At 69.3% G+C, this 55,968-nt stretch carries 50 protein-coding genes and 4 tRNA genes (1 of these 54 running past the window's edge); 24 read left to right on the forward strand and 30 right to left on the reverse strand.

The genetic code is table 11. The annotated features are described in order from the left end of the window. Positions 1 to 92: 92 nt before the first annotated feature. Together IFU40_RS05580 and IFU40_RS05585 are read right to left on the reverse strand one after the other, a co-directional pair. Positions 93 to 506 (reverse strand): PIN-like domain-containing protein, encoded by a 414-nt coding sequence (locus tag IFU40_RS05580; RefSeq protein WP_191925674.1) that lies wholly within the window; start codon positions 504 to 506, stop codon positions 93 to 95. Continuing rightward, entirely contained in the window at positions 503 to 1,093 is a 591-nt protein-coding gene (locus IFU40_RS05585; RefSeq protein WP_191925675.1) for a DUF433 domain-containing protein, read from the reverse strand. The genes IFU40_RS05580 and IFU40_RS05585 overlap by 4 nt, the downstream gene beginning before the upstream one ends. A gap of 454 nt (positions 1,094 to 1,547) precedes the next feature. Here IFU40_RS05585 and IFU40_RS05590 point away from each other — a divergent pair, with 454 nt between their 5' ends. From IFU40_RS05590 to IFU40_RS05610, 5 genes are all read left to right on the forward strand, one after another. Further along, positions 1,548 to 1,715, forward strand: coding sequence for an excisionase family DNA-binding protein (locus tag IFU40_RS05590; RefSeq protein WP_191925676.1), 168 nt, complete (start codon positions 1,548 to 1,550; stop codon positions 1,713 to 1,715). 774 nt (positions 1,716 to 2,489) lie between these two features. Then, positions 2,490 to 2,690 (forward strand): hypothetical protein, encoded by a 201-nt coding sequence (locus tag IFU40_RS05595; protein ID WP_191925677.1) that lies wholly within the window; start codon positions 2,490 to 2,492, stop codon positions 2,688 to 2,690. A 268-nt stretch (positions 2,691 to 2,958) separates the two neighbouring features. Further along, complete coding sequence (locus IFU40_RS05600) at positions 2,959 to 3,234, forward strand: hypothetical protein (RefSeq protein WP_191925678.1); 276 nt, start codon at positions 2,959 to 2,961, stop codon at positions 3,232 to 3,234. Between the two features lie 498 nt (positions 3,235 to 3,732). Beyond that, entirely contained in the window at positions 3,733 to 3,981 is a 249-nt protein-coding gene (locus tag IFU40_RS05605) for a hypothetical protein (protein ID WP_191925679.1), read from the forward strand. Beyond that, positions 3,978 to 4,283: a hypothetical protein gene (locus IFU40_RS05610; protein WP_191925680.1), complete on the forward strand. Its 306-nt coding sequence runs from the start codon at positions 3,978 to 3,980 to the stop codon at positions 4,281 to 4,283. The genes IFU40_RS05605 and IFU40_RS05610 overlap by 4 nt, the downstream gene beginning before the upstream one ends. A gap of 60 nt (positions 4,284 to 4,343) precedes the next feature. On the opposite strand, the gene IFU40_RS05615 is transcribed toward IFU40_RS05610, so the two are convergent. The 4 genes from IFU40_RS05615 to IFU40_RS05630 all read right to left on the reverse strand — a co-directional run bounded on the left by IFU40_RS05615 (position 4,344) and on the right by IFU40_RS05630 (position 5,274). Further along, positions 4,344 to 4,826 (reverse strand): hypothetical protein, encoded by a 483-nt coding sequence (locus tag IFU40_RS05615; protein ID WP_191925681.1) that lies wholly within the window; start codon positions 4,824 to 4,826, stop codon positions 4,344 to 4,346. A gap of 139 nt (positions 4,827 to 4,965) precedes the next feature. Continuing rightward, positions 4,966 to 5,040: transfer RNA gene (locus tag IFU40_RS05620), tRNA-Val, on the reverse strand. 26 nt (positions 5,041 to 5,066) lie between these two features. Beyond that, positions 5,067 to 5,137 (reverse strand) — tRNA-Cys (locus IFU40_RS05625). A gap of 65 nt (positions 5,138 to 5,202) precedes the next feature. After that, positions 5,203 to 5,274: transfer RNA gene (locus IFU40_RS05630), tRNA-Gly, on the reverse strand. Between the two features lie 163 nt (positions 5,275 to 5,437). On the opposite strand from IFU40_RS05630, the gene IFU40_RS05635 reads away from it, so the two are divergent. Continuing rightward, a tRNA-Val gene (locus tag IFU40_RS05635) sits at positions 5,438 to 5,510 on the forward strand. A 177-nt stretch (positions 5,511 to 5,687) separates the two neighbouring features. Here the strand turns inward: IFU40_RS05635 and IFU40_RS05640 are convergent. The 3 genes from IFU40_RS05640 to zapE form a co-directional block, all read right to left on the reverse strand. Continuing rightward, the gene (locus IFU40_RS05640; RefSeq protein WP_191925682.1) at positions 5,688 to 6,233 is read right to left on the reverse strand and encodes a type II toxin-antitoxin system PemK/MazF family toxin; all 546 of its coding nucleotides are present in this window, start codon (positions 6,231 to 6,233) and stop codon (positions 5,688 to 5,690) included. A gap of 72 nt (positions 6,234 to 6,305) precedes the next feature. Beyond that, positions 6,306 to 7,580 (reverse strand): ammonium transporter, encoded by a 1,275-nt coding sequence (locus IFU40_RS05645; RefSeq protein ID WP_055837263.1) that lies wholly within the window; start codon positions 7,578 to 7,580, stop codon positions 6,306 to 6,308. Between the two features lie 166 nt (positions 7,581 to 7,746). After that, the gene (gene zapE, locus IFU40_RS05650) at positions 7,747 to 8,784 is read right to left on the reverse strand and encodes a cell division protein ZapE (protein ID WP_055837261.1); all 1,038 of its coding nucleotides are present in this window, start codon (positions 8,782 to 8,784) and stop codon (positions 7,747 to 7,749) included. A gap of 120 nt (positions 8,785 to 8,904) precedes the next feature. Here zapE and IFU40_RS05655 point away from each other — a divergent pair, with 120 nt between their 5' ends. Together IFU40_RS05655 and IFU40_RS05660 are read left to right on the forward strand one after the other, a co-directional pair. Further along, positions 8,905 to 9,807, forward strand: a complete 903-nt coding sequence (locus tag IFU40_RS05655; RefSeq protein ID WP_191925683.1) for a rhodanese-like domain-containing protein — start codon at positions 8,905 to 8,907, stop codon at positions 9,805 to 9,807. Positions 9,808 to 9,841: 34 nt separating this feature from the next. Beyond that, on the forward strand, positions 9,842 to 10,282 hold the full coding sequence (locus IFU40_RS05660; protein WP_191925684.1) for a SufE family protein: 441 nt from the start codon (positions 9,842 to 9,844) through the stop codon (positions 10,280 to 10,282). 43 nt (positions 10,283 to 10,325) lie between these two features. On the opposite strand, the gene IFU40_RS05665 is transcribed toward IFU40_RS05660, so the two are convergent. Continuing rightward, positions 10,326 to 11,543, reverse strand: coding sequence for an alpha/beta hydrolase family protein (locus IFU40_RS05665; protein ID WP_191925685.1), 1,218 nt, complete (start codon positions 11,541 to 11,543; stop codon positions 10,326 to 10,328). Positions 11,544 to 11,568: 25 nt separating this feature from the next. On the opposite strand from IFU40_RS05665, the gene IFU40_RS05670 reads away from it, so the two are divergent. The 4 genes from IFU40_RS05670 (at position 11,569) to IFU40_RS05685 (ending at position 16,764) form a co-directional block, all read left to right on the forward strand. Beyond that, complete coding sequence (locus tag IFU40_RS05670) at positions 11,569 to 12,159, forward strand: DUF3000 domain-containing protein (protein ID WP_055837908.1); 591 nt, start codon at positions 11,569 to 11,571, stop codon at positions 12,157 to 12,159. Then, a complete protein-coding gene (locus IFU40_RS05675; RefSeq protein WP_070407983.1) occupies positions 12,152 to 13,348 on the forward strand; it encodes a ribonuclease D in 1,197 nt (398 codons plus the stop codon). Before IFU40_RS05670 ends, IFU40_RS05675 begins: the two co-directional genes overlap by 8 nt. A gap of 72 nt (positions 13,349 to 13,420) precedes the next feature. After that, the gene (locus IFU40_RS05680; protein WP_191925686.1) at positions 13,421 to 14,629 is read left to right on the forward strand and encodes an acetyl-CoA C-acyltransferase; all 1,209 of its coding nucleotides are present in this window, start codon (positions 13,421 to 13,423) and stop codon (positions 14,627 to 14,629) included. Beyond that, positions 14,626 to 16,764, forward strand: coding sequence for a 3-hydroxyacyl-CoA dehydrogenase NAD-binding domain-containing protein (locus IFU40_RS05685; RefSeq protein ID WP_191925687.1), 2,139 nt, complete (start codon positions 14,626 to 14,628; stop codon positions 16,762 to 16,764). Before IFU40_RS05680 ends, IFU40_RS05685 begins: the two co-directional genes overlap by 4 nt. A 176-nt stretch (positions 16,765 to 16,940) precedes the next feature. On the opposite strand, the gene dxs is transcribed toward IFU40_RS05685, so the two are convergent. From dxs to dut, 5 genes are all read right to left on the reverse strand, one after another. Beyond that, positions 16,941 to 18,887 carry a 1-deoxy-D-xylulose-5-phosphate synthase gene (gene dxs / locus IFU40_RS05690; protein ID WP_191925688.1) on the reverse strand — a complete coding sequence of 649 codons (1,947 nt, stop codon included), beginning with the start codon at positions 18,885 to 18,887 and terminating at the stop codon, positions 16,941 to 16,943. A 166-nt stretch (positions 18,888 to 19,053) separates the two neighbouring features. Further along, positions 19,054 to 21,894, reverse strand: a complete 2,841-nt coding sequence (locus tag IFU40_RS05695) for an aconitate hydratase (protein WP_055837237.1) — start codon at positions 21,892 to 21,894, stop codon at positions 19,054 to 19,056. Positions 21,895 to 22,027: 133 nt separating this feature from the next. Continuing rightward, on the reverse strand, positions 22,028 to 22,783 hold the full coding sequence (locus IFU40_RS05700; protein ID WP_055837234.1) for a DUF3159 domain-containing protein: 756 nt from the start codon (positions 22,781 to 22,783) through the stop codon (positions 22,028 to 22,030). Further along, entirely contained in the window at positions 22,780 to 23,403 is a 624-nt protein-coding gene (locus tag IFU40_RS05705) for a DUF3710 domain-containing protein (RefSeq protein WP_055940281.1), read from the reverse strand. The genes IFU40_RS05700 and IFU40_RS05705 overlap by 4 nt, the downstream gene beginning before the upstream one ends. Continuing rightward, positions 23,400 to 23,855 (reverse strand): dUTP diphosphatase, encoded by a 456-nt coding sequence (gene dut, locus IFU40_RS05710; protein ID WP_055837227.1) that lies wholly within the window; start codon positions 23,853 to 23,855, stop codon positions 23,400 to 23,402. Before dut ends, IFU40_RS05705 begins: the two co-directional genes overlap by 4 nt. A gap of 12 nt (positions 23,856 to 23,867) precedes the next feature. Between dut and IFU40_RS05715 the strand changes: the two genes are divergently transcribed. Beyond that, on the forward strand, positions 23,868 to 24,359 hold the full coding sequence (locus IFU40_RS05715) for a DUF3093 domain-containing protein (RefSeq protein ID WP_055837225.1): 492 nt from the start codon (positions 23,868 to 23,870) through the stop codon (positions 24,357 to 24,359). Here IFU40_RS05715 and IFU40_RS05720 read toward each other — a convergent pair. Further along, positions 24,334 to 24,627 carry a DUF4193 domain-containing protein gene (locus IFU40_RS05720; RefSeq protein WP_055837222.1) on the reverse strand — a complete coding sequence of 98 codons (294 nt, stop codon included), beginning with the start codon at positions 24,625 to 24,627 and terminating at the stop codon, positions 24,334 to 24,336. The two genes, IFU40_RS05715 and IFU40_RS05720, sit on opposite strands and share 26 nt — an antisense overlap. Before the next feature lie 222 nt (positions 24,628 to 24,849). Between IFU40_RS05720 and sepH the strand changes: the two genes are divergently transcribed. Continuing rightward, positions 24,850 to 25,887 (forward strand): septation protein SepH, encoded by a 1,038-nt coding sequence (gene sepH, locus IFU40_RS05725; protein WP_055837214.1) that lies wholly within the window; start codon positions 24,850 to 24,852, stop codon positions 25,885 to 25,887. A 70-nt stretch (positions 25,888 to 25,957) separates the two neighbouring features. On the opposite strand, the gene IFU40_RS05730 is transcribed toward sepH, so the two are convergent. Then, a complete protein-coding gene (locus IFU40_RS05730; RefSeq protein WP_191925689.1) occupies positions 25,958 to 27,085 on the reverse strand; it encodes an alkaline phosphatase family protein in 1,128 nt (375 codons plus the stop codon). A gap of 70 nt (positions 27,086 to 27,155) precedes the next feature. On the opposite strand from IFU40_RS05730, the gene IFU40_RS05735 reads away from it, so the two are divergent. Then, on the forward strand, positions 27,156 to 29,615 hold the full coding sequence (locus tag IFU40_RS05735; protein WP_191925690.1) for a DNA gyrase/topoisomerase IV subunit A: 2,460 nt from the start codon (positions 27,156 to 27,158) through the stop codon (positions 29,613 to 29,615). Between the two features lie 75 nt (positions 29,616 to 29,690). Here IFU40_RS05735 and IFU40_RS05740 read toward each other — a convergent pair whose 3' ends face one another. Next, a complete protein-coding gene (locus IFU40_RS05740; protein WP_156458891.1) occupies positions 29,691 to 31,763 on the reverse strand; it encodes a DNA gyrase/topoisomerase IV subunit B in 2,073 nt (690 codons plus the stop codon). A gap of 161 nt (positions 31,764 to 31,924) precedes the next feature. Between IFU40_RS05740 and IFU40_RS05745 the strand changes: the two genes are divergently transcribed. Continuing rightward, complete coding sequence (locus IFU40_RS05745) at positions 31,925 to 32,146, forward strand: DUF7455 domain-containing protein (protein ID WP_055837203.1); 222 nt, start codon at positions 31,925 to 31,927, stop codon at positions 32,144 to 32,146. A gap of 90 nt (positions 32,147 to 32,236) precedes the next feature. Here the strand turns inward: IFU40_RS05745 and IFU40_RS05750 are convergent, their stop codons facing one another. Further along, complete coding sequence (locus IFU40_RS05750) at positions 32,237 to 33,280, reverse strand: alanine racemase (protein WP_191925691.1); 1,044 nt, start codon at positions 33,278 to 33,280, stop codon at positions 32,237 to 32,239. Continuing rightward, positions 33,277 to 33,927: an alanine racemase C-terminal domain-containing protein gene (locus IFU40_RS05755; RefSeq protein WP_191925692.1), complete on the reverse strand. Its 651-nt coding sequence runs from the start codon at positions 33,925 to 33,927 to the stop codon at positions 33,277 to 33,279. Before IFU40_RS05755 ends, IFU40_RS05750 begins: the two co-directional genes overlap by 4 nt. Before the next feature lie 45 nt (positions 33,928 to 33,972). Between IFU40_RS05755 and IFU40_RS05760 the strand changes: the two genes are divergently transcribed. Next, a complete protein-coding gene (locus tag IFU40_RS05760) occupies positions 33,973 to 34,995 on the forward strand; it encodes a sugar-transfer associated ATP-grasp domain-containing protein (protein ID WP_191925693.1) in 1,023 nt (340 codons plus the stop codon). A gap of 138 nt (positions 34,996 to 35,133) precedes the next feature. Here the strand turns inward: IFU40_RS05760 and IFU40_RS05765 are convergent, their stop codons facing one another. The 3 genes from IFU40_RS05765 to IFU40_RS05775 form a co-directional block, all read right to left on the reverse strand. Then, on the reverse strand, positions 35,134 to 35,832 hold the full coding sequence (locus IFU40_RS05765) for a coenzyme F420-0:L-glutamate ligase (protein WP_055837189.1): 699 nt from the start codon (positions 35,830 to 35,832) through the stop codon (positions 35,134 to 35,136). Next, positions 35,829 to 37,157, reverse strand: coding sequence for an RNA polymerase sigma factor (locus IFU40_RS05770; protein WP_191925694.1), 1,329 nt, complete (start codon positions 37,155 to 37,157; stop codon positions 35,829 to 35,831). Before IFU40_RS05770 ends, IFU40_RS05765 begins: the two co-directional genes overlap by 4 nt. A 319-nt stretch (positions 37,158 to 37,476) precedes the next feature. Further along, complete coding sequence (locus IFU40_RS05775) at positions 37,477 to 38,403, reverse strand: PAC2 family protein (protein ID WP_070407973.1); 927 nt, start codon at positions 38,401 to 38,403, stop codon at positions 37,477 to 37,479. An 86-nt stretch (positions 38,404 to 38,489) separates the two neighbouring features. On the opposite strand from IFU40_RS05775, the gene IFU40_RS05780 reads away from it, so the two are divergent. Genes IFU40_RS05780 through sucB form a run of 3 tightly spaced genes read left to right on the forward strand, consistent with a single transcriptional unit; the run spans position 38,490 to position 43,102 of the window. After that, positions 38,490 to 39,956, forward strand: a complete 1,467-nt coding sequence (locus IFU40_RS05780; RefSeq protein WP_191925695.1) for a leucyl aminopeptidase — start codon at positions 38,490 to 38,492, stop codon at positions 39,954 to 39,956. Beyond that, a complete protein-coding gene (lpdA, locus tag IFU40_RS05785; protein ID WP_191925696.1) occupies positions 39,953 to 41,326 on the forward strand; it encodes a dihydrolipoyl dehydrogenase in 1,374 nt (457 codons plus the stop codon). The genes IFU40_RS05780 and lpdA overlap by 4 nt, the downstream gene beginning before the upstream one ends. A 54-nt stretch (positions 41,327 to 41,380) precedes the next feature. Further along, the gene (gene sucB / locus IFU40_RS05790) at positions 41,381 to 43,102 is read left to right on the forward strand and encodes a 2-oxoglutarate dehydrogenase, E2 component, dihydrolipoamide succinyltransferase (protein WP_191925697.1); all 1,722 of its coding nucleotides are present in this window, start codon (positions 41,381 to 41,383) and stop codon (positions 43,100 to 43,102) included. 17 nt (positions 43,103 to 43,119) lie between these two features. On the opposite strand, the gene IFU40_RS05795 is transcribed toward sucB, so the two are convergent. Next, positions 43,120 to 44,124 carry a hypothetical protein gene (locus IFU40_RS05795; protein ID WP_191925698.1) on the reverse strand — a complete coding sequence of 335 codons (1,005 nt, stop codon included), beginning with the start codon at positions 44,122 to 44,124 and terminating at the stop codon, positions 43,120 to 43,122. A 122-nt stretch (positions 44,125 to 44,246) separates the two neighbouring features. On the opposite strand from IFU40_RS05795, the gene IFU40_RS05800 reads away from it, so the two are divergent. After that, positions 44,247 to 44,957 carry a DUF4191 domain-containing protein gene (locus IFU40_RS05800; RefSeq protein ID WP_055837167.1) on the forward strand — a complete coding sequence of 237 codons (711 nt, stop codon included), beginning with the start codon at positions 44,247 to 44,249 and terminating at the stop codon, positions 44,955 to 44,957. Positions 44,958 to 45,001: 44 nt separating this feature from the next. Here the strand turns inward: IFU40_RS05800 and IFU40_RS05805 are convergent, their stop codons facing one another. After that, entirely contained in the window at positions 45,002 to 45,460 is a 459-nt protein-coding gene (locus IFU40_RS05805) for an RDD family protein (RefSeq protein ID WP_055837162.1), read from the reverse strand. Between the two features lie 101 nt (positions 45,461 to 45,561). On the opposite strand from IFU40_RS05805, the gene glnA reads away from it, so the two are divergent. After that, a complete protein-coding gene (gene glnA / locus IFU40_RS05810) occupies positions 45,562 to 46,986 on the forward strand; it encodes a type I glutamate--ammonia ligase (RefSeq protein WP_055837159.1) in 1,425 nt (474 codons plus the stop codon). Positions 46,987 to 47,740: 754 nt separating this feature from the next. On the opposite strand, the gene IFU40_RS05815 is transcribed toward glnA, so the two are convergent. From IFU40_RS05815 to IFU40_RS05830, 4 genes are all read right to left on the reverse strand, one after another. Beyond that, a complete protein-coding gene (locus IFU40_RS05815; RefSeq protein ID WP_191925699.1) occupies positions 47,741 to 48,334 on the reverse strand; it encodes a hypothetical protein in 594 nt (197 codons plus the stop codon). Between the two features lie 1,094 nt (positions 48,335 to 49,428). Next, the gene (locus IFU40_RS05820; RefSeq protein ID WP_342343502.1) at positions 49,429 to 50,514 is read right to left on the reverse strand and encodes an acyltransferase family protein; all 1,086 of its coding nucleotides are present in this window, start codon (positions 50,512 to 50,514) and stop codon (positions 49,429 to 49,431) included. Positions 50,515 to 50,746: 232 nt separating this feature from the next. Continuing rightward, on the reverse strand, positions 50,747 to 51,649 hold the full coding sequence (locus IFU40_RS05825) for an ATP-binding protein (RefSeq protein ID WP_191925701.1): 903 nt from the start codon (positions 51,647 to 51,649) through the stop codon (positions 50,747 to 50,749). Positions 51,650 to 51,793: 144 nt separating this feature from the next. Further along, positions 51,794 to 52,186 (reverse strand): hypothetical protein, encoded by a 393-nt coding sequence (locus IFU40_RS05830; protein WP_191925702.1) that lies wholly within the window; start codon positions 52,184 to 52,186, stop codon positions 51,794 to 51,796. A gap of 162 nt (positions 52,187 to 52,348) precedes the next feature. Here IFU40_RS05830 and phoA point away from each other — a divergent pair, with 162 nt between their 5' ends. Next, on the forward strand, positions 52,349 to 54,250 hold the full coding sequence (phoA, locus tag IFU40_RS05835) for an alkaline phosphatase (RefSeq protein WP_191925703.1): 1,902 nt from the start codon (positions 52,349 to 52,351) through the stop codon (positions 54,248 to 54,250). Positions 54,251 to 54,324: 74 nt separating this feature from the next. Here phoA and IFU40_RS05840 read toward each other — a convergent pair whose 3' ends face one another. After that, positions 54,325 to 54,636 carry a DUF2277 domain-containing protein gene (locus tag IFU40_RS05840; RefSeq protein WP_055837149.1) on the reverse strand — a complete coding sequence of 104 codons (312 nt, stop codon included), beginning with the start codon at positions 54,634 to 54,636 and terminating at the stop codon, positions 54,325 to 54,327. A 116-nt stretch (positions 54,637 to 54,752) separates the two neighbouring features. Here IFU40_RS05840 and IFU40_RS05845 point away from each other — a divergent pair, with 116 nt between their 5' ends. Further along, on the forward strand, positions 54,753 to 55,968 hold the 5' portion of the coding sequence (locus IFU40_RS05845; protein WP_191925704.1) for a long-chain-fatty-acid--CoA ligase. 479 nt of this gene lie beyond the right edge of the window; only the first 1,216 of its 1,695 coding nucleotides appear in the window; it begins with the start codon at positions 54,753 to 54,755; the stop codon falls past the right edge of the window.

Here is a 55,968-nt window from a genome sequence, read left to right on the forward strand (position 1 = left end):
AGCCGTTCTCGCGCCGTTTTCGGGCGCTCATGGCCACATCTCTGACTGCCGCAGCTTGCCCGTGCCCCGAATATGCCCCGAATACCCTTGAATCAGGCCGCCAGGACCGTGACCTTGACCCGCTGCGGTTCGTCGTGAGGGACAGAGTGAAGCTGGTAGCTGGTGGGCCCCTCGGGGCTGTGCTCGAACACGTATCGCATCCCCGCGATCAGGGTGGAGACGGTGATGGTGATTTGTTGCAGACCGCCCAGCTTTTTGTCCCTCACGCCGACCCAGCGCAGTCCCGACTCGATCACGGCCAGCCGCTCGTTCGGGTCCCTGAGCTGCATGCGGTCGCGCGTCACGGTGGCGTCAAATCCTCGCTGCCGCAGCTCGGAGAGCAGCGGGATGTCTTCCACGCCGGTCAGCCCCTCGCTCTCGTGCGTCGCGAACTCGTGACCCGCGTAGACCACCGCCAGCGGCTGAGCGACGAATGGCGGCAGATTCTCGTCCAGGTAGACCCTCACTCGGCAGCGCCCTTGATCGACCGATGGTAGTCGAGCGCATCGCGCGCGTCGTCGGCGGTCACCCCTGGGTAAAAGTCGTCGACGCGCTCGGGCGGCACCGACCCGTCGCCTACCAGCTCCGCGACGAGATCGAAGGGGATGCGTGTGCCGGTAATCGTGGGCCACCCCCCGAGACGGCTGGGGTTCACCTCGACACCGCGGCGCGGATGCAGCAACGGCTCCACCCGCTTGTTGCGTGCGGTAGTGAACTCCTCGAACACGTCGTTGAGGCTGCCTACGGTGGTCTGCCCCGGCTGTGCGGCCAATTCGATCGCGTGCTCATCGTCGGGGAGCACCGCGATGCCGCCCTTCCCGTTCTTGACGAGCTTGTACGTGGCCGGATGCTCCACCATGTCCAGCTCGCGCAGCGTGTCGAGCGAGCGCCGAATGGCCTGGAGTGAGTGGTCGATGCGAAGCCAGGCGAACGTGCGGAGTGCCACGATGTCGCGGAACGAGTAGAGGTAGGGCGACCGTTCGTGCTCGATCTCGGGCATGAGGATGTCGTGCTTACGCCAGTACGCGAGCTGAGCGACGGATGCGCCGCTCATCTTGGACGCGAGGGGTACGGGAAACGACATCGTCAGTCCCTCCCCCCGGTGGTCATGGACTCGAGTGTGCCAGATGCCTCGGACGCTACACCGGAGGCAGCGGCGCGCGACACGCCGCTGCGGTATGTCCCATGTTGCCAACCTTGGCCACCCCACCGCAGCGTGCGTTCCCCGACCCGACCAGCGGAATCCAGCGAGCAGTTCAGCGATTTACTGCCTCTGATCTGGTCTTGTGTGGGATTCCCACAGTAGCGGCGCGCTGCCGGACCGTGCATAGTCTGAGCCAGACAGTGCTCCACTGAGCAACAGCCACACGCTGGGAACAAGCGGGAACTTCCCCAGTCGCCAACAGAGCAGCCAGACCGGTCTTAAACAGGCCGTGCGGCGCTCTCCACGACGACAGGAGGGAATCCCATGACCGACCGCACCCCCCCAGACCAATCGGCCCAATGCGATGAGTGTCGCTGGCGCTGCCGAGCTGCTGGGCGTGAGCGTGGACACGATCCGCCGGCGCATCGCTGACGGCACGCTGCCCGCCGAGCGCATCGGGCCGCGCCTCATTCGCATCCGCATCGCCGATCTCGATGCGCTCGGCCGCCCCATTGGGCCAGGCACCCGGTGACCGCCGCGGGCCGCCTCCACACCACAGGCGATCCGAAAGGCACGCACGCGCTCATCATCACCGCACGAGTCAGGCGAGAGGAGCAGCCATGACCGACGCCAGGATCCCCGAGCGGTACCTGCTGGACCGTCGCGTGGCTCGACTCTCTGACGCGGCATTCCGCGCCTGGGTCACGGCCACCCTATGGTCGGTCGCGAACCGCACAGACGGCCGCGTGGATGCTGCGGACGTCCCTCTGGTGCCCGGCCTGAACACCGACGCGGCCGACGCACTCGTGGCTGCGGGGCTCTGGTCAGCGAGCGATGACGGCTGGATCATCAAGGGGTTCGAGGACGAGCAGACCAGCCGGTCCGAGCTGCAAGCCCTGGACGACGCCCGCCGCCACGCCCGCGAACGGAAGCGGGCGCAGCGCGAGCGGGAACGCACCGCCCCCGCTGAGCCTCAGTCACGCGACCGTCACGTGACTAGTCACGGGATGTCTCGCGAGACTACACAGGCTAGGACAGGACAGGCCCCTGGGGTTGGTTCGGCTCTTGTAGATGGTTGGGGGGACGCGCCCCCGCCCGCGAGCTGTAGCCGACATCCCAACGGCACGGATGCCCCGTGCGGCGCGTGTGGTCGCGCTCGGGTCGCTCGTGAGGAGTGGGAGGCCGCCGAGGCTCGACGCCCCGACCCCCCCCGCCCGCACAAGCACGCCTGGGCCGGGGACGGTACGTGCTTTCGCCCGGACTCAGACGGCCAGCCGTGCCTCGCCCGCCGAGAGGCGGCGTCGGCATGACGGCCACGGACTGTCGCCCCGGCCGCGTTCACAAGTTCAACCACGAGAGCGGCTGGTGCGACCACCGCTGCGGCAACCGCAATGACGGCCGGATCGTGACACACGGCGGCGGGGTGGTGCGCCTCGGCCCCACCGAACAGCCCAAGCACCCCGCCCTGGAGGGCTTCGATGACTACCGAGAACGGATGAGCGAATGACCACCCAAGAGGCCGAGGCGCGCCTGGACGCTGCTGCCGCCGCCCATGACCTCGGCGCGTTCCTCCACATGTACGCGGTTACCGATCGACCCGCAGGGGGTGTCTGGGCGGGGCAGCGTTATGGCGGGCGTCCGAACGCCGCGGAGTCTGCCGCACGCGGCGCTCTACGGGTCCCAGGCGTTAACGAAAACCCCCGGGCGGTGTCCAAAAAACCCCTCCCGACCATCGAAACGGCCGCAGACGGGCGCACAGCGGAAAGGACCAGCGCATGACGATGCCCACCAGAGAGCAGATGTTCGAAGCCATCGAGCCACAGGACGCGGCCGACCATGCCCGCATGGACCGAGAGCGCGACGACATCGAGCGCCAGGCGCGGCTCGGCTTGACCCTCCAGCAGATCGTTCAGCTCGGCGGCCTGGATCGCATTGCCGCAATGCTGAGCGCCCCGGCGCTCGATCACCTCGACGCCATCGACCCGGCAGCCGCCGAGCATGTCCGCAGCGTGTGCCACCAGCGCCTCATCGCGCTGAGCAGCAGCGACTGACACAGACCCCCGCGGCGCGCCGCATCGCGGGTAAACCCGGCCGACAGGCCACCAAGAGAACGGATCACACCATGACCACCACCACCGCGGCGAACACTGCCGCCAGCGCATACCGCACGTACCGCGAGGCCCTGGTGGCCGCGCCGACGTACACCGACCCGCGCCTGACCGGCGCGGCACATGGCGAGGAGCGCGGCAAGCTCATTCGCACCGCTCGCGCTTCGCTCGCCGCAGCCATCCCGGCCGTGCCCCAGCGCACCGTCACCCGCGCCGACGTGCTCGCCGCCCGCGCACCGCAGACCGCAGACGAGGTGGCCGTCCAGTCGCGAGAGCGCGAGAAGGTCGCCGAGCTGCTGGCCGCGGGCCGCCAGTTCGAGGACATCGTGAGCGAGGCCAGCGACGTGCGCGTGGCCGCCCTCATCGACGGGGCTGGAGATCACCGCGGCGACCGACCCGGCCGAGGCTGCCGAGCACGAGGAGCTGCTGTACGCGCGTCTCATGGCGCTCGGTGCACAGGACGCGATCAATGCAGCGACCGAGGAAAGCGAGACGGCCGCGACGACCGCGTGGCACGACGTGCTCACCGAGGCGCTGGAATCCGGCGAGGTGAGCGTGGGCACCCGCACCGCGGTCTACCACGCCGACCCGGAGGGATACGCCCAGGCGTTCAGCGCCAGCGACACCCCGGTGGACTGGTCCAGCGTCCGGCGCATGGAAGCCGCACACCCCGCCGAGGTGACGGTATGACCCCCGCGGAGGTGGACGCGCTGGTGACGGCGCTCCTGACCAACCTCCCCGCCGTCACGCAGGCGGATCGCGACGACCTGCCAAGGCGACTCGCCGACGCCTCGGGGCAACCGCTCGCCAACGTGCTGGACCCAGCTCCCGTCGCGCGTGTCTCCGCGCTCGCCGAGCTGTACCCCGCGGATGCCGCGGTGCGCCGCCGCCTCGCCCGTCGTCTCGCGGTGCTGCGGTTCCCCTTGGCCGTCTCGGTGGCTGACGCTATCGCCGAGCAGGAGCGCGACGCAGAGCTGGACGCCCTCGCCTGACCACCACGCAATGCACGCGCAGAGCGCCCCGAGCCGATCACTGGCCGGGGCGCTCGCTCGTTATCGGCCTCTTGCTCGCGCCCGCCACTCCGCCAGCTCGGGGTTCGGGCGACGCACCATCGCCAGCGCGCGGCGTCTGTCCGATAGGTAGAGCATCAGCATCGCGGTAACCTCGGCCGCGCGCTCCACGAGTGGTTCAGCCTCCATCGGCAGCGCGTCGATCTTCCAGCCCACCCAATCAACCAGCGCATAGTCGCGACGCGGTAGCGAGCCGTAGAGGGCAGCGGAGGTGGTCACCACGTCCATGATCGAGCGAATGCCTCGCCGCTGAGCGCGCAGCAGTGAAAACGGCAGCCGGTCCAGCAGGGTCTGTAGCGCCCAATCGGGAATCTCGCGCAGCGCTGCGAGGACGTGCCCCACCGCCGCCGCCCGGCGCTCGGCTCGATCCCTTGCCAGTCGGATCAGTTCACCGGCGAGGAACGTCGCGGCCACGACCGCCCCAGTGATCCCTGCCGCGAGAATCGCCGCCACTCCAGAGTCCATGCCTTCGACCGTATCGGGGCGCTCGGGTCACGACACGCCCCGCGCTACCCTCAACGGCCACTAGTGCACGCCGGGGGCACGCGGCCCGCACGGTACTCCCTAAACAGCAAGAAACCCCCGGTAAGCCGGGGGTTTCGGGTGGTGCGCGATACTGGGATCGAACCAGTGACCTCTTCCGTGTCAGGGAAGCGCGCTACCGCTGCGCCAATCGCGCCTATACAGGCTGTTCTGTTATGAGCGAGGTGGCGACGGGATTCGAACCCGTGTAAACGGCTTTGCAGGCCGGTGCCTAGCCGCTCGGCCACGCCACCGTGTGTGGTTCGACCCACGTGTCGTGATCTTCCGTCGGTTTCCCTGACGAAGACCTCTTCACTCGAGCGGATGACGAGATTCGAACTCGCGACCCTCACCTTGGCAAGGTGATGCGCTACCACTGCGCTACATCCGCATTTCGTTCCCGGGGCTTGCCCCGAGCACTCGTAAGACATTACCTGATCTGAGCGCCGGCGCAAAACGGGGCGCGCCCCGCGCGTGTCTCCATCGGCCGCGCGGCCCGTGGTTCGGAGCACTCCTCGGCATCCGGTACGATCGATGAGTCCCGTACGAGATGCGGGCGATTGGCGCAGTTGGTAGCGCGCTTCCTTCACACGGAAGAGGTCGTCGGTTCGAGTCCGGCATCGCCCACCGAAAGCCCCCGGTCCGCCGGGGGCTTCGTCGTTTCTCCGGCGATGTCTCGCATGGGCGGTGCCCGCGAGCACCGTCGGCGGTCCCCTGCGGCCACGGCCGGCGAACCGCTCCGGGTCTATCCCGTCGTGGCGTTCCTCACCTCGACGGCCCCGACGACCGGCGCCGAAGCGGGTGTCAGCCGCGCCGCCACCCGTACCGCGCTGTCAGCGCCGCCGCGACCGTGTCGAACCGACGACGGTCTAGCGCCGCCGCCTCGCGTCGCATGCCTGCGTCGGGCACCAGGTACACCTGCTCGATGTCGAGCCAGGAGGGCCGGCCCTGCGGGTCCCAGTCCCCCGTACCCAGCGCCAGGTACTGGCGGTCGCCGTCGTGCGGCTTGCTCGTCAGACGGACGGCGTAGGAGTGGGTGGCATCCGCGCGACCGATCACGAGGACGGGGCGGTCCTTGCCCCGACCGTCGCGTTCCTCGTAGGGCACCCACGTCCAGATGACCTCGCCACCGTCGGGGGCGTTGTCGCGTTCGGGGGCGTACGAGACCGTCAGACGCCGTGGCGGCTCGATCTCGACGGTCTGGGCGCCGGCGGGCGCAGACGACGTCGCAGCGGGCTGTGAGGGCCGTACGGGAGCGGTGCTGCGGCGATCGCCCCGCGACGTCGGCACGGTCGTCGACGGACGCAGGATGCCCAACAGGGCAGAGAGCAGGCGAGACGCGGTTCCCATACCCACACCCTAGGCACGCAGAACGGGGCGCCACCGACGAATCGGTGACGCCCCGTTCGGGGTGAGGCGGTATCAGCCGCGCACGTCCGAGAGCACGTAGCCCTCTTCACCGTGCACGACGGTGTCGATGCCGGCGATCTCGTCTTCGTTCTTCACGCGGAAGCCGATCGTCTTCTCGATCGCGAGACCGATGACGAAGGCGAGCACGAAGGAGTACACCAGCACCGCAAGGGCGGCGATCGCCTGAACGACCAGCTGGTTGAACGAGCCGCTGTAGATGAGGCCGGTGTTGTTGGCGAAGATGCCGAGGTACAGCGTTCCGATCAGACCACCGACGAGGTGGATGCCGACCACATCGAGCGAGTCGTCGAAGCCGAGCTTGAACTTCAGCTCGATCGCCAGGGCGCAGACGGCACCGGCGACAAGGCCGAGCACGATGGCCCAGACGGGCGTCAACGCGGCACACGCCGGGGTGATGGCGACGAGACCCGCGACGGCACCCGAGGCGGCGCCGACCGAGGTGGGCTTGCCGTCCTTGATCTTCTCGACGATCAGCCAGGCGAGAAGAGCCGCGGCGGGGGCGGCGATCGTGTTGACGAAGGCCAGGGCCGCGGTGCCGTCAGCGGCGAGCTCGGAGCCCGCGTTGAAGCCGAACCAGCCGAACCACAGCAGACCCGCACCCAGCAGCACGAACGGCGGGTTGTGGGGGACGTGGGCGCCCTTCTGGAAGCCGACGCGCTTGCCGAGCACGATCGCCAGGGCGAGGGCTGCGGCACCGGCGTTGATGTGCACCGCGGTTCCACCGGCGAAGTCGATCGCCCCGACGCCGAACACGTCCTGGAGGCCCTTGGTGATCCAGCCGCCGTACGAGAACGAGCCGTCCTCGGCCAGGCCGAAGTTGAAGACCCAGCTGGCGACGGGGAAGTAGACGACCGTGGCCCAGATGCCGGCGAAGATCATCCACGCACCGAACTTGGCACGGTCGGCGATGGCGCCCGACACGAGTGCGACGGTGATGATGGCGAAGGTCGCCTGGAAGGCGACGAAGGCGAGCGGCGGGTAAGCGGCGCCCTCGGGGGTCTCGAGCACGCCCGTGAGGCCGAGTTCGTTGAAGTCGAGCATCCAGGGGAAGTTGGTGACCCCGGAGTCGGTTGCGGGGAACGCGATGGCGTATCCGTAGAGGACCCAGAGGACCCCCATCAGACCCATTGCGCCGAAGCTCATCATCATCATGCTGATGACGCTCTTGGCCTTGACGAGGCCGCCGTAGAAGAACGCGAGTCCTGGCGTCATCAGCAGCACGAGGGCGGCTGCTATCAGGATGAATGCGGTGTTGCCTTGATCCATCTCGGAGGGAACCTCTCTGCAGGGACGCAGGTAAAGCGTCGGGTCCCCTCAGTGTCGTCAGCCCGGGTTACCGTCGTCGTTCGCCTCGTGTTACCGGCAGGTTACAGCGAGCCCGCCCCGGTAAACATCACGTTTCGTGGGGCCGAGAGGCGGTGATGAGAGCGCCTCAGGAGTGCGTGAGCGCGACCAGGCGCGAGACGGCGCGCAGGTACTTCTTGCGGTAGCCGCCCCCGAGCATCTCTTCGCCGAACACCGTGTTCAGCGGCACGCCGGTGGCCCGGATCGGGATCTGCGCGTCGTACGCGCGGTCGATGAAGGCGACCAGTCGCAGCGCGGCCGACTGATCGTGCAGCACCTCGACGTCCCGCAGGCCGATGGTGTCGACACCGTCGATGAGGCGGATGAAGCGCGAGGGGTGCACGCGGGCGAGGTGGGCGACGAGGTCCGAGAACGCGTCGTCGGATGCCACTCCCCCGGCCGCCGCGGCATCGATCGCCGCACGGTAGTCGTCGTCCGACAGCACCTTGGCGGAGCCGTCGATGGCGCGCTGGCGGAAGTCGGTGCCGTCGATGCGGATCGTGCGGAAGCTGTCGGACATCGACTGGATCTCGCGCAAGAAGTCCTGGGCGGCGAACCGTCCCTCGCCCAGGGCGTTGGGCGGGGTGTTCGAGGTGGCGGCCAACCGGGTGCCGGATGCCACGAGCTCGCCGAGAAGTCGCGTCATCACCATCGTGTCGCCCGGGTCGTCGAGCTCGAACTCGTCGATGCACAGCAGGTCGGATCCGCGGAACAGCTCGACGGCCTTGGCGTAGCCGAGCACGCCGACGAGGGCGGTGTACTCGATGAAGGAGCCGAAGTACTTCCGGCGCGCGGGCATGGCGTGGTAGATCGATGCGAGCAGGTGCGTCTTTCCGACGCCGAAGCCGCCGTCGAGATAGACGCCGGGTTTGACGGCCGGAGCCTTCTCGGCCCGGCGGAAGAATCCGCCCTTCTTCGCCGGAGCCGACTGCTTGCCGGCGAACGCCTGCAGCAGTTCCTTCGACTCCTGCTGCGACGGGTACGCGTCGTCTGCCCGGTACGACTCGAACGTCGCGCCGTCGAACTGCGGGGGCGGTACCAGGGCGTTCACCATCTCGGCACCCGTGACCGCGGGCTCGCGGTCGCCGAGGTGGATGAGGCCGGTCGTCGCGGGCGTAGAAGTCATGGTCGTCCTGTGTCCGAGTCTTACGAGAGGGGTGCTGGCCCCGACACAGCCGATCTAGGGTCGGAGGTGCGGTGTCCACCCTATGCCGCCGCATCCGACACCCCGACCGAGGAGACACCTGTGACCGTCGAGTTCGACACCACCTCCCCCAAATTCGCCGACTACGCCGAGCCGGGTCGGCTCGTCACCGGCGATTGGCTTCAGGAACGCCTCGGTCAGCCGGGCCTGGTCGTCGTCGAATCCGATGAAGACGTGCTCCTCTACGAGGTCGGTCACATCCCGGGCGCGGTCAAGGTCGACTGGCACACCGAGCTGAACGACCCGGTCGTGCGCGACTACGTCGACGGAGAGGGCTTCGCGGAGCTGCTGAGCCGCAAGGGCATCTCGCGCGACGACACCGTCGTCATCTACGGCGACAAGAACAACTGGTGGGCCGCGTACGCCCTGTGGGTGTTCTCGCTCTTCGGCCATGAAGACGTGCGCCTGCTCGACGGCGGACGTGACAAGTGGATCGGCGAGGGGCGTCCGGTCACGACCGACAAGACGGTCGTCAAGCCCACCGACTACCCCGTGGTCGAGCGCGACGACTCCCTCCTGCGCGCATACAAAGACGACGTGCTCGCGCACCTCGGCAACCCGCTCATCGATGTGCGCTCCCCCGAGGAGTACTCCGGCGAGCGCACCACCGCGCCCGCCTATCCCGAAGAGGGCGCGCTCCGCGCGGGCCACATCCCGAGCGCCCAGAGCGTGCCGTGGGGCAAGGCGGTCGCCGAGGACGGCGGGTTCAAGTCGCGCGCGGAGCTGGATGCCATCTACCGCGACGGAGCCGGACTGGCCGACGGCGACAAGATCGTGGCGTACTGCCGCATCGGCGAGCGCTCGAGCCACACCTGGTTCGTGCTGAAGCACCTGCTCGGCTTCGAGGACGTGCGCAACTACGACGGGTCGTGGACCGAGTGGGGCAGTGCCGTGCGCGTGCCGATCGTCGCGGGGTCGGAGCCGGGCGAGGTGCCCGCGCGCTGACCGCGGTCGTCGCGGGCGTGGGAAGATGACGGAGATGTCCGACAACGCCCTCCCCGCCCGCCTCGCCGAGATCCGCGAGGAGTTCCTCGAGCTCGACGAGCCCGACCGGTTGCAGTTGCTGCTGGAGTTCTCGCAGGAGCTGCCGGCGGTGCCGGCCGAGTACGCCGACCACCCCGAGATGCGTGAACGCGTCGTCGAGTGCCAGTCGCCGGTGTACATCATCGTCACGGTCGACGCCGACGACCGCGTCGCGATGCACGCGACCGCGCCCGCCGAGGCGCCGACCACGCGCGGGTTCGCGAGCATCCTGTCGCAGGGGCTCACCGGGCTGAGCGCCGATGAGATGCTGGCCGTGCCCGACGACTTCCCGCAGAGCATCGGGTTGACGCGCGCGGTGAGTCCGCTGCGCATCGCGGGGATGACGGGCATGCTGATGCGCGCGAAGCGTCAGGTGCGCGCGAAGCGCGCCGGCTGAGACCCGCCGTACGCGTGCGCTCGGCGAGCGCACGGGGAGGTGTTCAGTCCTCGGGATCGCCGACCGCGAGGCCCTGGGCGCGCACCCACGAGCGGATGGCATCCGTCCACCGCATCTCGTCGTAGTTCCACAGCTTCGTGTGGCGTGCCACCTCGAAGGTCTCCATGGTGACGAGGTCGGGCCGCGCGGCGGCTAGGGCGTGCGAAGCGTCGGCGGGGACGAACCCGTCGTCGTCGCTGTGCAGCAGGAGCACCGGATGCCGCAACTCGGCCGCCCGGGCGACCCCATCGAGGCGGTCGAGCGGAATGGGTTCGCCGCTGCCGAGCAGGGCGGCGCCCCAGGTCGACCCGATGAGGTGCTGGGCGAGGCCGAACACCGGTGCGGGCAGGCGCATCAGACGCCCCTGATAGGCGAGGACGGTGCGCCAGTCGACGACGGGCGAGTCGAGCACGAGACCGGCGATGATGTCGCCGTGCGGCGAGTCGAACGCCGCCTGCAGGGCCAGGGCTCCGCCCATCGACCAGCCCATCACGATGACGCGGCGCGCGCCGTGCGCGCGGGCGTAATCGATCGCGGCATCCAGGTCGCGCCACTCCGTCGCCCCGAGCGCATACGTGCCGGTGGCGCTCGGCGCGGCCTCGCCGTCGTTGCGGTACGACACGACCAGGCTCGTGATGCCGAGGTCGTGGAAGACGGGGACGGCCCGCAGCGTCTCGGCGCGCGTCGTGCCGCGACCGTGCACCTGTATGCCCCACACGTCGGTGTCGGCGGGTGCCGGGAACTCCCAGGCGGGGCAGGCGCCGACCAGGGTGTCGATCGTCACGGAACGCACGGGGAGGTGCAGGTCTTCCGGCTGGTCGTAGTACCAGCCGCTGAACGCGGCCTCGGGCGCCAGGTCGCCGTCGGCGGGCACGTGCGTCAGCAGCTTGCGGGTGACGGTCGTCGCGTCGCTGCCGACGATGGACCCCACCCGCAGGTAGTCGACGCTCCCCACGGTGAAGAGGCCGTACCGGCCGGGCAATTCGGTGTCGGGGGTGCGGTCGAGGGTGATCGTCTGCGCCGCCGCATCGACCGAGGCGATGCGCACGTTCGGAACCCGATCGGCGGGCGTGACCACGGTGCGGGCGACGCGCAGCGACACCGCGGCGAGGGCGGCCGAGGAGAGCCCGAGAGCGAGGGAGAGGGAGGACAGGGCGAGGCGCACACCGGCGACCGTGCGCCGCGATGCGCGCGGACCCGCGGCGCGCCTGGGAGCGTTCATCGTGGCCTCACTCTAGTCTGTGGCCGTGACTGACCAGCGCCCCGGGGACGCCGCCAGCCCCTTCGTGCGCGCGGGCGACGAGGTGCGCGCGACGATGTTCCGCGACGATCTGGTCGTGCGCGAGATCGCCTCCCCCGCGGGACTGGCGCCCTTCTCACTCGCGCTGGCCGGCGATGTGCGGCCCGAGGAGCACGCGACGGATTCGCCCTTCGGCACCGGGCGTTTCATCCTGTTGCACGACCCCGAGGAGCCCGAGCCGTGGGGTGGGGCGTGGCGCATCGTCTGCTTCGCGCAGGCACCGCTCGAGCCCGAGATCGGCATCGACCCGCTGCTCGCCGACGTCGCGTGGTCGTGGCTCATCGACGCCCTCGACTCGCGCGGCGCGGAGCGCCACTCGGAGTCGGGCACCGCTACCAAGACCCTCTCGACCGGCTTCGGCGCCCTCGCCGCGCAGGGCGAGGGGTCGCAGATCGAACTTCGCGCGTCATGGACGCCGCGCGGTCCCTTCCGCCCGCACCTCGAGGCGTGGGCGGAGCTTGTGTGCATGCTCGCCGGCCTCCCCCCGGGGTCGGAGGGTGTTGCCGTGTTCGGAGCCCGGAGGCCCACGCGTGGTTGAGTACATCGTCATCGAGGATGCCGCGGGGCTGAGCTCCGCGTGCGAGAGTCTGGCGGCGGGCACGGGTCCCGTGGCCGTCGACGTCGAACGGGCGTCGGGTTTCCGCTACTCGCAGCGGGCCTACCTGATCCAGGTGTTCCGCCGCGGCGCCGGAGTGTTCCTCTTCGACCCGTCCACCATCGACGACTTCGCGCCCCTGCAAGCGGCGATCGGCGATGCGGAGTGGGTGTTCCACGCGGCGAGCCAGGATCTCCCGTCGCTGCGGGAACGGGGTCTCGAGCCCCCGCACATCTTCGACACCGAGTTGGGCTCGCGCCTGTTGGGTCACGAGCGCGTCGGCCTCGGGGCCGTGGTGGAGCACACGCTCGGCATCACGCTGGCCAAGGCGCACTCGGCCGCCGACTGGTCGACGCGTCCGCTTCCGGCATCCTGGCTCGAGTACGCCGCTCTCGACGTCGAGCACCTGATCGACGTGCGCGACGTGCTGGTCGCCGAGCTCGAGGAGCAGCAGAAGACCGAGTTCGCCCGCCAGGAGTTCCAGGCGGTGCTCGAGCGTCTGCCCAAGCCCGCGCGTGAAGACCCGTGGCGCCGCCTCAGCGGCCTGCACTCGGTGCGCGGTCGACGATCGCTCGCCATCGCCCGCTCGCTCTGGCAGGCGCGCGAAGACTTCGCGCGGGAGCAGGACATCGCCCCCGGGCGACTCGTACCCGATCGCGCTCTGGTCGCCGCCGTGATGGCCGACCCGGCGACCAAGCAGGCCCTCGCGGGCATCAAGGAGTTCAACGGCCGAGCGAGCCGGACGCAGCTCGACCGGTGGTGGAACGCCATCGTCGCCGGGCGCGAGGCGACCGAGCTGCCCGCCGACCGGGTGCCGAGCGATACGCTTCCCCCTCCCCGCGCGTGGGTCGATCGCAACCCCGATGCCGACCGCCGTCTGAAGGCGGCGCGTCCGGCCGTCGAGGAGCGCGCCGAAGCGCTGCACATGCCGACCGAGAACCTGCTCACTCCCGAGACGTTGCGCCGCGTGGCGTGGACTCCCCCCGCCGAGCTCACGGCCGACGCCGTCGGCGCGGCGCTGGCGGAGTGGGGTGCTCGACCTTGGCAGATTGATCAGACCGCACAGGTGATCGCCGATAGCTTTGTAGCTTCCCTCAACACGGAAGACGACGTCCCCGTCGCGGATTCGTAGGTTCGGACAACCGATTCTCGGGCGCCGAACCGCCTTCCTAGGCTGGGGGTCATCCCAAACAATGGAGGCAGAGTGGCCGAGATGACGGACGTCTTCTTCGTCGACGGAATGCGTACCCCCTTCGGGCGCGCCGGCGAAAAAGGCATGTACTGGAACACGCGTGCCGACGATCTGGTGGTCAAGGCCATCATCGGGTTGATGGAGCGCAACGGCGACGTGCCGAAGGACCGGATCGACGACGTGGCCATCGCCGCCACCTCGCAGACCGGTGACCAGGGGCTGACCCTGGGACGCACGGCGGCGATCCTCGCGGGTCTGCCGATGACGGTGCCCGGCTTCGCGGTCGAGCGCATGTGTGCGGGGGCCATGACGAGCGTCACCACCATGGGTGCCTCGATCGGCGTCGGCATGTACGACCTCGCCCTCGCGGGCGGCGTGGAGCACATGGGCCGCCACCCCATCGGCGCAGGCGCCGACCCCAACCCCCGCTTCGTCGCCGAGAAGCTCGTCGACCCGGGCGCGCTCAACATGGGCGTGACGGCCGAGCGCATCCACGACCGCTTCCCCCACCTGACCAAGGACCGCGCCGACCGCTTCGGCGTCGCCAGCCAGCACAAGGTGCAAGCCGCCTACGAGGCCGGCAAGATCCAGCCCGACCTCGTCTCTGTCGCGGTGAAGAACGCCGAGGGCGCGTGGGGACTCGCGACTGAAGACGAGGGCCGCCGACCCGAGACCACCCTCGAGGGACTCGCGACGCTCAAAACACCGTTCCGCCCGCACGGACGGGTCACCGCGGCCACGTCGTCGCCGCTGACCGATGGCGCGACCATCAGCCTGCTCGCCGGTTCCGGTGCCGTGAAAGAACTCGGCCTCGCTCCGAAGATGCGCATGGTCTCGTTCGCCTTCGCCGGCGTCGAGCCCGAGATCATGGGCATCGGACCCATCCCCTCGACCGAGAAGGCGCTCAAGAAGGCCGGGCTCACGATCGATGACATCGGTCTGTTCGAGCTCAACGAAGCCTTCGCCATCCAGGTGATCTCGCTGCTCGATCACTTCGGCATCGCCGACGACGACCTACGCGTGAACCCGTGGGGCGGCGCCATCGCCCTGGGCCACCCGCTCGCGGCATCCGGAGTCCGTCTCATGATCCAGCTGGCCGCTCAGTTCGCCGAGCGTCCCGACGTGCGCTACGGCCTCACCGCCATGTGCGTGGGACTCGGTCAGGGGGGCTCGGTCATCTGGGAGAACCCGTTCTTCGACGGAAAGAAGAAGCGCAAGTGACCGACTACGCCGCCATCGACTTCTCGCCCCTCGACGCCCTCACCGGCGACGAGGTCGTGACCCACTCCCCCGTCCGCGACGTGCGCCTGCCCTCGGGTAACGTGCTCGCCCTGGTCACGCTCGACAACGGTCGCGACCACACCCGTCCCAACACCCTGGGGCCGGCGACGCTCGCCGAGCTCGGGCGCACGCTCGAGACGCTGAAGAGCCGGGCCGCGGCCGGCGAGATCCACGCCGTCGCCATCACGGGCAAGCAGTACATCCTCGCGGCCGGCGCCGATCTGTCCGACGTGGCGAAGCTGCCCTCGAAAGACGTCGCCCGCCTGATCGCCCAGCGCGGACATCAGGTGATCGGCTCGCTCTCCGAGCTGGGCGTGCCCTCGTTCGCCTTCGTGAACGGCCTCGCTCTGGGCGGCGGTCTCGAGATCGCGCTGAACTCGACGTATCGCACGGTCGACGCCTCGGCCGCGGCGGTGGCCCTTCCCGAGGTGTTCCTCGGCATCATCCCCGGCTGGGGCGGCGCCTACCTGCTGCCGAACCTGATCGGCATCGAGAACGCGCTCGAGGTCGTCATCTCGAACCCGCTCAAGCAGAACCGCATGCTCAAGCCGCAGCAGGCTTTCGACCTCGGGATCATGGATGCCATCTTCCCGGCGGCCTCGTACCTAGAGGACTCGCTGCGGTGGGCCGACGGCGTGCTCACGGGCCGGGTGAAGGTCGAGCGCAAGAACGAGCCGGGCAAGCTCGAGCGCCTGACCAAGTGGCCCATCGCGATCAAGATGGCCCGCGGCATGCTCGAGTCCAAGATCGGCACCGTGCCCCGCTCCCCCTACGTCGCGCTCGACTTGCTCGACAAGGCCAAGAGCGGCACGAGGGCCGAGGGCTTCGCCCGCGAAGACGAAGCTCTCGCCGACCTCATCACGGGCGACCAGTTCGCGGCATCCATGTACGCCTTCGACCTCGTGCAGAAGCGCGCGAAGCGTCCGGTCGGGGCCCCCGACAAGGCGCTCGCGAAGAAGGTCACCCAGGTCGGCGTCATCGGCGCCGGTCTCATGGCGTCGCAGTTCGCGCTGCTGTTCGTGCGCAAGCTCCGGGTTCCCGTGATCATCACCGACCTCGACCAGGGGCGCGTCGACAAGGGCGTGGCATCCATCCGCGAAGAGATCGGCAAGCTCGAAGCCAAGGGCCGCCTCGACGGCGACACCGCCAACCAGCTGCGCGCCCTCGTGCACGGCACGACCGACCGCTCGGAGTTCGCCGACTGCGACTTCGTCATCGAGGCGGTGTTCGAAGAGGTCGGGGTCAAGCAGGAGGTGTTCTCGGCCATCGAGAAGATCGTCGCCGACGACGTGATCCTCGCCACGAACACCTCGTCGCTCTCGGTGGCCGAGATCGGTTCGGTGCTGCAGAACCCCGAGCGTCTCGTCGGTTTCCACTTCTTCAACCCCGTCGCGGTGATGCCGCTCATCGAGGTCGTGAAGACGGATGCCACGAGTGACGCCGCCCTGTCGACGGCGTTCGTCGTCGCGAAGGGCCTGGGCAAGAACGCGGTGCTCACCGCCGATGCACCCGGCTTCGTCGTGAACCGTCTGCTGGCGAAGGTCATGGGCGAGGCCGCACGCGCGGTCTACGAGGGCACCCCGATCGCGACGGTCGAGAAGGCGTTCGCACCTCTCGGCCTGCCGATGGGGCCGTTCCAGCTCATCGACCTCGTGGGATGGAAGGTCGCCGCCCACGTGCAGGACACGATGGCGCACGCGTTCCCCGACCGCTTCTTCTCGTCGGCGAACTTCCACGAGCTCGCCGCGCTCCCGGAGGTCGTCGAGAAGGACAAGGGCGGTCGCGTGACCGGCTGGACGAAGGCCGCGCAGAAGGTTCTCGTCACCGGGAAGACGCCGGTCGCGCCCGAGACGATCCTCGCCCGCGTGCAGGACGGCCTCGCACAGGAGATCAAGATCATGCTCGACGAGGGCGTGGTGCCCGAGGTCGAAGACATCGACCTGTGCCTCATCCTCGGCGCCGGATGGCCGTTCATCGACGGCGGCGCCTCGCCGTACCTCGATCGAGAGGGAGCGTCGGATCGCGCCTTCGGCGACACGTTCCACCACCCGCCCATTCGCGGCATCGGAGCCTGACGCACCACAGCGGCGCCGTCCCCGAGGGGGCGGCGCCGCTGTCGTACCCGCGGAGCGAGGCGTCGTCTCGGGGCGTGCAGCGTCGTGGGAACGACCCGCACAACGGGATCAGGCCGGAACCCGTGCGGTCCGGCCTGACCTCAGCCCGTCACGAGGCCAGCGTCACAGGGTCGGCGTCACGGGCGCGACTTCTCCCAGTCGAACGTGGGGATCGACCCGGTGGGCGTCTGCCGGGCCATGGGGATGCGGGTGCCGAGCACCTGGGCCACCACGTCGTGGGCGATCTTCGACGCCGTGAGCCCGGCATCCTCGAGGATCTGCTCGCGCGTCGCGTGGTCGATGAAGGCGTCGGGGATGCCGAGTTCGTCGACCGCCGTGTCGACGCCGGCCTCGCGGAGCACCTGACGCACACGGGTGCCGACTCCGCCGACTCGGATGCCGTCCTCGATCGTGATCACCAGACGGTGCGTACGGGCGAGTTCGACGATCGAGGGCTGCACCGGGATTGCCCAGCGGGGATCGATCACCGTCGCGCCGATGCCCTGCGCGCGAAGCCGCTCGGCGACCTCCATCGCCAGGTGCACCATCGGGCCGATGCCGACGAGCAGCACATCTTCTGACGAGCCGCGTGCGAGCACGTCGACGCCGTCGGAGAGACGCTCGATCGCATCGAGGTCGTCGGGGATCTTGCCCTTCGGGTACCGCACGACGGTGGGGGCGTCTTCGACGGCGGTCGCCTCGCGGAACTCCTCGCGCAGACGGCTCGCGTCGCGCGGCGCGGCGATGCGGATGCCCGGGACGAGTTGCAGCATCGCGAGATCCCAGATGCCGTGGTGGCTGGGGCCGTCGGGACCCGTCACGCCGGCACGGTCGAGAACGAACGTCACCCCCGCCTTGTGCAGGGCGACGTCCATCATGACCTGGTCGAACGCACGGTTCATGAAGGTGGCGTAGATCGCCACGACGGGGTGCAGGCCGCCGAAGGCGAGACCGGCGGCCGAGGCGACGGCGTGCTGTTCGGCGATGCCGACGTCGTAGACGCGTTCGGGGAACCGCTCGGCGAACTGCTGCAGCCCGGTCGGCCGCAGCATCGCGGCCGTCATGGCGATGACGTCGTCGCGCTCGGCACCGACGGCCACGAGTTCCTCGGCGAAGACGTCGGTCCACTGCGGGCCACCGCCCGAGCTGACGGCCTCGCCGGTGATCGGGTCGATCTTGCCCACCGCGTGGAACTGGTCGGCGGTGTCGCTGAGTGCCGGGGCGTATCCGCTGCCCTTGTCGGTGATCGCGTGGACGATGACGGGAGCGCCGTACGACTTGGCCAGCTCGAGCGTCTCGATCAGCACGTCGAAGTCGTGCCCGTCGACCGGGCCCAGGTACTTGATGTCGAGGTTGCTGTACAGCGCCTCGTTGTTCGTGAAGCGCGAGAGGAACCCGTGCGTGCCGCCGCGGACGCCGCGGTACACGGCGCGAGCCGCGGGGCCTAGGCGCCGGAACAGCGTGTCGGAGCCTCGGTGGAGCGTGCGGTAGGCGTCGTTCGTGCGGACACGGTTGAGGTAGCGCGCCATGCCGCCGATGGTCGGGGCGTAGGAGCGCCCGTTGTCGTTGACGACGATGACGAGGTTGCGGTCGTTGTCGTCGCTGATGTTGTTCAGCGCCTCCCACGTCATGCCGCCCGTGAGCGCGCCGTCTCCGACGACGGCGACCACATGACGATCGGTGCGTCCGGTGCGCGAGAACGCGCGCGAGACCCCGTCTGCCCAGCTCAGCGAGCTCGACGCGTGCGAGGACTCGACGACGTCGTGCTCGCTCTCGGAGCGCTGCGGATACCCGGCCAATCCCCCGCGCGAGCGGAGGTTGGCGAAGTCCTGACGCCCGGTGAGCATCTTGTGGACGTACGACTGATGACCGGTGTCGAAGATGATGGGATCGGCGGGCGAGTCGAACACCTTGTGCAGGGCGATCGTCAGTTCGACGACGCCCAGGTTCGGACCGAGGTGGCCGCCGGTGCGCGAGACGTTCTCGACGAGGAACGACCGGACCTCAGCGGCCAGCTGACGCAGCTGCGCGGGGCCCAGGTCGTCGAGGTCACGGGGACCGTGAATGCCGGGTAGGAGAGCCATGCGACTCCTCTCGTGCGGTAGACGCAGTGGTGCGAATACCTGTCGATTCTAGTCTCGGGGGGCCGGTCGGGCCCGGCAACGCCTTGCGATCACGGTCGTTTCGTGGTCGCCGCAAACGCCGCGTGCCCCGGGAGCGAGGCCCCCGGGGCACGACGGTGCGGGTGTGTCAGACCAGCGAACGCAGCACGTACTGCAGGATGCCGCCGTTGCGGTAGTAGTCGGCCTCACCGGGGGTGTCGATGCGCACGACCGCGTCGAACTCGATCGGCTGCTTGCCCTCGGGAGAGAACTCGCTCGGGGTCGCGATGACCTTGACCGTCTTGGGCGTGACGCCCTCGTTGAGCTGTTCGAGGCCCTCGATCGAGACGATCTCGGTGCCGTCGAGACCCAGGGTCTTCCAGCTCTCGCCGGCGGGGAACTGCAGCGGGACGACGCCCATGCCGATGAGGTTCGAGCGGTGGATGCGCTCGAAGCTCTCGGTGATGACGGCCTTCACGCCGAGGAGGTTCGTGCCCTTGGCCGCCCAGTCACGCGACGAGCCGGAGCCGTACTCCTTGCCACCGAAGATGACGAGCGGGGTGCCCTGCTCCTGGTAGTTCATGCAGGCGTCGTAGATGAACGTCTGCGGGCCACCGGCCTGGGTGAAGTCGCGCGTGTAGCTGCCCTCGATGATCTGACCGTCGTTGACGGCGGCGACCAGTTCGTTCTTCAGGCGGATGTTCGCGAACGTGCCACGGATCATGATCTCGTGGTTGCCGCGGCGCGAGCCGTAGGAGTTGAAGTCCTTCTGCGCGACACCGTGGTCCATCAGGTACTGCGCGGCGGGCGTGCCCGCCTTGATGTTGCCGGCCGGGCTGATGTGGTCGGTGGTGACCGAGTCGCCGAGCGTCGCCATGACGCGCGCGCCACTGATGTCGCGCACGGCGTCGGGCTCCATGGTCATGCCCTCGAAGTACGGAGCCTTGCGCACGTAGGTCGAGTCGGCGTCCCACTCGAAGGTCGGGCCGGTCGGGGTGGGCAGGTTCTTCCAGCGCTCGTCACCCTCGAAGACGGTGGCGTACTGGGTGATGAACTGCTCACGCGAGATCGACGCGTCGATGATCGACTGCACCTGGTCGGGGGCCGGCCAGATGTCCTTCAGGAAGACGTCTTCGCCGTTTTGGTCGGTGCCGAGCGCGTCGGTCTCGAAGTCGAAGTTCATCGAGCCGGCCAGCGCGTAGGCGACCACCAGCGGCGGCGAGGCCAGGTAGTTCATCTTCACGTCGGGGCTGATGCGACCCTCGAAGTTGCGGTTGCCCGAGAGCACCGCGGTGACCGCCAGGTCGTGCTCGTTGACGGCCGTGGAGACCTCTTCGATGAGCGGACCCGAGTTGCCGATGCAGATCGTGCAGCCGTAGCCGACGGTGTAGAAGCCGAGGCCCTCGAGCGACTTGTCGAGGCCCGACTTCTCGTAGTAGTCGGTGACGACCTTCGAGCCCGGTCCGAGCGTCGTCTTGACCCACGGCTTGCGCTTGAGGCCCTTGTCGACGGCGTTCTTGGCGAGCAGGCCCGCCGCGATCATGACCGAGGGGTTCGAGGTGTTGGTGCACGACGTGATGGCGGCGAGGGTGACGGCGCCGTTGTCGAGCAGGTACGACTGCCCGTCGGGCGTCGTCACGCGCACCGGGTTCGAGGCGTTGACGGGGTGCCCCGACGAGATGAGCACCTCGCTGTCGGTGACGTCTTCCTCTTCTTCGCCGGGGACCGAACCGGGGTCGGAGGCGGGGAAGGTGCCGTCGACCTCGAGGTCGACGATCGAGTCCGAGACCGACGCGTCGGCGTAGTTCAGGATGTCCTTCTCGAACTGCGACTTCGCCTCGGACAGCAGGATGCGGTCCTGCGGGCGCTTCGGGCCCGCGATCGAGGGGACGACGGTCGAGAGGTCGAGCTCGATGAACTCGCTGAACGACAGTTCGCGCGACGGGTCGTGCCACAGCTTCTGCTCTTTGGCGTACGCCTCGACCAGGTCGACGGTCTGCTCGTCGCGGCCGGTGAGGCGCAGGTACTCGAGGGTGACGTCGTCGATGGGGAACATGGCGGCCGTCGAGCCGAACTCGGGGCTCATGTTGCCGATGGTGGCGCGGTTGGCCAGCGGCACCGAGGCGACGCCCTCGCCGTAGAACTCGACGAACTTGCCGACGACGCCGTGCTTGCGCAGCATGTCGGTGATGGTGAGCACGACGTCGGTCGCGGTGACCCCGGCGGGGATCTCACCGGTGAGCTTGAAGCCGACGACGCGCGGGATGAGCATCGACACGGGCTGGCCGAGCATGGCCGCCTCGGCCTCGATGCCGCCGACGCCCCAGCCGAGCACGCCCAGGCCGTTGACCATCGTGGTGTGCGAGTCGGTGCCGACGCAGGTGTCGGGGTACGCGCGCAGCACGCCGTCGACGGTGCGGTCGTAGACGACCTTGGCCAGGTGCTCGATGTTGACCTGGTGCACGATGCCGGTTCCCGGGGGGACGACCTTGAAGTCGTCGAAGGCCGTCTGGCCCCAGCGGAGGAACTGGTACCGCTCGCCGTTGCGCTCGTACTCGATCTCGACGTTGCGCTCGAGGGCGTTCTCGCTGCCGAACAGGTCGGCGATGACCGAGTGGTCGATGACCATCTCGGCGGGCGAGAGCGGGTTGATCTTGTTGGGGTCGCCGCCCAGGGCGGTGACGGCCTCGCGCATGGTGGCGAGGTCGACGATGCAGGGCACACCGGTGAAGTCCTGCATGACCACGCGTGCCGGCGTGAACTGGATCTCGGTGTCGGGGTCGGCCGTGGGGACCCACGAACCGAGCGCCTGGATCTGCTCCTTGGTGACGTTCGCGCCATCCTCGGTGCGGAGCAGGTTCTCGAGCAGCACCTTGAGGCTGAACGGGAGCTTCTCGTAACCGGCGACCGTGTCGATGCGGAAGATCTCGTAGTCGGTGCTGCCGACCGTCAGGGTGCTCTTGGCACCGAAGCTGTCAACCGTGGACACGATCGTCTCCTTCGTCGGCGAATGCGCAGGCGTAGACCCGCAGTTTCCCATCTTCCCCGCGCGGAGACGTCGATGCCAGGAAGGTCGACCTAACCGTCTGGGGCGACGGATTTATCTTGATGTCAAGATATTATCAGGACTCTCGGCGAGGAGTGAGAGCGCGCACCACGAGCCACGTCACGGCAAGCATCGGGGCGAACAGAGGCAGGCCCATGACGATCTTCAGCGTGCCGAGCGCGGTCACGTCGCCGGCGAAGTACAGCGGAAGCTGCACGATCAGGCGCGCCGCGAACAGCGCCGCCCAGGCGATCGAGAGCCAGGTGTAGGCCCGACGCTTGCGGCGGTCCGCGCGCCAGGCCGTGCCCTCGCCCAGCAGGTAGCCCGCCGCGAGGCCGATGAGCGGCCAGCCGATGAGGGCCGAGACCAGGAAGGCCGTGCCGTACGCGCCGTTCGTGAAGAACCCGAGCACGAAGTTGTCCTGACCGCGGCCCGTCACCAGGGCCAGGATCGCGGCGCCCGCGGTGGCGAGCAGACCCCCGATGGCGGCGCTGGGCGGAGACTTCGCGATGAGGCGCGCCAGCGTGAAGACCACGGCGAGACCCACCGACACCCCGAGGCTCACCCAGAGGTTGCCCTGGCGCGTCTCGGGATCGATCGTGACCGTGAACAGCACGACGAACGCCAGCGACGGCAGCACCGATTCCAGGATGCCGCGCCACCCGCCCATCGCCGACCACACGGCAGCGCCGGTGGAGCTGTGCTTCGCGGGGTCGAGGCCCGCGCGACGCGCGGCGTTCCCCAGCGCGGCTCCGACGCTGTCTGCGGCCGAGGGCGGCTCGAGGGGGACGCGGGCGTCGTCGTGCGCCGGGCGCGGCGAGTCGTCGCTCATGCGGTGCCGGGGGTCGCCGGCATCCGGAGGGGGATCAGATCGCGCGGCGGCATGGGCGAGGTGCCCCGCACCACGACGATCGAGCGGAAAAGGTCTTCGACGGCAGCGGCGGCCGCGACGTCGGAGGTCGCGGCTCCCCCGATCACCCCGCGCAGGAACCAGCGCGGGCCGTCGACGCCGACGAAGCGGGCCAGACGCTTGGCCGAGCCGTCGGCGCCGGCCATGACGGGCACCTCGGCGAGCAGCTCGGGACCCAGCGGGCCCTCGCGCTCCTCGACGCGGCCGCCCTGCTGCTTGACCTGCTGTCGGATCTGCTCGCGCGTCTCTTCCCAGAGGCCGCTGGTGCGCGGGGCCGCGAAGGGCTGCACCTGCAGGGTGGACTCGGAGTAGTCGAGGCCCACGGCCACGATGCGCTTGGTCTGCTCCTCGACCTCGAGGCGCAGGTTGAGTCCTTCGCGCGGGAGGATCTTGATGCCGCCCAGGTCGATGTAGGGGCGTACCGGGTTCGCTTCGGATTCGTCGAAGGGGCCGGCGCTGTCGCGATCGGCCGGGGCGCTCTTGGCCGCCGTGACGACCTCGGTTCCGGGCTGGTCTGTGCCGGGCTGGTCGTTGTCGGTCATCGTGTGCTCCCTTGAAGGCTCTGGTATCCGCTCGATCCGAAACCGCCGTCGCCGCGCACGCTGTCGGGAAGTTCGTCGACGGGGACGAAGCGCACGGGCGGGACGGGCATCACGATGAGCTGGGCGATGCGGTCTCCGACCGCGATGTCATAGGCCTCGTCGAGGTCGGTGTTCAGCAGGGCCACCTTGATCTCGCCGCGGTACCCGGCGTCGATCGTGCCCGGGGAGTTGAGGACGGTGATGCCGTGCTTCGCAGCGAGCCCGCTGCGGGGCACCACGAAGGCCGCGTGGCCCTCGGGGAGGGCGATGCGCACGCCGGTGGACACCAGCGCACGGCGCCCGGGTTGCAGGCGCACGGCCTCGGCGGCGATCAGGTCGGCACCGGCGTCGCCGGGGTGGGCGAAGACCGGGGGCTCGGATGCGACAATTGGGACGTCCACCGTTTCGGTCACCCCACGAGGGTAATGCAGAAGAGGGGGTGCGGCATCCGCACCGCAGCCGACTATCGAGAGCGTCTGAGCCCGTCGCTCTGGGCGCTCGTCGCCGCCGCCGTGTGCGGCCCCATGGCCGCCCTGGTGTTCTCGCCGCTCGACACCACGCTGGCCCTGTTCATCGGGCTCCTGGTGTCGGTGGCGATCGTGGTGGGTCTCGTCGCCATCTCCCCCGTCGTCGAGATCCGCGACGGCGAGTTGCGCGCAGGTCGCGGCCACATCCCGGTGGAGTTCTTGGGGACCCCCGTCGGCGTGGCCGCCGAAGAGGCGCGCACGGCCCGCGGGAGTGGTCTCGACCACCGGGCCTGGCACGTCATCCGGGGTGGTGTCGACGGTGTCGTCACGATTCCCGTGACCGACCCCGACGATCCAACCCCGTCGTGGGTGGTGTCCACCCGCACGCCGGATCGCCTGGTGGCGGCGATCCAGCGTGCTCAGGTCAGGCTGCGCACTCCAGGCAGATGAAGCCGGGGCCGCTCTCTTCTGCGATCTGGGAGCGGTGCTTCACGAGGAAGCAGTTCATGCAGGTGAACTCGTCTTCCTGAGCGGGGAGAACGACGACATCGAGCTCGATGTCGGAGAGGTCGGCGCCGGGCAGTTCGAAGCCCGAAGGGTTGTCGGCGTCCTCGTTGTCGATCGACCCCGACGCCTTGTCGGGCACGCGCTCCTTGAGGGCCTCGATCGACTCGCTGTCGTCCTCGGTCTTGCGCGGTGCGTCGTAATCCGTTGCCATGCGTGCAGGTCTCTACTTCCAGTGTTTTGTGGTGCTGTGCCCCATCGGGTGCCCGATCGGGCGGCCATAGTTTGCATGACCCGACCTCGATAAGCAAATGCTCGGGGGACGGGTTGCGTATTGGGCGAGGCGTGAAACTCGCGGCGCGCCCGCGATATTCCCGGAACCACGCGGCGAGCGTGTCAGCATGGGCCTCGACCGCAGATCGGAGGGGTGTTTCGCATGGAACAGCTCAAAGTCATCGGCACCGAGGACGACGTCCTCGTCGTCGCGACTCAGGCGGGCGAGCGCTTCGCGCTGCCGCTCGACGACGTGCTGCGCGCCGAGGCGCGCCGCGCCCGTCGTGATCGCAGCGACGACGACCGTGCCCCGCGCCCCAGCCCCCGCGAGATCCAGGCGCACATCCGCGCCGGGATGTCGGCCCGCGAGGTGGCCACCCTGCTGAACGCCCGCGTCGAAGACGTCGAGCGTTTCGAGCGCCCGGTCCTCGCCGAGCGCGAGCACGTCGTCGGTCAGGCCCTGGCCGTCCCGGTGCTGCTCGGCGGTGCCCTCGAGCACGACGCCCCCATCACCTTCGGTGCGGCCGTGCGCGCCAAGCTCGGCGAGGCCGGTGCCTCGGCGGAGCGCTGGACCAGCTGGAAAGAGGGTTCGAGCTGGCTGGTGAAGCTCGAGTTCACGGCCAACGGCATCGACCACGACGCGCGGTGGGGCTTCGACCCGCGCCGCAGCAGCCTGTCGCCGCAGAACGCCGACGCCATCCAGCTCTCGCGGCAGGGGTCGCTCCCCGAGGGACTCATCCCGCGCCTCCGAGCCCTCGACACCGTCTCGAAGGACGACTCGCGTTTCGACAGCGGGTCCTTCGGTCCCCGTCGCCTCGACATCGAGGACGAGCCGGGAGTCGAAGGCACCGGCCCCATCGCCCCCGCCGTGCAGGCCGCGGCCATCAATCGCGCTCCCGACGCCCCGGTCGCCTCGTCGGAGACGGCCGACCTGCTCGAGGCCCTGCGCCGTCGTCGTGGGCAGAGGGAACCGCTCCCCGGCATGACCGAGAGCGAGCCGTCTCCCGAGCGGCGTCCGTCGGGCCCCCCGGTGTCGCTGTTCGACGCGGTCGAGCCGACGCCGTCCACCGACGCGGACTCCCCCGCCGACCCGGATCGTTCGTCTTCGTCGTCGGCGGATTCCGCGCGGCGCACCAAGGGGCGCCCGTCGATGCCGTCGTGGGACGAGATCGTGTTCGGGGCGCGCACCGACGAGAGCTGACGCTCTCACCCCCGCCCCGCACGCGGATGGTGCGCGGGCGGATGCCGGGACCCCGCCCGCGCGAGACGGCTCAGGCGAAGGCGCCGAGGCGCATCAGCGGCACCGTGCGTTCCTCTTCGGTCAGCGAGCCGTGCTGGCCGATCATGCGCTGGGGTCGCTTGTCGGCCTCGCGGTCGTCGTAGTAGGCGAAGCGCCCGCGCGCCGCGACGACGACATCGCCGATCCGCTCCCGTACCTCGTCGTCGACCCGACCGAACAGGCCCGCCTCGATCGCCTCGTCGCGGGTCAGCACCCAGGCGCGCGACGCCTCGCGGGCCTTCCAGGCCGCAGCCACGGCATCCGCTCGCCCCTCGTCGGCGTAGAGGTGCAGCATGCGGGGTTCGCCCCCGACCAGGTCGACGCCGTCGAGCAGCTCGTCGCCGTCGCGCAGCAGCACGTGCTTGTGCGCGGGGACGTCCACCATGCCGTGGTCGGCGGTCACGAGCACGCCGGTGCCCGCGTCGATCGACTCGCCGAGGCGGCGGGCGGCGGCATCCACCGTCTCGAGCGCGTCGGTCCAGCGATCCGACTCCCAGCCGTCGCGGTGGCCCGCCGTGTCGAGTTCCGGGGCGTAGAGGTACACCAGGGCTCCGGCATGCCGGGCCGCCAGGTCGGCCGCGAGGCGCACGCGTTCGTCGATGTCGTTCGACGAGACGAGCTCGGCGCCACGGAGCGTCGCTTCGGTGAAGCCGGTTCCGGCGTAGGCCGGGCGCGACACGACGAAGCACGGGTGCCCCGCGTCGACGCGCTGCTCGAGCAGGGGCCGGCTGCGCTGCCACGTGTGCGGATCGAGGCCGTCGGTCTCCCAGCCGTGCAACTGGTTGGGGGCGGTGCGCGTGCCCGGGACGCGGGCGCGGTAGCCCACGATGCCGTGCACACCGGGGTCGGTGCCGGTCAGCAGACTCGTCAGGGCGGCGGCGGTGGTCGAGGGGAACACCGTGCGCGCGACGTCGCGACGCCCGCCCGCCGACGACAGGAAGCGCGCGTGTCCGCGACGCGCGGCGAGGTTGTGGCTGCCCAGGCCGTCGACGACGAACACGATCGCACTGCGCGCGGGGGCGAGCCAGTCGGACTCCCCCGACAACGCGGCGATGGTCTGCGTCACCACACCGGTGAGGCTCCGGGAGCGCGGCGGGTCCGCCGGTAGGCTGAGTGACATCGGAGCAAGTCTTCCACACGGCTCCGATCCCCGTCCGATCCGGACGCCCGCCCGACCCGAGGCCTCCTCTATGCCCGATTCCCGTTCCTCCGCCCCCGTGACCGAGCGCATCGAAGACGTCGATGTCTCCACCGAGATGCAGGGGTCCTTCCTCGAGTACGCCTACTCGGTCATCTACTCGCGTGCCCTTCCCGACGCGCGTGACGGGTTGAAGCCCGTGCAGCGGCGCATCCTGTACCAGATGGCCGAGATGGGCCTCCGGCCCGACCGCGGGCACGTGAAGAGCGCCCGTGTCGTGGGCGAGGTGATGGGAAAGCTGCACCCCCACGGCGACGCCCCGATCTACGACGCGCTCGTGCGCCTCGCGCAGGCGTTCTCGCTGCGCGTGCCGCTGGTCGACGGTCACGGCAATTTCGGTTCGCTCGACGACGGCCCCGCAGCCCCCCGTTACACCGAGGCCCGTCTGGCCGCGGCCGCCCTGGCGCTGACCGAGAACCTCGACGAGGACGTCGTCGACTTCATCCCCAACTACGACGGCCAGTTCCAGCAGCCCGAGGTGCTGCCCGCCGCCTTCCCGAACCTGCTCGTGAACGGCGCGACCGGCATCGCGGTCGGCATGGCGACCAACATGGCGCCCCACAACCTCGTCGAGGTCGTGGGGGCGGCCACGCACCTGCTGCAGAATCCGGATGCCACGGTCGAGGAGCTCATGGAGTTCGTCCCGGGCCCCGATCTCCCCTCGGGGGGGATCATCGTGGGCTTGGACGGCATCAAGGACGCCTACACGAACGGCCGCGGCAGCTTCCGCACCCGGGCGAAGGCGTCGATCGAGTCGCTCGGCCCCCGGCGTACGGGCATCGTCTTCACCGAGCTGCCCTACCTGGTCGGACCCGAGCGGGTCATCGAGAAGATCAAAGACGCCGTGCAGGCGAAGAAGCTCACCGGCATCGCCGATGTGACCGACCTCACCGACCGCAACCACGGTCTGCGCCTGGTCGTGGGCATCAAGACCGGTTTCGACCCGAAGGCCGTGCTCGAGCAGCTGTACCGGTTGACCCCCCTCGAGGACTCGTTCGGCATCAACAACGTCGCCCTCGTCGACGGTCAGCCGCAGACGCTGGGGCTGCGCGACATGCTGCGCGTGTACATCGAGCACCGCATCCGGGTGGTCACGCGCCGCAGCGAGTACCGCCTGGCGCGCAAGCGCGAACGCCTGCACCTGGTCGAGGGCCTGCTGATCGCGATCCTCGACATCGACGAGGTCATCCAGGTCATCCGCTCCTCGGACGACGGCGACCAGGCTCGAACCAAGCTGCGGGAGGTCTTCGACCTCTCACATCTGCAGGCCGAGTACATCCTCGAGCTGCGCCTGCGGCGCCTGACGAAGTTCTCGCGCATCGAGCTCGAGGCCGAGCGCGATCAGTTGCACGCCGAGATCGCCGCGCTGGTCGAACTGCTCGGCAGCGAGACGCTCCTGCGACAGTTGGTCGCGACCGAACTCGATGCCGCCGCCGAGGCGTACGGCACGCCCCGGCGCACGATGCTGCTCAACGGCGGGCCCGTGCAACCCCGGTCGGCCCGTGCTGCCGCAGCCGCCGCCGCCGACCTGCAGATCGCCGACGCCCCGTGCCGCGTCTACCTCTCGTCGACCGGTCGCATGGTGCGCGCCGAGCTCATCGCCGACGCGCCCGCCGGCGGGGTGGTGCCCCCGGCTCGTCGGTCCAAGCACGACGCGATCCGCTCGTCGGTCGACACGACCACGCGTGGCGACATCGGTGCCGTGACCTCGGCGGGGCGCCTGGTGCGTTTCTCTCCCGTCGACCTTCCCTCGGTCCCGGCCAACGCCGTGCAGGTGGCCGCCGGCACGAAGGTGGAGCAGTACCTCACCCTCGCCAAGGGCGAGACGGTGGTCGCACTCGTCCCCCTCGTCGGGGGCCCCATGATCGCACTGGGCACCGCGCAGGGCGTGGTCAAGCGCGTCGCCGCGAGCGAGCTGGGAACCAAGCCCGACATCGAGATCATCTCGCTGCGCGACGGTGACCGCGTCGTCGGCGCCGCACCCGCGGGAGACAACGCCGAGCTCGTCTTCGTCGCGAGCGACGCGCAGTTGCTGCGTTTCGAAGCCTCGTCGGTGCGCCCGCAGGGCCGTTCCGCGGGGGGCATGGCCGGCATCCGGCTCGCGGACGGCGCCCACGTCATCGCCTTCGCGGTCGTGGGGGCGTCAGCGTTCGACGCGGTCGTCGTCACCGTCGCGGGTTCTTCGGCCGCCCTGCCCGGCACCGATGCGGGCAGCGCGAAGGTCTCGGCGTTCACCGAGTACCCGGCGAAGGGCCGTGCCACCGGTGGCGTGCGCGCGCAGCGCCTGCTACGGGGCGAAGACGCCCTCGTGCTGGCCTGGGTCGGCACCGATCCCCGCGCCGTCGGCGCCGATGGTGCCGTGCGGGCTCTGCCCGAGGCGGGCGCGAAGCGCGACGCGTCGGGTCAGCCGCTCGACGCCGTCATCGGCGCGATCGGCACCGCCATCCGCTGACGCGCGCCGACGGCGCCGCGCCGCACGGCGCGCGCCGTCTGGTCCACGACGGGCCGACGAAGCGTCGTCCGACACTCAGACGTCGATGCGCTCCCGTGCCAGGCGGTCGCTCGACTCGATGATGAACTCCCGGCGCGGAGCGACGTCGCTGCCCATGAGCAGGTCGAAGACCTCGGCTGCCTGCTCGATGTGCTCGGCATGAACACGGCGCAGCATGCGGCCCGCCCGGTCCATGGTCGTGGTCGCGAGCTGGTCGGCATCCATCTCGCCGAGGCCCTTGTACCGCTGCACGGGCTCCTGCCAGCGCTTGTTGCTGCGCTTGAGCTTCGTCAGTAGGGCGTGGAGCTCCTGCTCGCTGTAGGTGTAGATCGTCTCGTTGGGCTTGGTACCCGGATTCATGACGACGACGCGGTGCAGGGGCGGCACCGCCGCGTAGACGCGGCCCTCTTCGACGAGCGGTCGCATGTACCGGAAGAAGAGCGTCAGCAGCAGGGTGCGGATGTGCGCCCCGTCGACGTCGGCGTCGCTCATGAGGATGATCTTGCCGTAGCGCGCGGCGCTCAGGTCGAACGAGCGCCCGGAGCCCGCGCCGATCACCTGGATGATCGAGGCGCACTCGGCGTTCGACAGCATGTCGCTGATCGATGCCTTCTGCGTGTTCAGGATCTTGCCGCGGATCGGCAGCAGCGCCTGGTATTCGCTGTTGCGGGCGAGCTTCGCCGTTCCCAGGGCCGAGTCGCCCTCGACGATGAACAACTCGGAATCGTTGACGTCGTTCGATCGGCAGTCGACGAGCTTCGCGGGCAGCGACGACGATTCGAGGGCGTTCTTGCGGCGCTGGGTCTCTTTGTGCGTGCGCGCCGAGATGCGGGCCTTCATCTCGGAGACGATCTTCTCGAGCAGCTGGGCCGTCTGCGCCTTGTCGTCGCGCTTGGGCGAGGCGAAGAGCGCCGTGAGCTCCTGGGTGACGACGGATGCCACGATCTGTCGCACCGCGGGGGTGCCGAGCACCTCTTTGGTCTGGCCTTCGAACTGCGGCTCGGGCAGGCGCACCGTGAGCACGGCCGTGAGACCGGCGAGCAGATCGTCTTTCTCGACCTTGTCGTTGCCCACCTTGAGCTTGCGCGCATTCTGTTCGACCTGCGCGCGCAGCACCTTCATCAGGCCCTGTTCGAAGCCCTGCTGGTGCGTGCCGCCCTTGGGCGTCGAGATGATGTTCACGAAGGACCGGCTGGTGGTGTCGTAACCGGTGCCCCAGCGCACGGCGATGTCGACTTCGCACGCGCGCTCGACCTCGGTGGGGACCATGGAGCCGCCGGGCTGCAGCACGGGGACGGTCTCGGTGAACGACCCGGTCCCCGTCAGCCGCCAGATGTCGGTGACCGCGGCGTCGGGGGCGAGGAACTCGGCGAACTCCGAGATGCCGCCGTCGAAGCGGTAACTGGTCTCGACGCGTTCTTCGGCACGATCGTCGAGCACCACGATCTCGAGGCCCGGCACGAGGAAGGCCGTCTGGCGCACGCGCTGCACGAGATCATCGAGGCCGAAGGCCGCGTCTTTGGTGAAGATCTGCCGATCCGCCCAGTACCGGATGCGGGTTCCGGTCACCCCGCGCGGGGCTTTGCCGATGACCCGCAGCTCGCTGCTGCGCTCGAACGGAGTGAAGGCCGAGTCGGGAGTGTCGCCCGCGAACCGGCCCGGTTCGCCGCGGTGGAACGACATCGCGTAGGTCTTGCCGGCGCGGTCGACCTCGACGTCGAGTCGTTCCGACAGCGCGTTCACGACCGAGGCGCCGACGCCGTGGAGTCCCCCCGAGGCCGCGTACGAGCCGCCGCCGAACTTTCCTCCGGCGTGCAGCTTGGTGAAGACCACCTCGACGCCCGTGAGACCGGTACGCGGTTCGACGTCGACGGGGATGCCACGTGCCCGGTCGCGCACCTCGACACTGCCGTCGGCGTGCAGCACGATGTCGATGCGCGAGCCGTGGCCGGCAAGGGCTTCGTCGACGGAGTTGTCGATGATCTCCCACAGGCAGTGCATGAGGCCCCGGGAGTCGGTCGAGCCGATGTACATACCCGGGCGCTTGCGCACGGCTTCGAGGCCCTCGAGGACCTGCAGATGATGGGCGGAGTACTCGGACGTCACGATCTCCCAGCGTAATCGGGGCCGCCGACATCGCTTGCAGACACACAGCGAGGTCGGGTCGTCGTACGCGCACAGCGAAATGTGATCACGCCGCGGCATAGGGGAAACATCCGCGTGGTTGTATATGGGGACTCGCCCAACGACCACTGAGGAGGGCACCCGAGATGACCACCACGACTGCACCCGAAGCGTCAGCCGTCCTCGACCACCGCCTGACGGCGGCTGATCGCTGCGACTCGTGCGGAGCGCAGGCCTACATCGCCGCCGAGGTGAACGGCAGCGAACTGCTGTTCTGTGCGCACCACGGCCGCAAGTACGAAGAGAAGCTCCGCAGCATCGCCACCTCGTGGCACGACGAGACCGCGCGTCTCACCGCCGCCGACTGAGCCGGTACGTCGAAACGGGCCCCGCACCACTCCTCCGGGAGTGGGACGGGGCCCGTTTCGCGTTCGCGGTCGCTGGCGTCAGTCGCGAGTTCAGCGCCCGTCGGCGTCGTAGACCCGGGGAAGGCTCGGCGAGACGCGGAGGGCGATCTCTTCGCCGATCGTGTCGATGAGCTCGGCGAGGTCGGTCGCGCTGCTGCGGGCTCCCCGACCGAAGATCACGATCTCGTCACCGGGTGCCGCGTCATCCCACGGCGCGAGGACGGTCTCGGTCGGGCGGATCGCCTCGACCCGGCGGGGGCCCCCGGGAGTGTCGACGTCGAAGCGGGCGGCCAGGGTGCAGGGAAGGCCGTGCAGGCTGCCGACGTCGAGGTGGACGCCCGCCGTGTCGACGGTCGTCACCGTCGCCGTGAGACGGGCGATGGGCTCGATACCGAGGTCCGTCTCGCTCGGGCCGCCGGCGGGACGGATGCCGTACGAGAACGCCCCCACCCGCACGAGGTCTTCGCGGAACTCCCCGCGTGCGAATCCGGCCGCGCTGGCGGCGAGGTGCGAGAAGCGGGGGTCGAGGCCGGCGGAGCGCGCCTGATCGCGCGCGGCGAGGAACAGGGCACGGGCGTCGTCGTCGTCGGCATCCGAGGCCTCGGAGATGTGCGACCAGATCCCCTCGAGCACGGCGCGTCCGGAATCGACCAGCGCGGCGGTGCGCGCGAGGGCTCCCTGCCACCGCTCGGGTCGGATGCCGTTGCGATGCAGCCCCGTGTCGATCTTGAGGTGCACGCGCGCCGGGCGGTCCGCCGCAAGACGCGCGAGGTCGTCGAGGAGGGCCTCGTCGCCGAGTCCGAGGTCGAGGTCGGCCGCGATGCCCGTGGCCAGGTCGTCGGCTCCCCCGATGAGCCAGACGAAGATGCGCGCGTCCGGGCCGGCGATCGCGCGCACCGCGGCGCCGGTGACGACGTCGAACGCACCGAACCAGCGGACGCCCTCCTCGCCCGCGCGCCGCACGATCCGCTCGAGCCCGTGGGCGTAGGCATCGTCCTTCACGACGAGCATGGGGACGGCGGGGGCGACGGCCTCGCGCACGCGGCGCAGGTTGCGGGCGAAGGCGTCGAGGTCGACGCGGTAGACGGCACTCACGCGGCCACCCTGCGGTCCGCCCGGGCGCCGACGATCGCGACGATCTCCGCGGCGGTGAGGCCGGTGGCATCCGTCCACTCCGCGAGCGACGGGTGGCCGTCGGCCGGGTCGCCGAAGAAGACCACCTCGGCCCCCCGGGCGACGGGGGCGTCTTCGACGTCGACGACGCAGACGTCCATGGCCACGCGGCCGACGATGCGGTGACGGCGCCCGTCGATGGCGACGGTCACCGCGTTGCCGAGCGAGCGCACGACGCCCTGGGCATAGCCGCCGGTGACCAGAGCGATGGTCGTGTCGTGGGGGGCGCGGTGCGTGTACCCGTACGAGACGCCCTCCCCGCGCAACAGGGGCTTGGAGCCGAGGGAGCGTCCGCGCAGCGACAGCACCGGGCGCGCGTGCGAGCCGGGCAGGCCGAACAGGATTGCGGCGTCGAGGGCGGCGGCATCCATGTCGAGATCGGACAGCACGGAGTCCACCCACGCCGCGCCGTGCCCCCAGCCGTCGGCCGTAAAGACGTCGTCGGCGCCGGAGGCCGCACCGGCCGCGAGGGCGAGGGGCGCGTTGGCGCGCAGAGCGGACTCCGATACGAGGGCCACGGGCGCGACTCCCCCGGCCGCGGGCGTGCGGGCAGGGAGCGTGGAGGTCACACATCTAGACTAACGGGGTCCTTCTCCCCCGATCCCGGAGCGTGCATGCCTACCCAGGGCTTCTCCCCCGTCACCCGCCTCCGCTACCTCGCCGGACGCGCCCGCCGCATCGACGTCGGCTCGGTGGTCGAGCGTGCCAAAGAAGCCGCGGAGCAGCACGGCAAGTCGCTGCCGCTCGTGGTCGCCGACATGCTCTTCCAGGCCGGTGTGAAGAACGTCGGCTTCCAGGACTACATCGATTACGACTTCGCGATCCTGACGCCCGCCGAGCGCGAGACGTACATGACGCACCCCGTGTCGAATCAGATCTCGCAGAAATACGACCACCCCGACTACCGCGGGATCTTCCAGGACAAGGTCGAGTTCGACCGTCGGTTCAGCGATTTCCTGCGCCGTGAATGGATGGTCGTGGATGCCGACAACGCCGACGCCCTGAAGGCGTTCACCGAGCGTCTGGGCACCATCGTCACCAAGGAGCCGGTCGGCCAGGCCGGGACCGGCGTGCACCGCTATCACGCGACCGAGGTCGAGGACTGGAGCGCCTTCCACCGGGGCCTGCTCGAGCGCGGGGAGATCCTCGTCGAAGAGGTCATCCGCCAGCACGACGATCTCGCCGCGGTCTGCCCCGGCACGGTGAACACCACGCGCGTCACGGCGTTCTTCGACGGGTCGACCACGCACATCCTCGCGATGGCGCAGAAGTTCGGCCGGGGAGCCGTGAGCGACCAGATGACCTTCGGCGGCTTCTACACGATGCTGGACGAGAACGGCCACGCGCTCGGCGCCGGCTACGACTCGCACGGGCACGTGCACGAACTGCACCCCGACTCGGGAGCCCGCATCGCCGACTTCCAGCTGCCGATGATCGACGAGGTGAAGGCGTTCGTCGACCAGGTCGCACGCGTCGTGCCGCAGGTGCAGTACGTGGGCTGGGACATCGTCGTCGGTCCCGACGGCCCCGTGCTCGTCGAGGGCAACTGGGGTGCCGGCGTGTACGAGAACAAGCCGAGCGTCACCGGGATCCGCACCGGTCACAAGCCGCGCTACCGCGCCGCGATCGGTTTCTGACACCGGACATCGAGAAGGCCCGCTCCCGTGAGGGGGCGGGCCTTCGGTGTGTGATCGCGCGCCGGTGGTGCAGGAGTTGTGCCGCACGGACGACGAAAAGCCCGCTCCGAGACCGGAGCGGGCTTTCGACGGGTGGTGTCAGCTGTGGCGCACGATGCCCAGCGGGGTGGACTCGTGTCCCTGGCCCAGCGGGTTGTCCTTGAGGATCGCGACGAGACGCTTCTCGCCGGCCTTGTCCATCGTCGAGCCGAGGATGTTGCCCCCCAGGTCGTTGATGTCGACCACGGCGACCTGCAGGTCGACGCCGAGCAGCGACTTCAGGTGAGCGGCGACCTCGCGCGGGCGCTCCGGACCGAGCACCACGGCCTGGTTGTACGGCGGGATCGTTCCCTTGGTGGGGCCGTCGATCGCGCGGGCCTTGTCGCCGGCGATGCGGTAGAAGTCGCCCTTCCGGCCGAACGCCTTGGTCACGGCCGAGACGGCCGCGGCGAACAGGATGCGCGGGGTACCGCACTCGCGCAGCGCCATCTCCATGGTCTCGGGCATGCCGAGACCGATGCCGTAGGGCGTGCGGGTGACGTACTTCGACAGGAACAGCGCGAGCTTGCGCGGCGTGATCGTGTCGAGCTTGTACGACCGGCCCTGCGTGATCGCGACGATCTTCTCGGTGACGAACAGCAGGTCGCCCGGCTGCACGGCATCCTTCGCGTACTCCAGGACGAAAGCGTCGAGGTCGTCTCCCGGCATGACGACCCGCGTGCGGATCGGGATGCGGGCGTACGAGGTGCCCTCGACGGTAACGGTGAGCGCCTTGCCGGCGTTGGCCTCGCCGCTCATTCGAGGTAGTCCCGAAGCGACTGCGAGCGGCTCGGGTGACGCAGCTTGGCCATCGTCTTCGACTCGATCTGGCGGATGCGCTCGCGCGTGACGCCGAACGTGTCGCCGATCTGGTCGAGCGTCTTGGGCTGACCGTCGCCGAGGCCGAAGCGCATGCGGATGACACCCGCTTCACGCTCGCTGAGCGAGTCGAGGAGGGACTCGAGCTGACGCTGCAGCATCGTGAAGCCCACGGCGTCGGCGGGGACGACGGCCTCGGTGTCCTCGATGAGGTCACCGAACTCGCTGTCGCCGTCTTCACCGAGGGGCGTGTGCAACGAGATCGGCTCGCGGCCGTACTTCTGCACCTCGATGACCTTCTCGGGGGTCATGTCGAGCTCACGGCTGAGTTCTTCGGGCGTGGGTTCGCGACCGAGGTCCTGCAGCATCTGACGCTGGACACGCGCGAGCTTGTTGATGACCTCGACCATGTGCACCGGGATGCGGATGGTGCGGGCCTGGTCGGCCATGGCGCGCGTGATGGCCTGACGGATCCACCAGGTGGCGTAGGTCGAGAACTTGAAGCCCTTGGTGTAGTCGAACTTCTCGACCGCACGGATCAGGCCCAGGTTGCCCTCCTGGATGAGGTCGAGGAACTGCATGCCGCGACCGGTGTAGCGCTTCGCGAGCGACACCACCAGGCGCAGGTTGGCGCCCAGCAGGTGGCTCTTGGCGCGCTGACCGTCACGAGCGACCCACTGCAGGTCGAGTCCGACCTGGTTGGTCTTCTCGGCGGCCGACATGTTCGACAGCTTCTCTTCGGCGAAGAGACCCGCCTCGATGCGCATCGCGAGCTCGACCTCTTCGGCCGCGTTCAGCAGCGGGACTTTACCGATCTGCTTCAGGTAGTCCTTGACGGGGTCGGCGGTGGCGCCGGTGATCTGCGCGGAGTAGACGGGGACGTCGTCTTCGTCGCTCGACGAGATGACGATGGCGCCGGTCGGCAGCGCTTCGGCGGGAGCCTTCGGGCTCTCGTCGTCGTCGTCGGTGTCGTCGTCGGACTTCTTCGTCGCGGTCTTGGCCGCTTCGGTTTCGGTGTCGTCGCTGTCGTCGACCTCGACCTCGACATCGCCCTCGTCTTCGACCTCTTCGTCTTCTTCGAGGTCGTCGTCTTTCTTCGCCTTGGTCTTGGCCTTCGCGGGCGTCGCCTTGGCCTTGGCGGGGGCCTTCTTGGCGGGAGCCTTCTTCGCGGTCGTCGTCGTCGACGCCGTCACGGTCTCCTCGGAGTTCGCGAGCTCGGCGTCCTTCACACTCTTGGAGCGGGTCTTGGTCGTCGTGACTGCCACGTTTCGCCTTTCACCGGGAACGTACGCTGCACGGCCGCCGGTCGTTCTCGGACACTAGTAAGACCCTTGTCAAGTCCCGAACCGAGGAGCGGGGGCTCCTGGTCCGGTTGACAACGGGTCAGGTTCTTCATTGTCTCACATCCCCCGCCCGGGACTTGACGTGGGCCGGGGATCTATGCGTAGACAACGCCACGCACGCGGCGATCATTCCCCGGGGGGCCAATCGTCGGCGCGTACGGTCCGGCGATGCGTCGACCGTCGGGGAACCCGACCGCAGGCCGGGCGGGTGCGGCGCCGCCTGGACGACGGCGTCGGCGGGTCAGCCCAGGCGACCGCGGCGGTCGTCGTCTCCGGGGCGGGTGGCCAGGAATCTCTCGAGCTCGGCCGCCAACTCGTCGGCGCTCGGCAGATCGCCGGTGTGGATGATCGGCGTGGCCGACGTCGATCCGGCCATGTAGGCGTCGTAGCGCTCTTCGAGGTTCTCGAGCATGCGGGTGAGCTCGTCGCTCCCCTCGACCTGTTCGGAGACCTTGCCGAGGAACTCGCGGTTCTCTTCGCGCAGCACCTCTCCCGAGAAGACGAGCCCGGTCGCGACCGTCAGGCTGTCGAGGGCCGCGAGGGCTGCCGCGGGGTACTCGGTGTCACCGAGATAGTGCGGAACCAGAAGGGCGAAGCCGGCGACCTTGGCGCCGGCCTCGGCGAAGCGGAATTCGAGCAGGTGACCGACGGTCGAGGGAACCTGGGTGTGCGGACGCCAGACCGAGTGCGCCTCGGCCAGGTCTGAGCGCGTGCCGCTGACCGTCGTGCCGATCGGGCGCGTGTGCGGAACCGGCATGGGGATGGCGTGCACCCAGGTGATCGACGAGACCTGCAGCCCGGCGGAGAGCTCGAGGACCGTCTCGGAGAACGACTCCCAGAGGAAGTCGGGCTCGTATCCGGCCAGCAGCAGGAACGGGTGCCCCAGCGAGTCGTGGGCCAGCGACAACTCGAGCTTCGACGGGCGGTAGTCGGTGAGGTGGTCCTCGACGAAGGTGATGAGGGGGCGCCGCGCACGGTAATCGAGCAGCATGTCGTTGTCGAAGACGTAGAGCGGGTTGGGCTCGAGGTCGGCGCGGAAGTACTCGACGAGCCGGGTCACGGCCCCACCGGCGTCGGTGAAGCCGGTCAGGGCGATCACCAGCGGCAGGCCCGACGGCACGGGCGGCGCGGCGGGGGCGCGGTCGTACAGCGGGGCGATGTGGGGCATGGATCCACTCTACGAGCCGTCTCGGATGCGCCGGGCGACGGAGCGTCCCGCTGCTAGCGAACACGCGCGAACCTAGGATGGAGCCCATGCCCTTTCCCTCCGTGGCGCATACCGACGCCCCCGTCCGTGACATCCCCTCCGATGCGATTCTGCTGATCGCCGCCACCGTTTCGGAGGGGTCCCCCGATCCCGACGGGTGGGACGGCCTCGGTGCCGCTCTCTCGGCCGTGGGTTTCACCGGCGCCGTCGGATCGTTCCAGCGCGTGCACGTCCCCGGTGTGACGACGCCGGTCGCGGTCGTCGGCGCCGGTGCCACGCCGGATGCCGCTGCGCTCCGCGACGCGGCCGGCACGGGCCTTCGTCAGCTCACGGGCTTCGAACACGTCGCGGTCGCCTCGCTGGTGCCCGCGCCCTGGCGGGCCCTCGCCGAGGGTGCGGCGCTCGGCGGTTACCGGTTCGCCGCGTACAAGAAGAAGGCGCCGAAGCCGCGCGCCTCGCGCGTGACGGTCTCGACGGCCGAGGCTCCCTCCGAGGCCGACACGGCCGCGGTGTCCGCCATCTCCGGCGCCGTGGCGCTGGTCAAAGACCTGGTCACCACGCCCGCCGAATGGCTCGGGCCCGCCGACTTCGCGGACGCCGTCGTCGAGGCCGTCGCCGGCCTCCCGGTCGAGGTCGAGGTGCTCGACGAGGTGGCCCTGCGCGAGGGCGGCTTCGGCGGCATCCTGGGCGTCGGCCAGGGGTCCGACCGGCCGCCGCGCATGGTGCGCCTCGATTACTCCCCCGCCGGTGCCGAGCGTCATGTCGCGCTCGTCGGCAAGGGGATCACCTTCGACACCGGTGGACTGTCGCTGAAGCCCCCGGCCTCGATGGTCGGCATGAAGTACGACATGTGCGGCGCGGCGACCGTTCTGGCCGTCCTCAAGGCCGCGGCCGAGATGCAGCTGCCCGTCCGTGTGAGCGCGTGGCTGTGTATCGCCGACAACATGCCGTCGGGTCGCGCGATCCGCCCCGGTGACGTGCTGCGCACTCTCGACGGCACGACGGTCGAGGTGCTGAACACCGACGCCGAGGGCCGTCTGGTCCTCGCCGACGGTCTGGCTGCTGCCAGCCGCGAGAACCCCGATCTCATCGTCGACGTCGCGACCTTGACGGGGGCCATCACCGTGGCCCTCGGCAACCGGCACACCGGCGTGATGGGCGACGACGAGGCCGTGGCCACGTACCTCGCCGCCGCGGGCCGCGTGGCCGAGCTCGCGTGGCAGCTTCCGCTGCCCGACCACATGGTCGACGACCTGGACTCCCCCATCGCCGATCTGCAGAACGCGAAGATCGGCGATCCCGCCGGTGGGTCGCTATTCGCCGGCCTCTTCTTGCGCCACTTCGTCGGTCGCGTCTCGGACGCCGCCGACGCCGCCCGCATCCCCTGGGTGCACCTCGACATCGCCGGTGTGGGCATGAACAAGTCGGCGCCGTTCGGGTTCACCGACAAGGGCGTCACGGGCGCCACGGTCCGTTCGCTGGTCGAGATGCTCGCCTCGGACGCCGCACGATGACCGAGGTCACCGCCGACGTCGTCGTGCTGGGTGGAGGCAGTGGCGGTTACGCCGCGGCCCTGCGCCTCGCCGAGCTCGGCAAGGACGTCGTGCTCGTCGAGAAGGACAAGCTCGGCGGAACGTGCCTGCACCGCGGGTGCATTCCGACGAAGGCGCTCCTGCACGCCGCGGAGGTCGCTGACGCGGCGCGCGGCGCGGCATCCATCGGTGTCGAGGTCACCCTCGCGGGCATCGATCCGCTGCGCGTGCGCGCGTATCGCGAAGGCATCGTCGCGAAGAAGTTCAAGGGCCTCGAGGGGCTCGTGTCGGCGCGCGGGATCCGGGTCGTCCACGGCGAGGGCACGCTCGTCGAGGGTCCGGCCGTCCGCGTCGGCGACGACGTGTACCACGGAACCGACGTCATTCTCGCGACGGGCTCGTACAGCCGAAGCCTGCCGGGGCTCGAGGTCGGCGGGCGCGTGCTCACGAGCGAGCAGGCTCTCGACCTCGACGTGATCCCCGAGCGGGTCGTCGTGCTCGGCGGGGGCGTCATCGGCGTCGAGTTCGCGAGCGTGTGGCGCTCGTTCGGCGTCGAGGTGACGATCGTCGAGGCGCTCGAGCACCTGCTCCCCGCTGAAGACGTGGCCTCGAGCAAAGCCCTGGAGCGCGCGTTCCGCAAACGCGGCATCGCCTTCCAGCTCGGTCGGCGTTTCACCTCGCTCGCCTCGACCTCCGACGCGGTCACCGTCACGCTCGACGACGGTTCCGACCTCGTTGCGGACTACGTGCTGGTCGCCGTGGGTCGCGGGCCCGTCACAGCGGACCTCGGCTACGAGGAGGCCGGCGTCGTGCTGGACCGCGGGTTCGTCACGACCGATGAGCGCCTTCGCACGGCGGCTGCGCACGTGTGGGCGGTCGGCGACATCGTCCCCGGCCTCCAGCTGGCCCATCGCGGGTTCCAGCAGGGCATCTTCGTCGCGGAGGAGATCGCGGGCCTCTCGCCGGTTCTCGTCCCCGACGTCGACGTGCCGCGGGTCGCCTATTCGCACCCCGAGGTGGCCTCGGTCGGCCTCACCGAAGCGCAGGCGCAGGATCGTTACGGATCCGAGGCCGTCCGTGCCTACGAGTACAACCTCGCCGGCAACGGGCGCAGTGAGATCATCGGCACGTCGGGCATCGTCAAGATCGTCCGACGCGTGGACGGGCCCGTCGTCGGCGCCCATCTGGTGGGCGACCGCGTCGGTGAATTGATCTCCGAAGCGCAGCTCGCCGTCGGCTGGGAAGCGCATCCCGAAGACATCGCACCGTTCATCCACGCCCACCCCACCCAGAGCGAGGCGCTCGGCGAGGCCTTCCTGGCCCTCGCCGGCAAGCCCCTGCACGCACTCTGACCACAAACCGGTCACTAAGCTAGGTACCGCATCCGGTACGAAGGAGACATATCCATGAGCACTTCCGTCGTCCTCCCCGCTCTCGGCGAGAGCGTCACCGAGGGAACGGTCACCCGCTGGCTCAAGCAGGTCGGTGACACCGTCCAGGAGGACGAGGGTCTGCTGGAGATCTCGACCGACAAGGTCGACACCGAGATCCCGTCGCCCGTCTCGGGCGTCATCGAGGAGATCCTGGTCCAGGAAGACGAGACCGTCGAGGTCGGCGCCATCCTCGCCAAGATCGGCGACGGTTCCGGCTCCGCGTCGTCGGACGACGCTCCCGAGGCCGCCCCCGCCGAGCCTGAGCAGGCCCCCGTCGAAGAGGCCGCGCCGGCCGCGGCACCCGCCGTCGAGCAGCCCGCCGCAGAGGCGGCGCCCGCCGCATCCGCAGACTCGACCGAGGTGAAGCTCCCCGAACTGGGTGAGAGCGTCACCGAGGGCACCGTCACCCGTTGGCTGAAGGCGGTCGGCGATGACGTCGCCGTCGACGAGCCGCTGCTCGAGATCTCGACCGACAAGGTCGACACCGAGATCCCCTCCCCCGTCGCCGGCACGCTGCAGGAGATCCTGGTGCAGGAAGACGAGACGGTGAACGTCGGCGCGGCGCTCGCCCGCATCGGCAGCGGCGCCGCCCCGGCCGCGGAGCCCGAGGCCCCCGCGCAGCCCGCTGCCGAAGAGAAGCCCGCCGCCGAAGAGAAGCCCGCCGAGCAGCCGGCTCCCGCCGCGCCCGAGAAGCCCGCTCCCGCCGCGGAGAAGCCGGCCGAGAAGCCCGCTCCGGCCGCGGAGAAGCCTGCCCCGCAGGCCTCGGCGTCGTCGAACGACGACGTCACGTACGTGACGCCGCTCGTGCGTCGCCTCGCCCAGCAGCAGGGCGTCGACCTGACCTCGGTCAAGGGCAGCGGTGTCGGTGGACGAATCCGCAAGGAAGACGTCCTCAAGGCTGCCGAGGCGGCCAAGGCCGCTCCCGCGGCAGCTCCCGCCGCCGCGCCTGCTGCCGCTCCGGCTCCCGTCGAGGCCTCGCCGCTGCGCGGAACCACCCAGAAGATGTCGCGTCTGCGCAAGGTCATCGCCGAGCGTGCCGTGGCGTCGATGCAGGCGACCGCGCAGCTCACGACCGTGGTCGAGGTGGACGTCACCAAGCTGTCGTCGCTCCGCGACCGCATGAAGGGCGAGTTCCAGCAGAAGACGGGCGACAAGCTGTCGTTCCTGCCGTTCTTCGCGATCGCTGCGGTCGAGGCGCTCAAGGCGTTCCCGATCATCAACTCCACCGTCGAGGGCGACGAGATCGTCTACCCGGCGCACGAGAACGTGTCGATCGCGGTCGACACCGAGCGCGGACTGCTCACGCCCGTCATCAAGGACGCCGGTGAGAAGAACATCGCCGAGCTCGCTCGCGAGATCGCCGACCTGGCTGCCCGCACGCGCGACAACAAGCTGAAGCCCGACGAGCTCGCCGGCGGCACGTTCACGCTGACCAACACCGGTTCGCGTGGGGCGCTGTTCGACACGCCCATCGTGTTCCTGCCGCAGTCGGCGATCCTCGGCCTCGGTGCCGTCGTGAAGAAGCCCGGCGTGGTGTCGGTCGACGGCAAGGACGCCTTCGCGGTGCGCTCCTACGTCTACCTCGCGCTGTCGTACGACCACCGCATCATCGACGGTGCTGACGCCGCCCGCTTCCTCGGCGCCGTCAAGGCGCGCCTCGAGGCTGCGCAGTTCGAGGGCGACCTCGGCATCTGACACCGCTGAACACCGGCTCATGATGGCTGGTCCGTGATCGTCTTGACGGTCCGGACCAGCCATCTGTCGTTTCTGCGCACGAGGGTGACGTACTGGGCGCTGCTGCTGTCGGAGACGCGCACGACGCTCACTCCTCCGAAGTCGTCCACCATCTGCACGGCGGTCGCATCCGTCACGGGGATCAGCGCGTCGCCCCGCGGGCTGCCGTGTTCCCACGTCTCGCTCTCGCAGTCCGTGTCGGCCTGACACTGCGCCGCGCGCTCAAGGGTGATGCGGGCGTTCTCTGCCACGTCGTCCGACAGGGGTACGCGGGAATCGACGGTGGGCGCAGCGGCCGCGGCGGGTGTCGCGGCGGCGCTGACGGCGGCGCCGGGGACGACGGAGGTCGATCCCGATCCGCCGTCTCCGGAGGGCATCAGTATGGAGACGCCGAGGACCAGCGCCGCGGCGCACACCCCCACGACCGTGAGACGCAGGGGCCGCGAGCCTCTCCAGCGTTGCGCGAGATCGCGCACGGCTGCCCACACGGCATCCGAGAGGTCGGCGTCGACGAGGGCGAGGATGCCTCCGGCCTTCGTCGGGAGCGTGGTCACGGCCTCCGCGGGCCGGTCCACGGGAGCCAGAGGGCCCAGGATCAGCGGCAACGGCGACGCGTGGCGGAACAGCCGTCGTTCCACCGCCTCCCACTCGCGGGGTGGTCGGGTCAGCACGCTCTCGCGAGCGGACTGCACGAGCTGACGGGTCGGAGCGTCGGGGATCACCGCAGCCAGCTCCGAAAGGCTCTCGGCCGTGGCGGCGATCGGATCTGCTCCGCCGTCGTCGAAGACCGCGGAGGGTCGCCCGGTGGCGCTCAGCCACCACCGCACGAGGTGTGCGGGGGGCTCCACCCGGCGGCATCCGCGGAGAAGTCCCACGGCGGCGGTGACCGCCTCACCCGGCGAGACGTCGACGGAGCTGCGGGCACGCCGCTGCAGGTAGGCGCCGAACGGTTCGACGAGGACGGGTGCGGCGGAGCTGCTCATGCCCCGATGGTGCTCGACCAGGCGGGCGCGGGGAGCAGGAAGAACGCCGAATCGGGGACGATCCGACGAATCAGGCCCCTGGGGAGGAAGGGCGAGCCGAAGGCGAAGATAAGATCGTTCCTATGGCCGCTCGCACTTCCACGCCCGAGAAGCGTCCGGGATTCTTCTCGCAGCTCCGCACCCTGTACACCTTCACGCAGAAGGAGTACCGCTGGCTGCCGTTCCTGCTGGCCGGCATCGTTCTGGTGGGCATCGCCCTCGGCGTCGTCATCGGATTCCTCATCCCGCCGCTCGCGGTGTGGAGCGTCATCCTGTGGGGCTTCACCGGTCTGCTCGCCGGCGTCCTGGCATCCATGATCACGATGACCCGCCTGTCGACGACGGCCATGTACAAGAAGATCGACGGCATGCCCGGTGCCACCGGTCACGTGCTGTCATCGTCGCTCGGACGCCACTGGCAGGCCTCGGACACCCCGGTCGGCGTGAACCCCCGCACCCAGGAGGCGCTGTACCGCGCCGTGGGACGCGGCGGAGTGGTTCTCATCGGTGAGGGTGCGCGCAGCCGCCTCACGCGCCTGGTCGGCGAGGAGCGAGGCCGTGTGCAGCGCGTCGCCTCCGGCGTTCCCGTGACGGTGTTCTACGTCGGACACGGTGAAGACGAGGTCGAGATCGCCAAGCTCGCCTCTGCCATCAAGGGTCTGCCCAAGAAGGTCGACCGCGCCACGATGGCGGCCGTCATCAAGCGCATCTCGTCGGTCTCCCCGGGACTGACGTCGCTCCCGATCCCGAAGGGCGTCGACCCGACCAAGATGCGCTCCCCGCGTCCTCGCTGACCCTCATGAGAAAGGCCCCCGCCACGGCGGGGGCCTTTCTCGTATCAGCTGCGGACGAGGATCGTGCCGACGGCCTTGTCGTGCAGGCCGCGCTGGTCGGAATCCCACACGACGGCCGGGATGATCAGCGCCAGCAGCACCGTGCGCACGATCGGGCGCCAGAGGCCCACCCATCCCCCGGATGCCAATTCCAGACGCATTCCCAGGAGTCGGTGCCCGGGGCTGCCGCCGATCAGCGGGATGAAGAGGATCTGCGCGACGAAGAAGATGAGGTTCGACGCGACCGGGTTCGCGAACGGGACGCCGGTGACGGCATCGGGCGTCGAGAAGAAGGCGAATCCGATCAGCCCCGCGGTGGCCACATCGATCAGCAGCGCCGCGATCCGGCGCCCCGGACGGGCGATCGAACCGCGACCCTCGCGGGGAAGGCCGAGCCGCTGGCCCGGATAGTCGTTCTCGGCAGGGACGCTCACGGACCCAGCGTAATCGGCACCGCGTAACATGCTCGAAACATGCGAGATATGACCGGGACACCGGTTCTGGGTATGGTCGAGGAGGCTGGGCGAAGCCCGCCGATCCCGAATGTTCTACCTCTGGAGTCTTCATGTTCAAAGATTCGTCCGAGGTGCTCACCTTCATCCAGGACGAGGACGTCAAGTTCCTCGACATCCGTTTCACGGATCTTCCTGGTGTGCAGCAGCACTTCAACATCCCCGCCTCGACCGTCGACGAGGAGTTCTTCACCGTCGGACAGCTGTTCGATGGCTCGTCGATCCGCGGGTTCGCGAACATCCACGAGTCCGACATGCAGCTCATCCCGGACGTGACGACGGCATACCTCGACCCGTTCCGCGAGGCGAAGACCCTCATCATGGTCTTCGACATCTACAACCCGCGTAACGGCGAGATCTACGGCAAGGACCCCCGTCAGGTCGCCAAGAAGGCCGAGAAGTACCTCGCCTCCACCGGCATCGCCGACACCGCGTTCTTCGCCCCCGAGGCCGAGTTCTACATCTTCGACGACGTCCGCTTCGAGGTGAAGCAGAACTCGAGCTTCTACTCGGTGGACTCCGAGGAAGGCGCCTGGAACACCGGCCGCGTCGAAGAGGGCGGCAACCTCGCCAACAAGACCCCGTACAAGGGCGGCTACTTCCCGGTTTCGCCGGTCGACAAGACCGCCGATCTGCGCGATGACATCACCCTCAAGCTGATCGACGCGGGCTTCGTGCTCGAGCGCTCGCACCACGAGGTCGGCACGGGCGGTCAGCAGGAGATCAACTATCGCTTCGACACGATGGTCCACTCCGCCGACGACATCCTGAAGTTCAAGTACATCGTCAAGAACACCGCCGAAGAGTGGGGCAAGGTCGCCACCTTCATGCCGAAGCCGCTGTTCGGCGACAACGGCTCGGGCATGCACACGCACCAGTCGCTCTGGCTCGACGGCAAGCCGCTGTTCTACGACGAGGCCGGCTACGGCGGCCTGTCCGACGTCGCTCGTTGGTACATCGGCGGTCTGCTGGCGCACGCCCCCGCAGTGCTCGCGTTCACCAACCCGACCCTCAACAGCTACCACCGTCTGGTGAAGGGCTTCGAGGCGCCGGTCAACCTGGTGTACTCGGCCGGTAACCGCTCCGCGGCCATCCGCATCCCGATCACGGGCACCAACCCCAAGGCCAAGCGCATCGAGTTCCGTGCGCCCGACGCCTCGGGCAACCCGTACCTCGCCTTCGCGGCGCAGCTCATGGCGGGCCTCGACGGCATCAAGAACCGCATCGAACCGCACGAGCCCGTCGACAAGGACCTGTACGAGCTTCCCGCCGAAGAGGCGAAGAACATCCCGCAGGTTCCGAACTCGCTGCTCGACTCGCTTGAGGCCCTCCGTGCCGACCACGAGTTCCTGCTCGCCGGTGGCGTCTTCACCGAGGAGCTCATCGAGACCTGGATCGAGTACAAGATCGAGAACGAGATCCAGCCGATGGCCCAGCGTCCGCACCCCTTCGAGTACGAGCTGTACTTCGGGGTCTGACCTTCAGCACCGGGATTCAGGACCAGCACGGGCATCTAGTCCGCGTCTAGTCCGCAGAATCTGACGAAGAGCCCTCCGGGTCCGCACCCGGGGGGCTCTTTAGTGCGTTCGGAACGTCCGCTACCGCGGCGCGGGAGGTGTCGTCTGTGTCCGGTCAGCGGTGTGCGTAGGCCCGCAGGGTGACCACCGATGAGGCGTGCCGCATCCGGGTTTGCACGCCCCTGAAGTCGAGGCCCGCAGCGATCAGTTGGCTCACAGCACGCGAATGATCAGTCGCTCCCCTTGCTGGAATGGTGGAACGCCCCCGGCGCCCTCTCTTCGGAGGTGGCGCCGGGGGCGTTTCGTCTTTGTCAGCGTCTCAGTGTCCGACCGCCATGCTGGTGCGGAGCGTGAAAATCACATTGGTGCTCGTATACATCTTTTGTGGCGCCCCAACGTGCCATGTACGTCTCGTTGATGGCTTCCATTTCGTTCTCCAGCCTTCAATCTCGGCTGCGAGTGCTGCGATGGTGTCGTTTGTCATGGTGTAGAGCTCAGGTGCCAATCACGGCCGGGTCGCCATGTCATCCGGTGCGAGAGGCGCGACGTCCTCGTCACGGTTCAACAAGATTCGGCGAGACGGTCGCGGCGGCCGCGGCCGACCAGGTGACTCGACTGCGCCACCCCACACCACGCAGCGGGCCCTTCTATTCGAGGGTGCGATGCCCGATGCGAGGCGGGCGGTTCGATTGTCTCGATGGCTGCGGCTCTAGCGCTATTCGCCGATGACCCAGAACCGCTCGCTGTGTGCGGTGCGGTCGAGGGGCGGGTCTGACACTCGGCCGTCGTAGCGGATTTTGACGGAGTAGTAGACCCCGTTCCGCGGAAGTCTGTCCACGGTGAGCGGCCAGAGCCGCTTGCTGTAGTCGCCGGGATAGATGTTCTGGGCGAGTGACTCTGACCGCCGCGTGTAGGGGTGGTTGCGGTCGGGGTTGGGGTCCCAGGTCGGTACTCCGACGGCTGAGCCCCAGACGCCATCGCCTCGGCCGGCGACGTAAGTCGAGGATCCGGGGATGCCGAAGACGTCTGCGCCCATCGTGACGAAATTGCCGCGGTAGACCCAGAAGTAGCAGGTGCCGGTGTTGCTGATCCGGGTGGGGATGTGGAGCACTTTGCCGAGCGTGACCCGGTAGTACGGTTCCGGGACACCGTCGACCGTTCTGTATCCGTCCGGCTTCTCGGTCGGGTATTTGCCAACGTTGACGGCGAGGTCAGAGCCAGCTCTTCCTGGCACGGCGATGCACGCGTGATTCTCCGCAGCGTGCGCGGCCCCCGGGACGAAGGCTATCGCGGCGGTGAGGAGAATCATGGCGATGACGGTGACGCGTCGAGTACGCATGTGCCTCGCTTCGGGGTAAGGGTGACCCCAAGGTAGGGCGCCGGTGCGCGCTTGACGAGCTATTGCGTTCTGCCGATCGGTTCGGCTAACGGATCAGCGCCCTTGCGCTACAACGTGCGGAGGCGCAGACTCTCTCCCGGGGGCTAGGAAAGAGCGACATCGTGCCCGATCCAAAGCCCATTACATGGCAGAACATCCCCGGCCTGACGGACCGGGAACGTGAGCTCGGAGAGATGCTGTTCTTCGGCGCCGACCTCCGCACCCTCACGCTGATAGGCGCAACTGTCGGGGATGAACATGTCCCGGACATCCGCGGTGGAAAGGTCCACCGTGAGGCCGGCTCACGGGCCCAGCGTCGCGCGGAATGACCGAACACAAAGTGCCCCCGGCGTCCATCACCTACAGGTGGGTGGACGCTGGGGGCATTTCGTCGTCGAGCGGGAGAGGTTTTACCGTCCATCACCTCGGTGACAGAGCGGGGCACCATGTCCGCCTGGGTAGCCCCGGCGCGCTCGTAATCCGCGCCTGATTAACTAACGCCTCCGGAATCCCCCCACCTCGTTGGTGTGGGATGCCGGGGGCGATTTGTTTGTTCTCTACGCCAAATCCTGAACCTGAGGACTTCCGCTCCTCTGCGGCGGGAGCCCGTCAGGATCCGTGGATGGGAGAGCGGCATCCGCAGGGGAGCGGACTAAGCCCGGAGGAATCGTATTCGGCGACCTGACACTCCGCGGGTCGTGGTCGCGCGCGCAGCAGCCACCGAAGCGGGGAAGGCGCGCGCGGTTCGATGACAGCGGGATGCCCACAGACGCAACAAAGGTGGGTAGTTCGCCACTCGGCCGGAGTGCGCTGTCGAAAGCCCTCTTCCTGCATCACGCGAGCAACGTAACAACCCGCGGGACTCTGCGGATGGGCCTTGTGCGGTGTCCCGGGGCGTGCTGGTAGTGCCGGGAAGGCTGACAACTTGACCGGGCACTCGGCCTCTCGCGCCCGTCGTCGGACAACCATCAATCTCACACGGCGTCCCTCCAACTCGGAGTGACGCCCGGGGACATTTCGCCGTGTCAGGCGGAAGCGCGGGCGCGGGCGGGGAGCTTCCCTTCGAGCCGCTTGCGAACACGGCCCAGGGGTTTCTCCACAGCGACGTACAGGAGTTGCGCCGCGACGATGGTGATGACGAGGGAGACGAGGTCGACGACGATGGGCACGGGTGTGACGAGCTCGACGAGTCCGAGCGCGAGTCGGTGCAGCAGATAGATCGAGAACGACAGGACGCCGATGTGCGCGATGACCGGGTTGTTCAAGATCCGCCCCGTGATGCCTTCGGGGTGGGAGATGACGAGCCAGAACAGGGGCACGAGGCAGGCATAGAGGATGCTGTCGCCGATAGTGAGGCCAAAGCTCTGCGGGGCAAGCGCGACGACGATGAAGACAACGGCGGCGATCGGCGCGGCGATGTAGCGGAGCGCACGGTCGCGGATGCCGAACGGCGCCCGGTCGCCGAGCGCCGGGTTCGCGAGGAGTGCGAGTGCAGCGCCGGCGAGGAGTCCGTCGAAACGCGTATCAGTAGACACGTAGAGGCGATAGAAGCTCGCGTCCCCGGCCATGAGGAACAGGCGCCACAGTGGGGCGGCCGCGCACGCGGTGACGAGGATCCACCCGATCTTCCTGTAGCTCAGCTTCCGCCACAGCAGGAGGATCAGTAGGGCGGGGAAGATGAGATAGAAATGCTCTTCGACGGCGAGGGACCATAGCATCGACGACTCGGGCGGTAGCCCGGTGTGCGCGGTGCCGGTGACGGCTTCAGCCCACACCATGTAGTAGTTCGTGACCTGCAGCAGCTCAGCCGCGACTCCCCACCCGTTGATCGTGGAGGGGAGGACACCGAGCACGCCGACGAGTCCGGTGAGGGCAATCGCGATGTACGTGGGCGGGAGGATGCGGAGCACCCGGCGGAGGTAGAACTTTCCCAGCGAGATGCGCCCGGCCTTGTCGTACTCTCGACGCAGCAGGGTGGTGATGAGGTAGCCGCTGAGGAAGAAAAAGATCGTCACGCCGACGCTGCCGGGCCATCGGGTGCTCACGGTGAGGCCGTGGCCGATGAATACGACCATCACCGCGATGAAGCGGATGCCGTCGAGCGAGGGAATGGCGAAGGCTCAGTGAATGCTCTTGACCGGGCCGGCAGGCATGTTGTTCTCCTACGAGGTGGGTGACCGATCCACAGTATCGGTCTCGTCGAGAGGCCTCACGCCCCTCTCCCCGCTCGACGGCGAGACTGGCCGTGTCGAGGTCTCGGGGACGAGTATCTCGTTCGGATCGAGTGCCTCGGCGGCGGACGATCGTCCGCCGCTGTGCGCTCGACCCGTCGCCTGCCGACCCTCAGGCCGCGCCCCGGCGACGCAACGTGTCTCGGCTCACCCCGGTCACCGCGCTCACGGCGCGCTGACTGAGATCCCCGAGCCGAAGGAGCGCGAGGGCGGCATCGCTCCGCCGCCGGGGCGACCACGTCGAGAACCTCTCCAGCGTCACCGCGCGCAGCGCATCGGGGATGCTGACCTCGGTCATCGACGAGAAGCGCCGAGCGCGTTCGATTCCGCGCGCGATCGACGCCGGGGTCTCCCCCAGGCTCAGGGCCGCGAGAACGCGAGCCGTCTTCGCATCGACGTTGCACACGTCGATTCGCAGAAGCGCTTCGATGGCGGCGATGCCGGGGAGCTCGAGCGTGACGACCTGATCGACAAGGTGGGCGGCATCCGGAGCCTCCGAAGCCACCACCGTCACACCGGGCTCGGGGGCAACGCCGACGAGGAGCGAGAGCGCGGCCGGTCCGCGGAGATGGGCGTTGTCGATGAAGAGGGTCATCCCGGCGGTGGTCCCCCGTCGGATCTCATCGGCGAGGGACGCGGCCGAACGGTCCCCCGTGGTCGCGAGGTCGAGCGTCGCGAGCGGCCGACCACGGCGGTGGGCCAGCCACCGCGCGAGCGTCGTCTTGCCCCATCCGGCCCCGCCCACGAGCAGCAGCGAGGTCGTCTGGGCGCCGAGCAGGCGGGCGCGCAGATCGTCGTCCACGACGGGGAGACGATCGATCTCGACGGTCTGCTCGATCCGGATGCCGTGCGGGCGGGCCCGCGGCGGAGCGGCGGTCCGCTCGGGCAGGACCGTGATCACCTTTGCCGCGCCCCCGCCGTCGGCGTGGCGTTCGACCGTGTCCCGGGCGGCGGGCCCGTGGGCGGGCGCGGCGCGCTCGCTGGCGCGGGTGACGTCCTCGGCGACCGCTCTCACGTGGCGGCGACCCCGCGACGTCGAGCGGGCGCTGCGATGGAGATGGGCGGCAGCTGACACGGTGAATCTCCCGATCCTGGTTCCGACACGAACGGTCGTCGGCGGACGACCGCGACCCGCCATCGAGCGGCGGGGTGTCGGGAGTCAGGTGCGGGAGATGGTGTGGAGAAGGAGCGGATGCCGGGGCGGCGGCGGATCGAGAGACGGTTCCGCTCTCGTGTCGGCGCTCACCGTCGAGACCGTCGCTCGGGCGACGACGTCGACGGCAGCGAGCACGACTGCCGTCGTGCCGTCCACGGCCGTGACGCTCGTCGCGTCGGCCTCGACGGGAGGAACGACTCCGGCGGTCGGCGCGTCGTCGACGTTCATCAGGGACCCGACCGTGAAGGCCGTATGAGCGGTGCCCTCGTGATCGCCGACGCCGTCGTCGACGTGCGTCGTCGCCCACGCGCTGAACACGAGGAACAGCGCGAGCATCAGCCGGATGCCGCGCCCGACGGCGCGTCGGCCGGGGGGAGGCGAGACGGCGATGGTCATCGTCGTCAAGCCTAGGCGGGCGCACCCCTCCGATCGGGGTCGGTGGACGAGTGACTACCGTCTGGACACCTGATCTTCATCTGAGCATGGTGCGGAGGTGTCCTCACACCGGTGGGCTGAATGCGCGATCGACGACCGCACCGACACGACGAAGGATCCCCCATGCACTCACGTACCTCCCGGCGTCTCCGAACGGCCGTTGCAGCCGTTGCGGTGGCGCTGACCGCCTCGACCTCCGTGGCGCTCGTGGCCGTTCCGGCCCTCGCCACCACCCCCGGCGACATCACCGAGCACGGTGGCGCCGCCCGGAACGACGGCGACATGACCGAGGCGCTTCGTGCGTCGCTCGTCGACGGGCCGGCCAAGAACGTCATCCTGCTCATCGGCGATGGGATGGGTGATTCCGAGATCACCGTGGCGCGCAACTACGCGGAAGGCGCGGGTGGACGCTTCGCCGGGATCGACGCCCTCCCGCTCACCGGGCAGTACACGACCTACTCGGTCAACGAGGAGGGGCAGCCGAACTACGCGTCGGAGTCGGCGTCGACGGCCAGTGCCTGGGCGACGGGAACGAAGACGGTCAACGGTCGGCTGAGCGTCGACTACCAGAACACGGCGCAGTCGACCCTGCTCGAGATCGCGAAGGCGAACGGTCTGAAGACCGGCAACGTCTCGACGGCGGAGATCCAGGATGCCACCCCCGGCGCGCAGATCTCGCACATCTCGGCGCGCGGATGCTACGGTCCCGACCAGACGTCGGAGAACTGTGCGACGGAGGCGTTGGAGAACGGCGGGCTCGGCTCGATCAGCGAGCAGCTGCTGAACGTGCGTCCCGACGTCACCCTCGGTGGAGGCTCGGCGAGCTTCGCGCAGACCGCGAAAGCCGGTCCGTGGGAGGGTGAGACGCTCTTCGCCCAGGCGGAGGACCGCGGGTACACGCTCGTCGACGACGCGGCGGCTCTCGACGCCGTCACCGTCGCGGATGCCGACCAGCCCCTGCTGGGCCTGTTCACCGAGGGGAACTTCCCGGTGCGCTGGTCGGGACCGGAGGCGACCGACCTCACCGCGGGTGGAGAGCTGCCCGCCCCGACGTCGTGCGCCGAGAACCCCGAGCGTCTGGCGACCGGCTTGTCGCTGGCATCCCTGACCTCCAAGGCGATCGACCTGCTCGACGGCGACGACGGCTTCTTCCTGCAGGTGGAGGGCGCGAGCATCGACAAGCAGGATCACGCCGCGAACGCCTGCGGTCAGATCGGCGAGACCGTCGACCTCGACGAGGCCGTTCAGGTCGCGCTGGACTTCGCCCGCACCCAGGGTGACACCCTGGTCGTGGTGACCGCCGACCACGCGCACACGAGCCAGATCGTCGGTTCGGCGATCCCCGGCCTGAATACCCACCTGCTGACGGCCGACGGCCAGCCGATGATCGTGGCGTACGGCACGTCGGCGCTCGGCGAGTCGCAGCAGCACACCGGCGCTCAGGTGCGCATCGCGGGCTACGGCCCCGGGGCGGCGAACGTCGTGGGCCTGACCGACCAGACCGACCTGTTCTTCACCGCGGCGAACGGTCTCGCCCTCTCTTCCGACCTCGCCTCGCTCAGTGCGAACGCGTCGATCTCGGTGCCGGCCGAGGTGCGCCCCGGAGACACGATCTCGGTGGCCGCCGAGGGCTTCTCGGCTGACTGGCAACTGGTCGGCTCCGCCGGGGACTCCACGGCTCTCGGCCAGCGCGACGCCCTGCGGGGTGCGGCGCGCTTCGAGACGACCGCCCCGACCACCGAGGGCGCATTCGAGATCGCCGTGCGCGGTGCGCAGACGGGCGTGACGAAGACCGCGACGGTGACCGTCTCGGCCGCTGCCGCACCGGTTCCCCCCATCGCCCCGAGCCCGACCCCGTCGTCGTCGGCCGGTGCCGGCGGTGGTGGCGGAGCAGCGGGCAACGGTGGTCCGCTCGCGTCGACCGGCGCGGCACTCCCCCTCGGCGCAGCGGTCCTCGCGGTGGGCCTGCTCGCCACCGGTGCGTACCTGCGCGCGCGTCGTCGCCGTCACACCGAGTTCGTCTGAGCCTGATTCGTCGACGCCCGTCCCCACCGCTTCGCGGGGGCGGGCGTCGTCGCGTTCCGCCGACAGGCGGGGGCTCAGCCGGCCCGCTCGCTGCGCTTCTGCGCCTGGAACACACGGATCGCCTCGTAGCGCTCCGCCGAGCGTGCCTGCCGTTTGGCGGCCTCGTCCTCGCGCACTTTCGGCGGGGCGTTCGTCACGAGCTCGTCGAGCAGGTGGCGAACGGATGCCGCGACCTCGCCCACCGCGCGATCGAACACGTCCTGATTGGCCCGCGACGGTTTCGTCGTGCCCACGATCTTGCGCACGAACTGCAGCGCGGCGTCGTGGCACTCGTCGTCGGTGGCGGGTGGGGTGAAGTTGTGCAGGGGAACGATGTTGCGGCACATGCCCGAAAGGGTAGGCCGCGACGCCGGTGGAGGGAAGATTCGCGTCGGTCGAGTTCCCGGCATGCCCCCAGGTCAAGGTGCGCGGCCATATTGGTGGGGCACGGAAGGATGGAAACATGTCGACCTTCCCCTACGCCTCGCGTCCGTGGTTGAGCTCCTACGCCGAGGGTGTGCCGCACGAGATCGACGAACCGTCGCAGACCCTGTCCGAAATGCTGGCCGCCGCGGTGACGCGGTACGGCGCGCAGACGGCGCTGGAGTTCTTCGGAGCGACGACCACGTACCGAGACCTGGGCGCGCAGGTCGATCGGGCGGCCGAGGGCCTGCGCCGTCTCGGTGTGCGCGCCGGCGACCGGGTGGCCCTGGTCTTGCCGAACTGTCCGCAGCACGTGGTGGCTTTCTACGCCGCGCTGCGGCTGGGGGCCATCGTGATCGAGCACAACCCGATCTACACCCCGCGCGAGCTGCGTCACCAGTTCGAGGATCACGGTGCGCGCTTCGCGATCGTGTGGGACAAGCTCGTCGACACGGTCGCCGAGTTCCCCTCCGACCTGGCTCTCGAGCACATCGTGAGCGTCGACATCACCGCGGCGTTCCCCCTCGGCAAGCGGGTGGCTCTGCGCCTGCCGGTCGCCAAGGCCCGTGCCGCGCGGGCGCAACTCACCGCCACGCCGCAGTCGAAGCGCGCCGTCGCGTGGGAGAAGGTGCTCACGCACGGCACGCTGTCGCGCAAGCACCGCGGCCCCGTCCTCGACGACATCGCGCTGCTGCAGTACACCAGTGGGACGACCGGTACTCCGAAGGGCGCGGTGCTCACGCACCGCAATCTGCGCGCCAACGCCATGCAGGGCCGGGCGTGGGTGCCCGGTCTGCGCGACGGCGAAGAGACCTTCTACGGCGTCCTCCCCCTTTTCCACGCGTACGGTCTGACGCTCTGCTTGACGTTCGCGATGAGCATCGGCGCGAAGCTCGTGCTGTTCCCGAAGTACGACCTCGAGCTCGTGGCATCCGCGGCCAAGAAGAGCCCGCCGACCTTCCTGCCGGCGGTGCCGCCGATCTACGACCAGCTCGCGCGAGCCGGAGCGCGCGGCACCATCGACCTCTCGACCGTGCGCTTCGCGATCTCGGGGGCGATGAGCCTGCCCGTCGCCACCGTCGACCGCTGGGAGGCGACCACCGGCGGTCTGCTCGTCGAGGGGTACGGGATGACGGAGTCCTCACCGGTCGCGCTCGGCAACCCGATCGGTCCCTCACGGCGGCCGGGAACGGTGGGCGTGCCGTTCCCCAGCACCGACATCCGCGTAGTCGACCCCGAGAACCCGTCGCACGATC

Source organism: Microbacterium sp. CFBP 13617, from assembly GCF_014839445.1.
Taxonomy (GTDB): Bacteria; Actinomycetota; Actinomycetes; order Actinomycetales; family Microbacteriaceae; genus Microbacterium.

What these genes read in the sequence shown, in the direction of transcription:
- IFU40_RS05715 (WP_055837225.1), top strand. Translation starts at nt 23,868, where the DNA reads ATGCAGAAGAGGGGGTGCGGCATCCGCACCGCAGCCGACTATCGAGAG.
- lpdA (WP_191925696.1), top strand. Translation starts at nt 39,953, where the DNA reads ATGACCGAGGTCACCGCCGACGTCGTCGTGCTGGGTGGAGGCAGTGGC.
- IFU40_RS05615 (WP_191925681.1), bottom strand. Translation starts at nt 4,826, where the DNA reads ATGGACTCTGGAGTGGCGGCGATTCTCGCGGCAGGGATCACTGGGGCG.
- phoA (WP_191925703.1), top strand. Translation starts at nt 52,349, where the DNA reads ATGCACTCACGTACCTCCCGGCGTCTCCGAACGGCCGTTGCAGCCGTT.
- IFU40_RS05745 (WP_055837203.1), top strand. Translation starts at nt 31,925, where the DNA reads ATGACCACCACGACTGCACCCGAAGCGTCAGCCGTCCTCGACCACCGC.
- IFU40_RS05640 (WP_191925682.1), bottom strand. Translation starts at nt 6,233, where the DNA reads ATGGGAACCGCGTCTCGCCTGCTCTCTGCCCTGTTGGGCATCCTGCGT.
- sepH (WP_055837214.1), top strand. Translation starts at nt 24,850, where the DNA reads ATGGAACAGCTCAAAGTCATCGGCACCGAGGACGACGTCCTCGTCGTC.
- IFU40_RS05595 (WP_191925677.1), top strand. Translation starts at nt 2,490, where the DNA reads ATGACGGCCACGGACTGTCGCCCCGGCCGCGTTCACAAGTTCAACCAC.
- IFU40_RS05645 (WP_055837263.1), bottom strand. Translation starts at nt 7,580, where the DNA reads ATGGATCAAGGCAACACCGCATTCATCCTGATAGCAGCCGCCCTCGTG.
- IFU40_RS05610 (WP_191925680.1), top strand. Translation starts at nt 3,978, where the DNA reads ATGACCCCCGCGGAGGTGGACGCGCTGGTGACGGCGCTCCTGACCAAC.
- IFU40_RS05590 (WP_191925676.1), top strand. Translation starts at nt 1,548, where the DNA reads ATGAGTGTCGCTGGCGCTGCCGAGCTGCTGGGCGTGAGCGTGGACACG.
- IFU40_RS05780 (WP_191925695.1), top strand. Translation starts at nt 38,490, where the DNA reads ATGCCCTTTCCCTCCGTGGCGCATACCGACGCCCCCGTCCGTGACATC.
- sucB (WP_191925697.1), top strand. Translation starts at nt 41,381, where the DNA reads ATGAGCACTTCCGTCGTCCTCCCCGCTCTCGGCGAGAGCGTCACCGAG.
- IFU40_RS05760 (WP_191925693.1), top strand. Translation starts at nt 33,973, where the DNA reads ATGCCTACCCAGGGCTTCTCCCCCGTCACCCGCCTCCGCTACCTCGCC.
- IFU40_RS05795 (WP_191925698.1), bottom strand. Translation starts at nt 44,124, where the DNA reads ATGAGCAGCTCCGCCGCACCCGTCCTCGTCGAACCGTTCGGCGCCTAC.
- IFU40_RS05735 (WP_191925690.1), top strand. Translation starts at nt 27,156, where the DNA reads ATGCCCGATTCCCGTTCCTCCGCCCCCGTGACCGAGCGCATCGAAGAC.
- IFU40_RS05805 (WP_055837162.1), bottom strand. Translation starts at nt 45,460, where the DNA reads ATGTTACGCGGTGCCGATTACGCTGGGTCCGTGAGCGTCCCTGCCGAG.
- IFU40_RS05700 (WP_055837234.1), bottom strand. Translation starts at nt 22,783, where the DNA reads ATGAGCGACGACTCGCCGCGCCCGGCGCACGACGACGCCCGCGTCCCC.
- IFU40_RS05775 (WP_070407973.1), bottom strand. Translation starts at nt 38,403, where the DNA reads ATGCCCCACATCGCCCCGCTGTACGACCGCGCCCCCGCCGCGCCGCCC.
- IFU40_RS05585 (WP_191925675.1), bottom strand. Translation starts at nt 1,093, where the DNA reads ATGAGCGGCGCATCCGTCGCTCAGCTCGCGTACTGGCGTAAGCACGAC.
- IFU40_RS05605 (WP_191925679.1), top strand. Translation starts at nt 3,733, where the DNA reads ATGGCGCTCGGTGCACAGGACGCGATCAATGCAGCGACCGAGGAAAGC.
- zapE (WP_055837261.1), bottom strand. Translation starts at nt 8,784, where the DNA reads ATGACTTCTACGCCCGCGACGACCGGCCTCATCCACCTCGGCGACCGC.
- IFU40_RS05800 (WP_055837167.1), top strand. Translation starts at nt 44,247, where the DNA reads ATGGCCGCTCGCACTTCCACGCCCGAGAAGCGTCCGGGATTCTTCTCG.
- IFU40_RS05815 (WP_191925699.1), bottom strand. Translation starts at nt 48,334, where the DNA reads ATGATTCTCCTCACCGCCGCGATAGCCTTCGTCCCGGGGGCCGCGCAC.
- IFU40_RS05730 (WP_191925689.1), bottom strand. Translation starts at nt 27,085, where the DNA reads ATGTCACTCAGCCTACCGGCGGACCCGCCGCGCTCCCGGAGCCTCACC.
- dxs (WP_191925688.1), bottom strand. Translation starts at nt 18,887, where the DNA reads ATGGCTCTCCTACCCGGCATTCACGGTCCCCGTGACCTCGACGACCTG.
- IFU40_RS05705 (WP_055940281.1), bottom strand. Translation starts at nt 23,403, where the DNA reads ATGACCGACAACGACCAGCCCGGCACAGACCAGCCCGGAACCGAGGTC.
- glnA (WP_055837159.1), top strand. Translation starts at nt 45,562, where the DNA reads ATGTTCAAAGATTCGTCCGAGGTGCTCACCTTCATCCAGGACGAGGAC.
- IFU40_RS05665 (WP_191925685.1), bottom strand. Translation starts at nt 11,543, where the DNA reads ATGAACGCTCCCAGGCGCGCCGCGGGTCCGCGCGCATCGCGGCGCACG.
- IFU40_RS05765 (WP_055837189.1), bottom strand. Translation starts at nt 35,832, where the DNA reads ATGAGCGGCGAGGCCAACGCCGGCAAGGCGCTCACCGTTACCGTCGAG.
- IFU40_RS05840 (WP_055837149.1), bottom strand. Translation starts at nt 54,636, where the DNA reads ATGTGCCGCAACATCGTTCCCCTGCACAACTTCACCCCACCCGCCACC.
- IFU40_RS05830 (WP_191925702.1), bottom strand. Translation starts at nt 52,186, where the DNA reads ATGACCATCGCCGTCTCGCCTCCCCCCGGCCGACGCGCCGTCGGGCGC.
- IFU40_RS05600 (WP_191925678.1), top strand. Translation starts at nt 2,959, where the DNA reads ATGACGATGCCCACCAGAGAGCAGATGTTCGAAGCCATCGAGCCACAG.
- IFU40_RS05720 (WP_055837222.1), bottom strand. Translation starts at nt 24,627, where the DNA reads ATGGCAACGGATTACGACGCACCGCGCAAGACCGAGGACGACAGCGAG.
- IFU40_RS05660 (WP_191925684.1), top strand. Translation starts at nt 9,842, where the DNA reads ATGTCCGACAACGCCCTCCCCGCCCGCCTCGCCGAGATCCGCGAGGAG.